The sequence below is a fragment of the Pedobacter zeaxanthinifaciens genome (genome assembly GCF_003313335.1).
GTDB classification, from domain to species: domain Bacteria; phylum Bacteroidota; class Bacteroidia; order Sphingobacteriales; family Sphingobacteriaceae; genus Pedobacter; species Pedobacter zeaxanthinifaciens.
Map to the genome: position 1 here is coordinate 461371 of NZ_QMHP01000003.1, position 47681 is coordinate 509051.

Genomic DNA, 47681 nt, shown 5'->3' on the forward strand with positions numbered 1-47681 from the left:
AGAAAAACCTTGCTTTTGCACCTTTACATTGTAGCCAATCATGAAAATGAGCAAGGCGTAAATAAGGTAAAAAACGGTATAGTCTTTAATGAGCATGTATACCGTATAACCCAAAAGCAACGCTAAGCCTGTGTAAAGTTTCTGCTTTGTAGTAATGGTAAATTGAGAAGTTATCACCACCAAAGCACTTACTAACAGGTAAATGTTTAGCCAAACCAAACATAAAATGATGATGCTAAGCCAACTTACCCAGCCTAAGTTGATGATATTGCTGATATTAAAATCGATCTTAGAGTAAAAAACCAAGCCGAAAAACAAATCCTCAGTTAAAAAGCCAACCACACCAATTACAATTGCAAAAACAAGCAATAGCAGGTAATTTACCCAACGTTTTGCTGAAGCCCACTTAGGCAAAGTAAACTCTTTCCTATGCGCATAAATGAAAATCAGCACACAGGTGCAGGCAATTACATTCAACAATAAATCACCTAAAGAAGGCAGAAAATCACTCTCCGCATAAATAGCGGGATCGAAAAGCTTTAGGTTGAATTGGTGGTTAAGCCAAAAGAATTTTAAATCGGTTAAACGAAGTACAAAAAAGTAAAGTGCAACCAACAAGGTACCCGCAAGAGGCTTTTTTTTCCTAGCCAACCAAAGGCCACAGGAGTTTACAAAAAGGCTGATGAATACCACGCCCAACACCCAAAGCCACAACTGCAAACGGGTGTAAATGTTGTCGTCGTAACTGTTGCTTAACTTTACGGTAAATAAGTAATCTTTGTTTAAGCTAAAGATTTCAGTAGTTTCCTTATCATTGAAAGAAGCAATTTCTAATGTTTTTTTATCGAAAAGCCCCGGCCAAATTTCATTTTTAAGGTACTGATTTTCGATGGCGTATTTAGCCTTAACGGATATCACGAAAACGAAAGTGTAATTCCCTACCGACTTTTTAATTAAATCATAGTAGCCGTTAGCTAAAAGCACTAAAGACGAACCCTCCTTCAGTTTACTCACATTGGTTGGAAAAGCCTTGTAACTGCTCCAATACTCCAAATGCAGGTTTCTATAAACCAATACATTAACGCCGCTAGCACGGTAGGCATTAATAAACGCATTGGAAAGGTCTTCATCAACACTAAGCCTTTTAAGCTCCTCCAATTTAGCGGGTATACTGAAATAGTCGTAAGCTATCCGCTCTTTAGCTAGCAAATTTTCTTGAAGCTGATTAGCCTCATGCTGTAACAGGCTAGTTTTAGTAATTGATTTACGTAAAGAAATTGCCGTAACAATACAGCAAATCCCTAAAAGTAACATCAAAACCCTAATTTTCGAACCCGTATTCAAATTCAACAGCTTTAAAACATAAATATACAGAAATGGGGCTGCCTAAAAAGCAAAATCTTTATTTCCAACACAACAAACGATAAAGTGTAGCGGTTTTAACGCTTTTTAACTTTTATGCTTGGTTTAAAATGCTTTTTAAGCAACCCCAGTAAAAATCTTTTTGTTATGCTAAGCTAGCGCCGCTAGTCTGCACTTCGCGGCTTACTTTTTTCACCAAGCCTTGCAACACATTACCCGGACCAACCTCAACAAATTCATTTCCTCCATCAGCAATCATGTTGGTAGCGGTTTGTGTCCATTTAACTGCACCCGTTAACTGCGCTATTAAATTTGCTTTAATTACCGCCGGGTCACTAGTTGGCTGTGCATTTACATTTTGATAAATTGGGCAAACAGGTGCATTAATTTCAGTAGCCTCAATAGCAGCTTGTAGCTCCACTTTTGCAGGCTCCATTAACGGCGAGTGGAAAGCACCACCAACGTTTAATTTCAATGCTCTTTTAGCACCTGCAGCGGTCAACTTTTCGCAAGCTTTATCAATCCCCTCAATACTGCCAGAAATTACTAACTGACCTGGGCAATTGTAATTTGCAGGAACAACTACTTCCTCAATTTCAGCGCAAATCTGTTCTACAACTTCATCTGCTAAACCTAAAATAGCAGCCATAGTGCTCGGTTGCAATTCGCAAGCTTTTTGCATCGCATTTGCACGAGCAATTACCAATTTCAATCCATCTTCAAAAGAAAGCGCATTAGCAGCAACCAGGGCTGAGAACTCACCCAAAGAGTGACCAGCAACCATTTCCGGTTTAAAATCATCTCCCAAAACTTTAGCTAAAATTACCGAATGCAAGAAAATAGCTGGCTGTGTAACGTTGGTTTGTTTCAACTCGTCATCCGTACCGCTAAACATAATATCGCTAATACGGAAACCTATAATTTCATTTGCTTTTTCAAAAAGTTCTTTGGCTAGCGGACTGTTTTCATACAAATCCTTACCCATGCCTACAAATTGGGCTCCTTGACCCGGAAAAATATATGCTTTCATTTTTTTAGATTTGAGATATGAAAATTAAGATGCAGCACAGCCACTCGTATTCATATCAAATTTAAATTGTTCTTTTGTTAGATTGATTATTGTTGCGACTTACAAAGTACAGTAAAAACCTTTAAATTTCGGCAATACAACATCGTACTTCGTTACCGTACGTACGAGATAAAATCGTAAATCTCCTAATGTAAATTTGCGGTAATCAACCTTAAAAATTCAGCCCTAGTTTTATCATTTTGTAAAAATGCACCAGTAAAAGCCGAGGTTGTAGTTACCGAATTTTGCTTTTGAACACCACGCATTGCCATACACAAGTGTTTGCACTCCATTACTACTGCAACGCCAGCCGGATTTAAAGTCTGCTGAATACAATCTCTAATTTCGTTGGTTAAGCGTTCCTGTACCTGTAACCTACGGGCAAACGCATCAACCACACGCGGAATTTTACTTAAACCAACAATATGTCCGTTAGGAATATAAGCCACATGCGCTTTGCCAAAAAAAGGCAGCATATGGTGTTCGCACATCGAAAAAACTTCAATATCCTTCACCACAACCATTTGGCTGTACTCCTCTTCAAACATCGCCGATCTCAAAATCTCATCGGGCTTCACATCGTAGCCATGCGTCAAATATTGCAATGCCTTAGCCACACGTTCAGGCGTTTTCAACAAACCCTCACGCTCCGGATTTTCGCCCAAACGTTCCAAAATATCTTTATAATGAACCGCTACGGCATTAATTTTATCATCGTCATATCGCTCTATCTTCTGATAGCCCAATACGTAGTCATCGTCGTGGTCGTGGTTGTGCGCCATAAATTAAGATGGATTAGCCGAAGTACTCGACATAATTATTATCAGTTTCGTAAAGTTTGATGCTGTGCAATTGAGCGCCACCTTCAGCAATCATCGGATTTAAGATATTCCAAATCGCAATAGCTAAATTTTCGGTAGAAGCCAAAACACCTTGCATGAAATCAACATCAAGATTCAAATTTTTATGATCAATTTTATCAATCACATATTGATTAATGATTTGTTTCAGCCATTTCAAATCCACCAAAAAACCGGTTTCAGGGTTAACTTCACCTTTTACGGTTACAAAAAGCTGGTAGTTGTGCCCATGCCAATTCGGATTTGCGCATTTACCAAAAACCGCCGTGTTTTCCTCGTCGCTCCAATCGGGTCTAGCTAATTTATGTGCTGCGTTAAAACTCTCCCTACGTGTAATATAAATCATTTTGAAAAAATAAAACGCAAATATACAGATAAACTCCATAGCCGTGTGTTCAATGCGCCAGATATTACCAAGCAATTACTCATTTTTAGAAAAGCAACTGCCTGCTTCATGGCAAAAGCAGCCCCGCCCTTCGGTACAAGTCCTCGTACTCGCTGCACTCGCCTGCGGGCTTTCCCCTACGGTCGGGTTTATCTTACAAAAAACAGTGCAGCAAACATCGTTTTTTTTTTATCGCAGGGTGCATTTAACCTTTCAATACAGAAATACTTAAACTCCTTAAGTTTCTATTAACCGGCAAAAAAACACTTTGCGTTCTTCAAAACTTTGCGGTAAACATCTAATTCTACAAATTTCCTAGCGCTACTAAAAAACAATAAATACTTTTAAAAACTTATTATAAAACCTTTGTGTACTTCGCGGTAAAAAACAAAAAACCACTAAAAAAAAGCTGTTTTTTAAAGCCATGCAAAATAATCGTTAATTAGCGTCATGAAATTACTTGTTGTTGCCGCTACCAAAAGTGAAATCCAACCTACACTAAACCATTTTTCGTGTACTGGTGATCGTTTACTGGAAACGGAAAAATTCGATATTTTAATTACGGGTGTAGGGATGGTAGCCACTGCGTTTGTGCTTGGGCGACATCTTGATGCTAACAAGTACAACACTGTGGTCAATGTAGGCATTGCGGGAAGTTTCGACCGCAGCATAGCGCTTGGCGAATTGGTAAACGTAGTTACAGATACCTTTGCGGAACTGGGTGCTGAAGACCATGATCAATTTATCAGCTTGCCGCAACTTGGCTTTGGTGAGCACACTTTCCATACAACACCTACTGATATTCCCAACCTCAAACAGGTAAAAGCTATAACCGTAAATAAAGTTCATGGAAACGCAGCCAGCATTGCAAATACTGTAAAATTGTACCAACCAGAAATTGAAAGTATGGAAGGCGCCGCTGTTTTTTACGCTTGCCAGCAAACAAATGTTGCTGTTTTGCAAGTCCGCAGCATTTCCAACTACGTAGAACCTCGAAACCGAGAAAATTGGAAAATAGGCTTGGCGGTTGACAACCTAAACAGCTGGCTCATCAACTATTTAACAAACCTTTAGCTAAGGTAAGTTAGATTTTTATTTATTTGATTTACAAAAACATACGTATTATCTAGCTCACTGACCTCGATCCCGAGCATTCGGGATCAGTATCGAACCATTGCTGATATTATTCATTAAGCAAGCAAAACACATTTCAAAAAAAACTTGAACTCCAAATGACGACAGTTTAGTTAATCAATCCTAATTTTGAATTATGCAACTTACACTTGGTTTTTCTCCCTGTCCAAACGACACCTTTATTTTTGATGCACTGATACACGGCAAAATTGACACCGAAGGCTTAAGCTTTAAGGTATTTTTTGATGATGTAGAAACCCTCAACCAAAAGGCTTTAAACGGAACATTGGACATTACCAAACTGAGTTTTCATGCCTTTGCCTACGTGGCAGAGAAATATGCACTGCTAGATGCTGGCAGCGCTTTAGGTTTTGGCGTTGGGCCGCTCCTCATCTGCAAAAAAGAAAATGCCGAGAGCATTGCAAGACAGCTAGAAACGGAAGAGGCATCTAATTTGAAAGTTGGCATTCCAGGCAAATACACTACCGCTAATTTTTTATTGGGCGTAGCCTATCCAAAACTAACGAATAAACAGGAAATGGTTTTTTCGGCCATTGAAGATGCCTTGGTAAATGAAGAAATCGACCTAGGGTTAATTATCCATGAAAACCGCTTCACCTACCAAGCCAAAGGCCTGCACCAATTAATGGATTTGGGCTCATATTGGGAACAGTTTTCAGGCTGTGCCATTCCATTGGGCGGTATTGTAGTGAATAGAAACTTACCAATTGAAGTTCAAGAAAAGGTCAATCGTTTGGTAAGAAAATCTGTAGAATTTGCCTTTGAGCACCCTAAATCGGCCATTTCCTTTATCCGCCAGCATGCCCAAGCAATGGAAGAAGATGTAATGTACAAACACATCGAGTTGTACGTTAACAAATATTCGGTGGATTTAGGTTTAGAAGGCAGAAAAGCAATTGACACCTTATTTCAAATTGCTGCAAAAAACAATTTGATACCGCAATTATCAAAAAGCCTTTATGTAAATCCTTAACCAATTATTGGTTACAAGGGCCATCCGGAATTGTTTTGGTTAACTTAAGCACTTTGGTAACCACCATGGTTGAGTCGTAGCCGCCAGTAATGGTAGTAGTGTCAGATTTTATCAAATGGGCTTCCACCTCTACATAAACCGGTGTGTAAGGCTTTTCAAATCCCTGATCAACGTATTGCAGCTCCAAGTTTTTTGCACTATCAGCAACCCAGTATTCGCGTCCTTCATCGCAATCAGTAAACGATTTAACCTCCGGACCATAACTATAAAGCCCTTTAAAGGTTAAGGTTTTACCCTTTTGCTGCTCCGTTTTTTTATCATTGGTGCATGCCCAAAGTAATCCAACGCAAAACAAAATACAAACTAACTTTTTACTGGTACACATACGCTAAAGATCTTGATTAATACGATCTATCTTTTTAACGCTTAAATTTGATGCCAAACCTGCCGCTATAAAAGAAAAAAAGCCAACAGTAAAAAAAACCAATACAAAGTCTTTCCACTTTAAGGCCACCGGGTAGGCATTTGAAACTACAAAATCAGCTTCTCCTCCCATTTTTACCCAGCCATATTTTTTTTGCAATACGCAAAAAACAAATCCTATTAATATCCCAAAGATACAACCTGTGATTGTAATCATCATACCCTCAGCCAAAAAAATTCTCTTAATGAGGCGCTTACCCGCACCCAAGCTAATCAGCACCGAAATATCTTTCTGCTTATCTATCACTAGCATAGTTAACGAACCAATGATATTAAAAATTGCAATTACCAATACAAAAGTGAGGATAATATAAACCATCCATTTTTCTGATCCCAACAAATTGTATAGTGCTTGATTCTGTTCAATTCTGTTTTTTACTACATATTTGGAACCCAACCGATCTGCTATGGTTAACTTTAGCTTTTCAGCATCAACATTTGGCTTCACATTAATTTCAATTGTGGATACGTTGGTAGGCTCGTCCAGCAATCGTCTGGCGAAACTCAAAGGTACAATCAACTGGTTGTCGAAATCTTGCTGCACCTGAAAAACTCCCGCTGGCGATATACTGAGCATCACAAAATCATCCATCGGATTTACGGAATTACCGGTGGCTCCTTTCTTAGGTGAAAAAATTTGCAGCTGCGCAAATGGATCAGCGGGATTAACTCCTAAAAATGCCTGCAATGCAGAACCTACCACTGCTTGGGGCTGTCCTATTTTATTGTGAAGCACAAATACGCCATCAATTGTGGCACTATCCAAACTGTTATTTTTCAGAAAATCGTCACTTACCCCTTTGATCAGCGCAGGCGTTTGTTTCTCGTCATATCTAATCAGCGCATTTTCGGCCAAAACTTCCGTAAAAGCGTAAATGGACTGGTCTTTTTTAAGTTCTTCGAAGTACTTGATATTTGGGTTAAAAGTTTTCCCTTCTGCCGGTGCCACCACAATTTGTGGCGTAAAACTATTGAACATCTTCAACACTACCTCTTCGAAGCCGTTAAATACCGAAAGAATGATGATTAAAGCAGCGCTACCCACCATTACCCCTAGCATTGAAATGGCAGAAATAATGTTAATTGCGTTGGTTGATTTCTTCGCAAAGAGATACCTACGAGCTATGTAAAAAGCGGTGTTCACTTGGTAAAGATAGGCAAAAAAGATGGAGGGTGTTTAAACTTAAGTCAATAGATGATATAGAAATAAAACATGGATTTGAGAGGTTAAACATTTCAGTTGTGAGCTAAAAATTCACATTTTTGAAATTATATTTTTTTTTTTGAAGTTTTACCAAATAATTATTTATTAATTTAAAACATGAAAAAATTAAACTTTGAACAGATGGAAAAAATTGAGGGAGGATTTCCTTGGTGGGGAACTTACTGTGATTACAGTAAAGTTGTCGATTACTCAATTAATGAAGTTGGAGAAGTAGGCGGTGGTAATTATCAAGAATTTTGTTGGTACTCTTGTGGATATTACGTATTGGGGGTAAAAGTTGATGATAGACCAGATGCATTTGGAACTTGTCCTTCAGGTTGGTAGTAATAAACCCTATTTAATCAAACCAGTTGAAACTAACGTTTAATTGGTTTGATTAACAATTTATGATTATGAGATGAGAAACAATTCGTTCCTAATTCTATTTCTTTGTACACTAGGTTTTATCTGCCAAGCACAAACAAATGGCAATTCTCCTTGGCAACCGAGAATCGTTGATGCCAGTAGCTTAGTGATATTAGAGACTGCCAACATATCAATCAATAGAAAAATAGATTATCCTATCAATAATCAAGGCATAGCAAATATTCCATTAGAGAATATTAATGAGGGAGATAGTATTTTCATTAGCTGTATGGGGTACAAAACATCCATTTTTCAGGTTCAAAACAAGAAAAACTTACTCCATACAATTGAACTTACCCCAGTGAGTTATGGCCTTAAAGAGGTTGAGATTTCAAAGACCAAAAATAAACTCAAGGAAATAACTGTTGGCACACAAGCCTTTAGCATTACCAGTAATGGGGTATATTACGATAGCAGTTTTGGACTTTACATCAATAATAAAGATAAAAAAACAGGGTTTATTAAAGCGGTTAATATTAAGATGTTTGACCGTTCCGATGGTATAGAAATGCCATTTAGATTAAGGCTATATAAAAAGGAATTGGGGGAAACCTTTCCAAAGCTAGAACTGATGGAGCCGATGATTTTGCAAAATGTTAAAAAAAAGCGATGGTTTAATATTGATTTGTCTCACTTGGGCATTAAGCTACCGGAAGAAGGCTTCTTTATTGTTGTTGAAATATTAGGTAAAGAATATTATAGCGGCAAATTGGTAAAGTCATTTGGCTCATACGTCAATCAAATCCCTAATTTCGCTGAAACCACTTTTCCAAAAGCTTATAATAAAGATAATTATAGCATTACGATGTCCACAAGAAGTAAAAGATGGTTTTTAGACAGCAAAACCGAATACCAGTTTCAAGCTAAAATTTTAACATATGATGAATAGAATATTTCATCACCGTAGTTTTCTTTTTGTTGTTTGGGTTTTCTAACATTAAGCTTTGAGCTTCCTACCACTAACCCTAAAATTGAAATGTAGATATGATATTAATGGTATTGGTAGACTTCTTGGCGAAAAGATACTTGCATACGATGTAAAAAAACGGGGTTCACTGTGGGCTAAATATAGAGAAAAAACTGGAGGGTTTTTAATTTTAAATAAAAGACATTATGGAGCTTACCAATAAAACAAAACACATGTTTAACACAATTAAACATATCAGTTGTACTAAATACAGCTAAAATTTTGGAATTATATTTTTTTATTTGAAGTTTTGACAAAAATTTTTTTGTTTAACTTAAACCTTTAAAAACATGAAAAAATTAAAATTTACGGAAATGGAAAGCATTCAGGCTGGAAGGTTTTTCGGCCCCGACAATGAAATGGAAGCTATTGATGATAACTCTTGTGCTAGTGGATTAAGAGTTGGGGTATTCAGTACTTATTACATTTTAGGAATTAGAACTAAGCACGAATTAGCTGGAACTGGTCCGTGCCTAGAAGCAACTGACACAATAGCGTATTAATTTTCAAAAATAAGTAAAAAATGAAAAGTATAGATTTAGAAAAAATGTCAAACATTATTGGCGGAAAATTTTTGGGCTCTGAACTTAGTAACCCCATTGATTTTGACTCTACCTGTGCCTCCGGACTCAGAGCGAATATTTATCTGGACTATTATGTGCTCGGAATAAGAGTTTCGCACAAACAGATAACAACGGGACCATGTGTTATGGAAGCGGATATCGAATGATACATATTTCAAAGGGTGCAGCAAAGCTGCACCTTCGCCTATCATTAAACTTTAAATTGCTATTTGCTCTCCTATTTTTATTTTATCCGTTGATATGCTTTTCGCAAATTATCAATGGGCGTGTTCTCAATAGAGAAACTAGAAGAGGCATACCGTTTGCAAATCTTATTTATACAAGTCAGGAGGGAAGAGTCGGGCACTATGCGGATAGCCTTGGATATTTCTCTATACAAAAAAATATCGCAAATTTAGAAATATCATGTATAGGATATCAAACTGCTCTAGTAAAAAGGGATAGCTTGGAAGACAATTTAGAAATAATGTTGCATCCGTCTCCTATTAATCTACTCGAAGTTAAAATTTCAGGCAAAAAAAAAATAGACAAATTTATACTAGGTTATTATCGAGAAAAAAATAAGACTATTGGTTATGGATCAATAGGTTTTTCAGATTATGACAAATCATTAAATAACTATGTAGTGACTTATATTCCCAACCATAAGAAAGACACCGCATTATTTATTTCCAAAGTTTTATACAATTTGACGTACAACCCAAAACATTTAAATTTCCTTTTGAACAATTTAAAACTAGCTGTTATGCCTTGCAAAGGCACTAGTTTGAGAATTCATTTATTTACTGCTGAAAAAAATCCCATCGCTCCCGGAAAGGAAATGTTAAAAAAGGATGTAATTATACATAATGACTGTTCAGGAACCGCAGACATAATTGCCGACATCTCCGATCAAAACATTCGCTTACCAATAGATGGAGTATTTATCGGATTAGAATATATTGAGTTAACATCAAACAAAATGGGTATTTATTTGCCTTTTTATGTTACAAAGTTCGGAATGAGTGAAGCAAAGACATATGAAAGTTTCCATCAAAAAAAATGGTTTAGAATATCTAATGGTTCCCAACCACAATTTGGAATTGAGGTAATTAAATAAAATTTTCTAGAACTTCTTTTAATTGAACTTATTATAATGCGAAGTGAGAAATATTTTTATGTTTTTAGTGTAGCGCTATTCGGTACTTTTATACTGGCATCAATAATATCGTCAAAATTTATTTTCGCAGCAACATCTATTTCATTTAGAATCTTATTAGTGCCGCTATATATAGCTTGGAGTACACTTGTAACTTATTTTCTTTTACTTTCTGCTATTCGATTCAATTCGATAAAAATTAATAAAACAATTCTTCTCGAAGCTGTTATTATTAGCGACATTGTTTTTTTGGCCCAATATGTTTCAGAATTAATTTGGTTACTGTACAATAAAAAAAACTATAGCTTTTATGATATAATTAACTTTAGTTCTTTGTCTTTATATCAACTATATCATCCCAAAAATTTACTTACGCATTTGACTTATCCTTTGCAAACAATCAATCTTTGGGAGATCTTCTATATACTGACAATAGTACTTTTAGTCAAAAAGCTAACAGATAACAAGATTCATAAGATAGGCAGAATATTAACAATCGCATATTTTTTAGGCATCTTCTGCTGGTTCATTATAGTAACGTTTATTAACTTACTAAATTTCTATGAGTAAGAATTTTTATATACTGTCTATCACAATATGTTTCTTGATGGCGATTCTCCTTTGTACAGTCGCTATGACAGAAAAAGCAGAAAAATTTTCTTACGAACTGCCTTTTTTCAGTTTTTATAGTCTAAATGAAGAACAATATAGTCCTAACCAGTTACCGAAAAAAGAATATCTTTTAATTTTATATTTCTCTCCGGATTGCCATTATTGCACCGATGAAATGGATGATATTATAAAGCATAAACAATGGTTCGCCAACTGTTATATTTTGTTGGTATCACCATCAACTGTCCAACAACTCAACGCTTATCATCAACACCTCGCCAATAAAGGCATCAACTACCAAATTTTAAGTGATAGCAAATATCAATTCCCCAATTATTTTGGACCAGCCAACATTCCTACTGGCTTTTTATATGCCAATAATAAAACGCTAATTAAGAAATTTAACGGTGGCACTACGGCAAAAAACATCTACTCATTTATCAATGCCAAATAAACAGTCATTAAAATCACTCTCAAAAAAATACATAAAGGCTTTGGTTTTACAACAAGACCAAACCGATTGCGGTGTAGCCTGTTTACTTAGCTTGGTAAATTTTTATGGAGGCACTAGCAACTTAGAGAAATTACGAGAATTGAGTGGCACTAACACTGTGGGCACTACTTTGCTAGGTTTATACCAATGTGCACTAAAAATTGGCTTTGATGCAGATGCATACGAAACAGAACTGCAACAACTCAATGTAATTGAAAAGCCCTGTATATTGCATATTGTAAACGAAGGCAACCTACAACATTACGTAGTTTGTTTTTCTTATATCCCACCATCCTTAGGCAAGCCAGAAGGAACTTTTATAATCGGAGACCCCGCAAAAGGCATATTAACGCTTAACGAAAAAGAGTTAGAAAAAATTTGGCAAAGTAAAACCTTATTGATTTTAAGCCCAAATCAAAATTTTATCCTTAACAAGCAAGAAACCAAAGCAAAATGGCAATGGTTTAAAGCTTTAATTAAACCAGACCTAAATATTTTAGGTCTAACGATGCTATTGGGTATTATTGCAACCACATTAGGTTTAGCTATTGCCATATTTTCACAGAAACTCATAGACAAAATTATACCCTCGGGGAATACTACTAGATTAATTTCTTCTTTAATTGTACTTTTTTTTGTATTGCTGATGCGTACAGGTATAAGCTATGTTAGAACACATTTTCTGCTGCTACAAAGCAAAGATTTTAACAACCGTATAGTTGGCAATTTTTTCAACGCCTTGGTTTATCTCCCTAAATCTTTTTTTGATACCCGAAAAACAGGAGATATGATTACCCGAATGCAAGATACTTCCCGTATTCAACGGAACATAGCTTTTATTACAGGTTCATTTTTTATAGACATTATCATCCTGCTATCTACTTCGTTTTTTTTAATTACTTACTCGAAAACAATCGCTATTATTACTTTTTCCTTTATTCCGCTTATTGTTGCATTAATACTAAGTTATAGCAAGCCTATTAGAAAGCATCAACAAGATGTAATGGCTTATAGTGGTATTAACCAAAGCAATTACATTGATACCTTTAATGGTATTTCAGTAATTAAGCAACACTTGCTAGAATTTTTTTTTACTCAAAAAATAAAAACAGTATATGGCAGTCTTCAAGATAAAACGTTGGCTATGGGCAAAATGGGTAATCGTTTTACGGTAATGAATGACATATTGGGTATTATCTTAAATATAGTGCTTATTGGCACCGCCTCTTTTATGGTACTAAATAAACAACTCAAAGTTGGCGAGATGATGGCAGTTATTTCACTTTCAGGATCTTTAATTCCAGCGGTGGCAAGATTATCTCAAATTAACTTACAGTTACAAGAAGCTAAGGTGGCTTTCGACAGAATGTATGATTTCAGTTCTATAAAGCCAGAATTTATTGAAGAAAAAATCACGCCCATAGCGTTTGCGCAACTAGAGGTAAAAAAAATCTCTTTCAGATTTGCCGGCCGAAAACCAATATTAAAAAATGTAAGCATTTATCTAAAAAAGGGTGAAATAATTGCGCTTCTCGGCGAAAGCGGATGTGGCAAAAGCACAACATTAGCGATTTTAGAAAAATTCTATGAAATTGAGCAAGGAGAAATCACTGTTAACGGAACACCTTTAAGCCAACTCTATACTCCTTCTTGGCGGAATATTATTGCAGTAGTTCCACAAGAAATAAAACTATTTAATGGCTCTGTAATAGAAAATATTGCACTTGGTTTAAACCCTTCTGAAGAGATGAACGAAGTTGCACGCTTTTGCCGGGATTTAGGTATAGAGCCATTCATAATGCAATTCCCGCAAGGTTATGCCACACTTATCGGAGAAGAAGGGGTGAACTTATCCGGTGGGCAAAAGCAAGTTATAGCAATATGTCGAGCACTCTATAAGAATCCACAAGTTTTGCTTTTAGACGAAGCAACTAGCGCTATGGATAGAAATACAGAACAGTTCATACTTAACCTCATAAAGGAACAAATTGATAAAGGCCTTTCGGCATTGATGGTTACACATAAAGCATCTGTTGCGAAATTAGCTGACCGCATTTATGTAATTGAAAATGGCATAACTAATGTACACGGTACTCCTAAAGAATTGGCAATGACTAATAATTTTTTCAGCCAATTGATATTGGATACTACGATTGAATAAACTACCCCACCAAAAAAGGATTGTTTACTTTCTCGTAGCCGATCGTTGTGCTTGGACCATGACCAGGAAAAACTTCGCAATCATCTGGCAATACAAACAAGTTGTTCTTTATACTTTCAATTAGTTGTTGGTGGTTGCCACCTGGCAAATCTGTACGGCCTATACTTCGGAAAAAAAGCACATCACCGCCTATTAAGAAATTTTCTTTAGAAGCGTAAAAGCACAAATGCGCAGGCGAGTGACCAGGAGCAAAAATTAGCTCAAGCTCGCTATTGCCAAAACTCACCTTGCCAGTTTCACTCAAAAATACTTCTGGCTCGGGAGAAACTTCGTATCTGAATCCCATTTGGGGTGCATAGCTTACCACACGATGCAGTAATGGCAATTCGCCAGCATGAAATTGAGGTTTTAAGCCCCATTGATCGTAAACAAATTTATTTCCCAATACATGATCGATGTGGCAATGCGTATTAAGCAAAAGTACTGGCTTTAAGCCCTTGGTTTGAATAAAATTTACAAGTTCGTTTTGCTCAAACCCCTCGTACATTCCCGGGTCAATAATTACACATTCTGCTGTTTCATCAAACAAAACATAGGTATTTTCTTGATAAGGATTAAAGGTAAATTGCTTTATATTTATCATTTTGCTGCCTTTTTAAATTTGGAAAGGTTTAACGTTGCAACTTTCTAACATTTTAACAAAAATTACTTCTTCCACTGAAACGTTTCGATCAGCTTATCTATATCTTTTTTAATAAACTTAACTACGGGTTGGATAGAATCATATTGCGGCCTTTCGTTAAAATATAGGGCACCACGTAGGTAATGGTTTACACTATCTGTTAAAAAAAACTGTACAGATGATGCCGTATTTCCCTCAATGCTATAATATACGCCATACACTTTCTTGTCTGGAAAGTTAATCAAACGTTGGTCAATAGCATCAGCCTTAATGGTATGTTTCATGGCCAGGGTACGAGCATTCTCTGTCATTTCGTTATAGGTTTTGGGAGAAAATACATCGTAATAAGTGATATGCAGCACCCCGTTAAATTGAGGGAAATCTAAATTTTTCCAACAAGGCAAGGCATTTTTATCTGTATCGGCGTTAAGCTTGGCATAAGCAGGATAACTAAAGCTGTAAGCGCATCCATCATCAAAAAGTTGATATTTTTTTTCTGGAAAATTGATGCGAAAATATCCTTTAGGCTTAGGCGTTGATACCTTTTCGCCACTACAGGCTGATAGTAGCGCTACGGATAAAATCAAACAGAAAAAACGAAATGAAGTGCCCATACTTATGTGTTGATGTGAAGATTTGATAATTCGAGAATGCAGTTATGTCACTAACTACATCATCTAATTATCGCATTTGCGAATTTATCAAATCTGCTTGTTCCAAATATCCCAAGAGCGCTCTGCTTGTAAATGTAGCATTTCCAAACCATTTTTCACGCTTGCGCCTTGCGCTTTTGCTTTGGCCAAAAATTGCGTTTCTTCTGGATTGTACACCAAATCATAAGCCAAGTGCTGATCTGTTAAGTGCTGGTAAGGAATTGGTGGAAATGATTCTAAGTTGGGGAACATGCCCAGTGGCGTAGTATTTACTAATATGGTGTACTCTTCCAGCACCTCTTTGGTTACGCTAGAGTACAGCACAGCATTAGGCTGGGCATTTCTTACTACCGAGATAAAAGGAATACCAAGCTGATTAAAGACATATTTAACCGCTTGAGCCGCTCCACCATCACCAAATATCAATGCTTTTTGATGATGCGGCTTTAGCAATGGCTTCAGGGATTCTTCAAAACCGTAAACATCTGTATTGTAGCCCCTCAACTTTGGCTGTTCGCCTGTTTGGTCAATAGCAATGCAGTTAACCGCACCAATCTTCTCGGCCGCGTCGTCTAATTCAGTGAGGTAAGGCATTACGCTAACCTTGTGCGGAATGGTCACATTTAAACCACACAGCCTTGGATCTGCCTCAATTAGGTCAAGTATTTCCTTAGCTTGCGGAATGGGATGAAGTTCATACTTACAATCAGTAATCCCTTCGGTCGCAAATTTATCAGCAAAAAACTGCTTTGAAAATGATGCAGAAAGTGGAAATCCTATTAAACCAAAAGTTCTCATAAAATCAGTATCGCCCTTGTTGCCATTTCAATCGCCGCTAGCATTTTAGCTCACCAAACCAATTGGCCAACGAAGAAATGTTCAATAAAAATGTTGTGTTATTTGTTTAAGAAATAATCGAAAGTATCGCCACGTAAACCAAGGCGTATGGTTTCCAACGGAATTACCTCAGCCGGAGCAATATTGCCCAAGTTAACATTTGTGCCTATTAATTTAATGAACCACACTTGTTGCTCTTTTTGAGGTGCTTCCCAAATGATGCGCTCATCGGGTATTTGAGTTAAAATTTCGTCAACCAAACCTTCCCTAACCTCTCCTGTGCCACGGTATATCCCAACGTTTCCACCTTCTCTAGCCTCGGCTATTACTTTCCAAGAACCCGCCTCAATCTCTGCTTTCATTAGCTGAATCCACTTGTAGGGAGCGAAAATCTTGGTGGCATCTTTGGAGCCTACTTCCGAAATTACAGTAACCTGTTTAGCCAATTTTTCAATGTAAGCGCATTTTTCCTCATGGTTGATATCCATAGAACCGTCAGAAACTTCGGCGTATTCCATCCCAAATTGGTCGAGTACACGTTGGTAATCTTCAAATTGATTTCTGATGGCAAAGGCTTCAAATAAAGTTCCGCCAAAATAAACTGGAAGACCAGCACTGCGGTACAACGCTAATTTTTCTTTCAAATTTGGGGTAACAAATGATGTTGCCCAACCCAGCTTTACTATATCGGTGTGTACACCGGCTACCTCAATAAAATCTTCAACCTGCCTTAAACTTAAGCCCTTATCCATTACCATGGTTAATCCCTTTTGGCGTGGTTTTACGGTACGTTCAGGAATGTTGTTTAAACTATAATTCATCTAAATCTACTATTGTATGCCATACCAAATCTTTAAAAATTCAATCTTTTTTTAAAGACAAACTATTTGAATAGCATTTTGGTATTGGCTGCAAAGTTAAAAAACTCTCCCTTTTTTCTGTTATTGAGCCTTATTTTAGTTTTTTATTTAATGTATCTGCTAATAATGGCCACAATGGTACTGTTATTAGCCAACTGCGGCAAGTATTCAAAAAGGATATAATGTTTAGATGAGTCAATTTCCAAAGCTGTTTCCAAATAATCAATTCCTTCTTGTGTTTTACCCAATGCAAACATGTAAGCCACCATCCGGTAGTACAATTCTGCTGCATCTGGATTGTTTTTGATCCCTTCCAACATCGCTTCCGAAGCCTCCACCAATTTTCCCTGCTCGTATAAAACAGTCGAAAAATCCAACCAAGCTTCTACATCAACCGGATTAAATTCAACCACTTTGTAATAAGCTTCAATAGATTCCTCAACTTGGCCTAATTTATAGTAAGCATCGGCCATGGCAAACCAAAAATCTGGATTTTCTTCATCCAAATCCAATGCTTTTTTGTAAAAGTGCAACGACTCGAAGTAACGTTCCTCGAAGTTCAAAGTTACACCAATACCAAACCAAGCATCAGCCATTTGCGGATCCATTTTTACCGACTTTTTGTAGTAGGACCTTGCTTCGCCCATTTGCTCCAATTTCTCGTAGCATTCGCCAATGGCACAATACGTATCAGCGGTAGGCGGCTCGTACTCAAAAGTTTGCTTATAAACGTCAATAGCTTCTTCGTACTTATCCAACTGCACCAAGGCATTACCTTTATTGAAATATGCCGATGCAAAATTTTCCTTAATTAAGATGGCATAATCATAAGCATCAATGGCTTTTTCGTAAAGCTCTAATTTATGATAAGAATTGGCTAAATTATACCAAGCAGAGTAAGAGTAAGGATCACTATCAATGTACTCCTGGTAAAAACGAATGCTTTCCTCCTGCTTATCTAAAATATCGTAACAAAATGCCAACTCATAAAGCGCATCTTTGTTTTCCATATTTTGCTCTAAGCTACGCTTGATATAAACCACTGCACTTTCGTAGTCTTGCATGTTTTGATAAACGTAAGCAATTTGGATCAGGATTTCGTCTGTAACTTCGGCTAACGTTAATGCTTTTTCGTAGTTTTCCAATGCCTCGGAGTGTCTATCCATATTTTGGTAGATATTTCCTCTCAGCACATAAATATCAGCTTCCGAAGGCTCCAACATTTCAGCTTTTTCAAGCGCTTTAAACGCTTTGCCAACCTGATTGGTAAACAGCAATAACTGCGCTTGCTTAATTAAAAAAACCGCAGCATAAGGATGCTGACTTAAAGCAAAGTCAATTACTTCCAATGCTTTTACTGGGTCGTTCTTCTCTATATAGTTATCTATGATATATTCAAAAGCTTGCGCATCAAAAAAATATTGGTCTTCATTACGAATCATTTCTTCGTAACGTTCTACCGAGTTCTGCGCATCTTCATTAAAATCAAATTCAAATTCTTCTTCCATGTTTTGAATATTTAAAAGAACAGCCCTAATGTATTATCACATCATAAGTTTACGCTAATTATCAATTAACACGATAAAATAATTTTCAACATACACACAATATGCTGCTCAAATGTTTATAAATAAATGATTTAGGCTTTGTAAGGTGCGGATACCGAATGCCTCTCCTCAGGCAGGTTCTTTTATATGACAAATTTCGATATATTTAGTTTTAAAAAGGTAACGGCAAAGTCATGAAACACCTAACTATTATTTTCATTTTGATACTAAGTTGTTTAAGTGCAAAGCTATTTGCGCAACACTTGGCAGAGGAAGAAGCCATTAAAAAAAACATTAACAATTTATTTACCGGTATGCGAAATGCCGACAGCAGCATGGTGAGAAGTGCTTTTAATCAAGGTGCAATTTTGCAGACCATCGGCAAAACGAAGGATGGCAATGGGGTTGTTCGCTCATCCGATTTAAATGCTTTTATTGCAAGTATAGCTAAGCCGCATCCAGAAATTTACGATGAGCGAATTGTGTTCACCAAAATTTTGATTGATGATCAGCTGGCAAGTGTTTGGACAGACTATCAATTTTACATCGGCGATAAATTTAGCCATTGCGGTGTAAACTCGTTCCAACTGGTTAAGGTAAACGATAGCTGGAAAATTGTTTATTTGATAGATACAAGAAGAAAAGAAAAATGTAATTGATTAGCCACGGATGCACAGATTATAAATTTCACGTTCAATAAATCATCTGTGCATCTGTGGCAAAAAACGTCAATAACATGCTAATTGAATTTATTTTTTGTTCATTTGTAGATATCCTTATTAAAATATAGAAATCATGAAACCAGATATCAGTTCGATTTTAGCACAACTTGGCATTGCCGGATTTAACCCATCGTATAGCACAGGAAGTAAATGGAGCCATGCGGCCGATGGCGCTCATATCCATAGCATGTCGCCCGTTGATGGCGAAAAAATTGCTTCAGTATTTGCGGCTTCTATGAAAGAATACGATCATGTAATTACAACGGCACAAGAAGCTTACAAATTTTGGAACAAAGTACCAGCACCTAAACGCGGCGAAATTGTCCGTCAGTTTGGTGATGCTTTACGGAAACAAAAAACAGCTTTGGGAACTTTGGTATCATACGAAATGGGCAAAAGCTTGCAAGAAGGCCTAGGTGAAGTGCAGGAGATGATTGACATCTGTGATTTTGCCGTTGGCTTGTCGCGACAATTGTACGGTTTAACCATGCACAGTGAGCGCCCAAACCATCGCATGTACGAGCAGTGGCACCCGCTGGGAATTGTAGGAATCATTTCAGCGTTTAACTTCCCCGTGGCAGTGTGGAGCTGGAATGCGGCATTAGCTTGGGTTTGTGGTAACGTATGCGTATGGAAACCATCTGAAAAAACACCTATTACAGCCATAGCCTGTCAGCGCATTGCCGAAGAAGTTTTTGCGGCAAACGATATTCCAGAAGGCGTTTCATGCTTAATTAATGGCGATAGAGAAATTGGAGAGCTGCTGAGCAACGACACCCGTGTTCCTTTAGTTTCGGCTACGGGTTCAACCAGAATGGGCAAAGCCGTGGCCATGGCAGTAGCTAATCGCCTAGGTAAAACCATTTTAGAATTAGGTGGCAATAACGCCATCATCATCTCAAAAGATGCCGACTTGGACATGTCGCTAATTGGTGCCGTTTTTGGTGCTGTAGGTACTGCCGGACAACGTTGCACTACTACCAGGCGCTTGATCATCCACGAAAGTGTATACGAAACTTTTAGGGCAAAGTTGGTAAAAGCTTACGGACAGTTACGCATCGGTAACCCATTGGATCAAAATAACCACGTAGGTCCACTAATTGATAAAGATGCAGTAAACGCTTACTTAACTTCCATTGAAAAATGCAAAGCCGAAGGCGGCAAATTTGTGGTAGAAGGCGGCGTATTGGAAGGTGACGCTTACAGCTCAGGCTGCTACGTTAAACCTTGCATTGCAGAGGTAGAAAACCATTACGAAATTGTGCAGCACGAAACTTTTGCTCCAATTTTGTACCTCATCAAATATAACGATTTGGAAGAAGCCATCGCTTTGCAAAATGCTGTTCCGCAAGGTTTATCTTCTGCAATTATGACCTTAAACCTACGTGAGGCGGAGCAATTCCTATCGGCACAGGGTTCTGATTGTGGCATTGCAAATGTGAATATTGGTACATCTGGGGCTGAAATTGGTGGCGCTTTTGGCGGCGAAAAAGAAACTGGTGGCGGCAGAGAAAGTGGCTCTGATGCTTGGAAAGCTTACATGCGCCGACAAACCAACACCATTAACTACGCTGATACTTTGCCATTAGCACAGGGCATTAAGTTTGATTTGTAATAATTTAAAGCACTAAATTTCATAGGTTTAACATAACCAAAAAAGGCAGTTCCTCATTCAGAAACTGCCTTTTACATTTATATGGAATCCCTTTGCGGGAGCGGATTTTTATTTGGCCAACAACTGCTCGTCGTTACCGGCAATCGCATCCAATGTTGCTGCTACCACTTTAGCCTGTGCCCTGTAGGCTGGTGCAATTGATTTTACATCAGCGCTTGCTGCAATAAAGTTTCCGGTACTCATTTTTGCTGATGTGCCCATTAAAGCATAGTGCTGCTCAGTGCTACCACTCAACTTTAAGCTTGCCTCATCTTTCACCGAAGTATAAAGATTCACCGTTTTTGCGTTGATTTCTGCCGAAGCTTTATCTTTCAATAACACATCTAAGCTCAAGAAATTCACTTTTCCGTAAGTTTTAACCACTGCGTTGTCGCTTGCTTCAATAGCCGAAATATTGCGTACATAAACCGTTACAGCCAATGGCTCTTTCTCGAAAGAACTGATACGCAACACACCATCTTTTTGCTGCACCAAAGCATTTTTAGAATAATAACTGTCGTAAACTTTTACGCTTTCAGTTGGCGCTTGCACCACATAAACCTCAACGTTACCAGTAGCTATAATTTTATTGATGTTTTTAACCTCGTTTAAGATGGTTACTGCTTTTACACTTGCGGTAGTTTTTACATTGTTGGTAATGCCGTCTGTTGCAAAAGCCGAAGTAGACATAGTGATTACACCTAATACTACTGAGCATAAATTTTTAATAGAAGTTTTCATAACCTTAATATTTTTATTTGTTTAAATTTCTGTTTATCGCTGTCCATTTTGGAAAGCTTTCGGTAATAAGACTTGCAGAATCACAAAAGGTTGCATACAACTTTAGTGTTTTATACCACAGACAGTTAAGCTTAGACCAACGCCTGTAATTTTTCGACCAACGGGCATCTATTTTTTAAGGAATTTCGTGTAGATGTTTAGTTTTAGGAAACGCATGTCAGTGTTTATTGGCAAATGTAGCCCCGCTTTTCGTTACAATCTTTTTGTACGCTGTTCTGTCATTTCGAACGCAGAGAGAAATCTATTACGAAGCAATCTCACACAAAAAGTATTTCCACTTCAATCGGGTTTAAATAACGCAAACCAGTGAAACTAGGCTACAAACAGTCTTGTCGCCAAATCATCTTCGCGTTTATTGCGAAAACTTTCAAAACTCCGCGGTTATTTTTTAAACGCAAAGAAAGTAATAGTTACGCAAAAGCCTTTCACAGACATTGCCACCTAAACCCGACAGCAGCGAACATCCCGACGCCAGTTCGGGATAAAGCGGATGGCGGGACAAACGAAAACAGCAACACTAAAACTGCTTTTCATATAATTTAAGCGCTACAAAAATCAAACAACGTTTTTAGCTTTCTCTTTGAAAAAACAACTATTTAGTGTAAGTTTAGAAATTTTTATCAACGTACCTTTTAATAAATTTTCTTAACCATCAATGTTGCGAGTAAATAGTTCAGCCCCATGTCAAATTGTATATTCCTTATGCAAACATGATTATTTGGGCTATCTAATTGAACCGCATATTGTTCAGCTAAACCCACAAGGTGATTTTTCACTTACTTACCAGCGCCTATTTACGCACACAGCAAAAGAATTTGCCAAACATCTTAGCGATTTAGATTTTAAGCTGATTAAAATTTTAGATGAAACAGAACAAGATTTCATCATTAAAAAGTACTATAAAAAAGTAATCAGACCCTTTGAGTTTTTCAGTAAATTTTACGACCAAAAATTTTATGATAGCGTAAGGCCAAAAATTGAAAAGCGCCTGGCAGAAGTGCTCGAAATTTTGAAAACTAAGGGCGGTTTGTATTTAATGGATAAAGATGGTTGGCCTGCCGAAAGGAAAATAGAATTAGCTACCGAAGCCGCTACCATTTTGTTTCACTTTAGAAGAAATGAAATAGAAACCAGGTACTTTCCTACCATTAAATACCAAGGTTTGCGTATAGATTTTATGTTTAAAGAAGCGCAGGTGATTTGCAACCAACCGGCATGGCTTTTTCTAAACGATGTACTATATTTCTTCGAACAAGATTTTGAAGGTAAAAAGCTCACTCCTTTCCTCAACAAGCGTTACATTACTATCCCCAAAGCTACCGAGGCCACCTATTTTGAAAAATTTGTAGCGCCGTTAATTGAAAAATATCATGTTTATGCCGAGGGTTTTGACATTAAAACTGAGAAGCATGAGCCTAAAGCAACGATAAAGGTAATTTATGTAGAAAATGGCATATCGCAAATACAGCTTTATTTCAAATATGGGCAGTATACCTTTGCCATGGGAAACGATCACAAAGTTACCGTACGTTTGCATAAAGATGGCGACAATTACACCTTTACCCGAGTAAAACGAAACCTTGATTGGGAGCAGCAGAAATTTAGCACTTTAACCTCGCTCGGACTAAAAAAAGTGAGTGCACTGTTTCATCACTTAGAGCTGCCCATATTAAACGAAAATCAAGATCCTGCCTATGCAATTATTAGCTGGGTAAACGAACATATTGAACTGTTAAAAGAGCAAGATTTTGATATTGAGCAGGCTAACAGCGCCAAACGTTTTGTATTGGGCAGCAACAAAATCGACTTCGAAATTAAAGAAGATAACGATTGGTTTGACATTAACGCCATTGTTTATTTTGGAGTACATCCAATCCCATTTATCGCATTAAAACAGCATATCTTACATAAAAAAAGAGAGTTTGTTTTACCTGATGGAGAAATTGCCATTATTCCTGAAAAATGGTTTACACAATACAGCAGCCTTTTTAGCTTAGCCGATGCGGGCAAAAACTTGAAGCTTAAAAAGTTTCATGTAGGTTTGATTAATGACTTGGCCGAGGATAGCATCGCTAACATTACCTTGGACAGAAAACTGCAAAAGCTAAACGACTTTGAGCAGATAGAAGATTTTTCAATGCCGGTTAATTTTAAAGGCGATTTAAGGCATTACCAAAAGGCAGGCTACAATTGGTTTAGCTTTTTACGCGAATATAATTTTGGAGGTTGCCTAGCCGATGACATGGGTTTGGGTAAAACCATCCAAACGTTGGCCATGCTGCAAAAAATGAAAGAGGAAGATGCACAACAAGAAAAGCATAGCACCTCGTTAATTGTAATGCCAACTTCTTTAATTTACAACTGGCTTAACGAAGCTAAAAAATTCACGCCAGCATTAAAAATACTTTCACACACGGGCACTAACCGAAACAAAGAAATTTCACGCTTTGGAAAGTATGATGTGGTAATCACTACTTATGGAGTAACTCGTGTAGATGCCGATTTATTGCAGGGCTTTTACTTCAATTACATCATTTTGGATGAGAGTCAAAACATCAAAAATCCTTCTTCGAAATCTTTCAAAGCAGTGCGCCAGCTTAAATCAAGGCATCGCCTGGTGCTAAGTGGTACGCCAATTGAAAACTCTGTAAGTGATTTATGGACCCAGCTTACTTTTCTGAACCCGGGTTTGCTTGGCACACAATCTTTTTTTAATGAAGAATATGTGCAGGCCATTGAAAAAAAGAAGGATGAAGATAAGGCTAAAAAATTGCAGGCCATCATCAAACCTTTTGTTTTACGACGTACAAAAGAGCAAGTTGCTGCTGAGCTACCGCCTAAAACTGAGCATATTTTTTACTGCGATATGAGTGAAGATCAAGCTGCTTATTACGAGAAAACTAAATCGGCCTACCGTAACGATTTGTTAAGCAGTATGGATAACGGAACCTACGCAAAAAAGCAGATTCAAATTTTGCAGGGCTTAACCGCTCTACGCCAGCTTGCTAACCACCCTGTAATGATTGACGACGAGTACCACTCGGATTCAGGGAAATTTGAAAATGTAATCCATACATTGGATAATGTGCTGAAGGGTGGGCACAAAGTGTTGATCTTTTCTCAATTTGTAAAACACTTGGAGATTTTTAAGCAGCACATGGAACGCGAACAAATCAGCTATGCTTATTTAGATGGCGCAACCAGAAATAGGGGCGAAATTGTAGCAGATTTCCAACAAAATGAACAAGTGCGGGTATTTTTAATCTCGATAAAAGCAGGTGGTGTTGGCTTAAACCTAACCCAAGCTGATTATGTTTTTATCCTCGACCCTTGGTGGAACCCAGCTATTGAACAGCAAGCTATTGACCGTACGCATCGCATTGGTCAGGATAAAAAGGTCTTCATCTATAAATTCATCTCCAAAGATACCGTTGAAGAGAAGATCTTAGCCTTACAGCGAAGAAAAAAATCATTAGCAAGTTCGTTAATTACTACCGAAGAAAGTTTCTTTAAATCTTTAAGCAAAGATGATATCAGGGAGCTCCTAAGTTAATTTTACTTTTTACTTTTTACTTTTTACTTTTTACTTTTTACTTTACAAAATGCAGCCTTTTGATTTAGAATATAACAACACCCAATACGCGGTTTTTCCTGAAGGAAGTGAAACTTATACCATTTATAAAGAGGGAAAGGAATATCTTCAAATCCAAAAAGATGAAGGAGAACAATGGATCAAATTTGATAACGAAACTGGAACTCCTGTGTTTGAGCCGGATGAGGAAGTGAATGCACTTGGCAAGCTCATCGAATGGTACAAAGAAAATCCTGAGGAGGAAGAAGAAGAGGAGGAATTATAAAGGTGGAAGAGAGTTTTCAGTTTAAACTTCGAGGTTCAATTTACGAAGTAGTTGTTGAGGAAGACGATTGCTTTACCATTTTCAAAATGGAAGAAGAATATCTACTCATCACTAAACTTAATGGCAAAAAATGGGTTCGAATTGACTACAAAACCAACGAACCCGTTATTGAAGTAAATGACGAAGTAGAGGACATTGGAAATATTATAGATAGATTTTTCCGCTAGCAACGGTTTCATTGCCAGTATTTAAACCCAATGGCGTTGAAGGGCTTCATTATCCAGCCCAGCTTTCTCTATCCAAACTTCTATAGTGGATTGCTTCTGCTAGGTGCTCAATTTCGATACAGTCGCTACCAGCCAAATCAGCAATGGTACGCGAAACTTTCAATATTCTATCGTACGCACGTGCTGATAAGCCTAATTTTTCCATCGCTTGCTTAATCAAACCCCTACCAACTTCATCTATTTCGCAAATTTTCCGAACCATGTTAGCGCTCATTTGCGCATTGCTATGCATCCCCTCTACATCTGCAAAACGCACATCCTGTAAAGATCTTGCTTTAATTACCCTTTCCCTTATCAAGCTGCTCTTTTCGGCAGGCCGCGAAGATGAAAGCTCTGAGAAATTAACCGGCGTAACTTCCACATGCAAATCAATCCTATCCAAAAGTGGGCCTGAAATTTTGCTGAGGTACTTCTGCACCACACCAGGGCCGCACAAACATTCTTTTTCAGGATGATTGTAGAAACCACAGGGACAGGGATTCATAGAAGCTACCAACATAAAACTGGCGGGATATTCAACCGAAAATTTGGCTCTCGAAATGCTCACCTTTCGGTCTTCCAAGGGTTGCCGCATTACCTCCAACACGGTACGTTTAAATTCGGGCAGCTCGTCTAAAAACAACACCCCGTTATGCGCCAACGAAATTTCACCTGGTTGCGGATGCATACCACCGCCTACCAGGGCAACATCGGAAATGGTGTGGTGAGGATCACGATAGGGCCGTTCGGTCATCAAGGCTGTAGCTGTGTTCAGCCTCCCAGCTACCGAATAGATTTTTGTGCTTTCTAAAGCTTCCTGCAAATTTAATGGTGGCAGTATCGTTGGCAATCGTTTAGCCAGCATGGTTTTTCCAGCTCCTGGTGGACCAATCAAAATTACGTTATGGCCTCCGGCAGCTGCAATTTCCAAAGCTCTTTTGATGTTTTCCTGTCCTTTTACGTCAGAAAAATCCTGTTCGTAGCTGTTAATTTGCTTGTAAAACTCCGCTCTAGTATCAACTTTAACGGGTTGAGGTTGAAATTTGCCAGTAAAAAACTCAATTACTTCCAACAACGTATCCATGCCATAAACGGCCAAATCGTTTACAATAGCTGCCTCATTGGCATTAACTTTCGGAACAATTAACCCCTGAAAGCCTTCCTTCCGAGCTTGTATGGCAATGGGCAACGCACCTTTAATACTTTGCAAGCCACCGTCCAAAGACAGCTCGCCCATGATGATGTATTCTTCTAGTTTTGCACCATCTATTTGCCCTGAAGCAGCCAAAATACCGATAGCAATGGGTAAATCGTAAGCAGAACCTTCTTTTCTAATATCTGCTGGTGCCAAATTAACGAGGATTTTTTGCCGCGGCATGTGATAGCCCGCTAAACGAATAGCGCTTTCTACCCTGAACAAGCTTTCTTTTACAGCATTATCGGGCAGGCCTACCATATAGTATTTATTGCCAGCACCAACATTTACCTCAATGGTAATAGTAATGGCATCAACACCGTAAACGGCACTTCCATAGGTTTTTATAAGCATAGGTAGAGATGTTTTTCAAGCTCAATATATGCTTTTTGATTTAATAAAAAAAGCCAGTGCATTTGAAGTGCACTGGCTTTCATCATTTCATTAAAATACTTTTATAATGATAAAATTTCGGCAAGGCGAAGCCAAGCAGGCGAAATTTGCGCCGCATCAATGTGCTTGATTGCCTTTTCAAAAGGCGTAAAAACAATCTCTTTATTGATTTGCCCCACCATCATTTTTGATTTACCTTCTAACAAACCCTCTACAGCGGCTACACCTAAGCGGCTAGCTAATACCCTATCCATACAGCTTGGTTTACCTCCACGTTGGATGTGACCCAGTACCGATACGCGAATGTCATGATGAGGGAAATTCTCTTTCAAAATCTCACCAACGTTATAGGCTCCTCCAGCTTCATCGCCTTCGGCAACTACAATAATTTTTGAGGCTTTATCTTTACGGCCGTGCTCCACCCGATGAACTAAATCTTCGGTAGTCATCTTAGCCTCTGGAATTAAAATAGCCTCAGCACCAACGCCTATGCCACTTCTCAACGCAATTAAACCAGAGTCGCGGCCCATTACTTCTACAATAAACAGCCTATCATGCGATTCTGCGGTGTCCCTAATTTTATCAACGGCATTTACTACCGTATTAATTGCAGTATCGTAACCTATCGTTAAATCAGTACCTTCCAAATCGTTATCAATGGTACCTGGCAGCCCAATAATTGGAAAGTCGTACTCTTGCGAAAAGATGTTAGCACCGGTAAAAGTACCATCTCCACCAATCACAACTAATGCATCAATTTGATGATCTATTAAGTTCTGATAGGCTTTAGCTCTTCCCTCTTTCGTTCTAAACTCATCGCAACGAGCTGTTTTTAGAATAGTACCTCCTCTTTGGATGATATTGGCCACTGATTTCCCTTCCATCGGAATAAAATCGGCATTTATTAAGCCATCATAGCCTCTTAAGATACCCGTAACTTTCAATTGATAGTACAAACTACCTCTAACTACTGCTCTAATGGCAGCATTCATTCCAGGCGCATCACCACCCGACGTAAGTACACCTATATTTTGTATTTTACTCATTATTTTCTTTTCGCAAACTCAGACAATCCTTTATCAAGATAACCTAAGTAAGTATCAATATTATATTCTACACCTATCGGAGGAGAAACTAACACTTCGCCTTTCGTATCTAGTAAAACATAGTATGGCTGCGCAACGGTTCCAAATCTCTCCGCCTGCAAATGTTGGAATTTTTTTCCAACTGTGTTCACCTGAGTTTTCAAGACTTTTGAATAAAATTGCTCCGATTCAGGCAAAGCAGTTTTATCATCAGTATACAATGAAACTACGATATAATCCTCTTTCAATCGTTTTAATACATTTTTATCTGACCAAACCTTGGCCTCCATTTCTCTACAGTTTACGCAACCGTGGCCTGTAAAATCTAAAAACAATGGTTTATTCACTTCCTTTGAATAGGCTAATGCTTCTTCATAGTCAAAGTAACCATCAATGCCGTGTGGGATATGCAAGAAATCAGCATATTTTTTCTTCTTGCCAGAATGATCAGCCGTGCTACTTACACCGCTACCTTCACCAATCACAAAATCTTGGGTAGATAAAGGCGGAACCAATGAACTAACTGCTTTTAACGGAGCACCCCAAAGCCCTGGAATTAGGTAAACCGCAAAAACAAAAGAAGCAGTTGCTAAAAACAAACGAGGTACCGACACATAAGGCAAATCACTATCATGCGAAAACTTGATTTTACCCAGCAAGTACACGCCCAATAAAATTGCCAGTACAATCCAAATGGCAAGGAAAATCTCCCTATCTAAAATGCCCCAATGGTAAGCCAAATCTGCGGTCGACAAAAACTTTAACGATAATCCTAACTCCAAAAAGCCTAAAACAACTTTAACAGCATTAAGCCACCCACCTGATTTAGGCAAGCCTGTCATTAAACTAGGGAAAATAGCGAAGGTGGTAAAAATTAAAGCCAGCGACAAAGAGAAACCAAACATTACTACAATTGGCGTAAGTAAATCGGTATTAATTGCTACTAACGAAGTTCCAATTAGCGGCCCCGTACAAGAAAACGAAACCACTGCTAAAGTTGCGGCCATAAAGAAAATACCACCCAAGCCTTTAGAGTCTGATTTTGCATCTAGTTTGTTTACTACTGAACTTGGCAACATAATTTCGAACGCCCCTAAAAAAGAAATACCGAAAATCAATAAGATGATGAAGATGAAAATATTAAAGAATCCATCTGTTGAAATCTGATTTAATGCGCTAGCGCCCCAAATTAAAGTGATGATTACACCCAAACCTACGTAAATCAAAATAATTGATAATCCGTAAATGATGGCACTTCTAATGCCTTTAGCTCTACTTTCAGCTCGTTTGGTGAAAAATCCTACGGTTAGTGGCACCATCGGGAATATACAAGGTAAAAAGAAAGCGGCTAAACCCGCCAACAAGCCTAAACCAAATGTTACCCAAAGCGAATTTGGTTTAGTATCGGCCGGCTTGGCCACTGCAGCTGTTTTATTTGCTACGCTGTCAACTTTTGTAGTTTTAGTGGTATCAGTTGCACCAGCTACTTGACCGTTTGCCAAGCTATCTTCTTTTGAGCCTATGGTGGTAAACTCAATATCGCCCATATCGGTTGATGTAGCGCTGGTGTCCTGCGCAGACTGTTGGCCGTAACTTTCGCCAACGTTAAATAAGGTGAATAGCGCTAATAGTAGCACTACCAATAAGTTAAATTTCTTCATTTGTGTGTTGTGTTTTGTGTTGAGTGTGTGAAATTAGCCATAATTTTCTAATTATCAGCGCATCACAAGTTTATGGCAAAAACTAAAGTAAAATATTGGTTTTGATACTTTACCAAAAGGATTTAAGAAATGTACCGGCATCAATTTACCATCAATGCGACATGGGTAAATTTATTCCGATCCAAAAAACTAGGAAATTAAATCTTTAAACAAAAAGGAAGGAATGCTAATCACATCCCTTCCTTCTTTAAATTACTTTTTTACTTAACAGGAATGCTAAAACTTACCTCGCTTGGTGGCAAGCAAGAAGTATCGTTACATACCATAAATTCTACTTTACCTTTAACAGTAGTAGTAGCTTTGTTAAGTTTTATTTTTTGGGTAAATACTACGTCGTTTTCGAAATAGCTTACGTCCATTTTAAATACTTTCTCATATTTAGTAATCGGCTTAGGCTCTATTGTTTTGCCAACTAACGTAAAATCTTTTGATGAAGTGAAGCTAAACTGAGTTTTATTTGGCCCACCTGGTTTTATATTCTGAGAATAAATGTGCCAGTTGCCATCAATGCTAGCCTTAATATACAAAGTTGCCTCATTTTTTCCTGTTTTCTTAGCTGCGTACTGCCAAGTAACAGGGTTTTCCAATTGTGCAAAAGCACTAACGGTAGCCATTACTACCATCGCAAAAATTAATGTGATTTTTTTCATGTGTTTATAATATAGTTAGTCAAAATTTTTCAGTAATCAGTTACCAAACAAAAGCAACTTCTTTAAAACCAAACTCATGCGTTGTACCATCATGAGTTTTAATTTTTAGCAAGCCCACTTCAGTTATCCCTTCAATCATTCCTTCAAAAACTTCTCCGTTAGCGCTGTAGTTCCCCAATTTGTTTAGCCTGTAAAGCTTACTAACGTACAAATCTTTCAGTTGCGTACTTTTTCCAAATTTCAGTTTCAAGTACAACTGTTCTATCTGTGTACAAATTTCCGTTAAAAGCACCATTAAATTTACATCTTGTTGTAAAATTTGCGATATGGATGTTGTGCGATGTTGGATATCTGCCTCGAAACTTTTTTGGTTGACGTTTAAGCCTATGCCAATAATGCTTTGTTTAATAGTACTGCCAGCTACCACATTTTCAATTAAAATACCCCCTATTTTCTGATCATCAACATAAATATCGTTTGGCCACTTCACACTTAAATTATTGGGCAAATATTTAAGCAAAACATTGTTTAAAGCCACCGAAACCAACATATTCAAATCAAATTGTTTATTCACCGGCAAAAAATTTGGCCTTAACAACAAACTAAAAGTAAGGCTTTTTCCTGCTTCGGCTTTCCAAACGTTACCTTGTTGCCCTCTACCCGCATATTGGTGGTCTGCCATTATTACAGTACCTTCCGGCAATGGCTCGGAATTTGACAATAAGTTTTTTAGATAATTATTAGTTGAATCAACCGCTGATAATTTGATAAGATTTTGACCAACAAATAATGTTGAAAAAGTGTTATTTTGCAAGTGTTGATTTTTATACTTAATTGAAGACCAAAATTAATTTTTTTAATGGTAAAAAAGAAAAATGAAAACCTTTCTACATACCTATCTGAAATAGCCGTACAAGGCATTCAAGAAAAAAAAGGAAACGATATAGTGAGATTGGACCTAAGGGAGCTGGGAAGTTCAGTTTCCGATTATTTTGTGATCTGCAATGCAGATTCTTCTACTCAAGTAAAGGCAATTGCCGATAGCGTAGAGGACGAGATTTACAAACTGACCAAGACTAATCCATGGAGGAAAGAAGGATTTGATAATGCTGAATGGATTATTTTAGACTATTTAGACATTGTAGTTCATATATTTAGAACGGAGAAACGTGACTTCTACGGAATAGAAGATTTATGGGGCGATGCAGAAACCACCTCTTTTAAAAGTGCATAAACCTTTAAAAACATTTTTACTAGCATGAAACAAGAAAATAATTCTAACGATAAAATAAACAAACCAAGCAAGCGATTGCCTAACTTGCCTAAGCGCCCTCAAAAAACGCCAAAATTCAATATTTTTTGGGTGTATGCGGCTATCATCATTGGTTTGTTTGCGGTTAACTTTTTATTCTCCACCGATAACGCAAAACAAGTTTCGTACAAAACTTTCGAACAAGAGATGCTTATCCCTGGTGATGTACAGAAATTGGTAACCTACAAAATGGACGATGTACAACGTGTTGAGGTGTACATCAAGGAAAACAAAAAGAAAGATCCTAAATACGATAAGTTCAGGACCAAAAGTAGCTTTGGAAAAGATACCGGCCCAATGGTGTATTTCAATGAAGCTTCTGCAGATTTATTGGCTAAAAAGCTAGATAAATCTCAAGCTAATATTCCAGCCGAAAACCAAGTTCCTGTGGAAACTGCTTCGAAATCAAATCCGTGGGGAGGTATTTTCATCAACTTCATACTTCCTTTACTGTTGTTTGCCGGCTTGTGGATTTTCATGATGCGCAGAATGAGCGGCGGCGGCGGTGGCGGTGGTGGCCAAATCTTTAACATTGGAAAATCAAAAGCTACATTATTTGACAAAGAGAGTCAGGTAAACATTACTTTTAACGATGTTGCAGGTTTAGAGGAAGCTAAAACCGAGGTAATGGAAATTGTGGATTTCCTTAAAAATCCAAAGAAATATACCAACCTTGGAGGTAAAATTCCTAAAGGTGCACTTTTAGTAGGTTCGCCGGGTACAGGAAAAACTTTGTTAGCTAAAGCAGTTGCCGGTGAAGCTCAAGTTCCTTTCTTCTCCTTATCAGGTTCTGATTTTGTGGAGATGTTTGTGGGCGTTGGTGCATCACGTGTACGCGATTTGTTTAAGCAAGCTAAAGATAAAGCACCTTGTATCATTTTTATTGACGAAATTGATGCTATTGGACGTGCCCGTGGTAAAGGTAGTGTGATGGGCGGTAATGATGAACGTGAAAACACCTTAAATCAGTTACTAGTTGAAATGGACGGTTTCGGCACCGATTCTGGAATTATTATCCTTGCTGCTACCAACCGAGCTGATGTATTAGATAACGCCTTATTACGTCCGGGACGTTTTGATAGGCAAATTTATGTGGACATGCCTGATATCAACGAGCGTAAAGCAATTTTCAATGTCCACTTAAAACCAATCAAATTAGAAAAAGACATCGATATTAACTTCTTGGCTAAACAAACACCTGGTTTCTCTGGTGCTGATATTGCCAACCTTTGTAACGAAGCAGCGTTAATTGCAGCTAGGAAAGGTCATGAATCGGTAACCAAACAAGATTTCTTGGATGCCGTTGACCGTATTATTGGAGGTTTAGAGAAAAAGAACAAAATCATCACCAAGGAAGAGAAAAGTGCCATTGCTTTTCACGAGGCTGGACACGCAACTGTTTCTTGGTTGTTGCCACATGCACACCCGCTTATTAAAGTTACAATTGTGCCTCGTGGTCAATCATTAGGCGCAGCGTGGTATTTGCCAGAAGAACGTAGCATTACCACTACTGAGCAAATATTGGATGAAATGTGCGCTACCATGGGCGGAAGAGCTGCTGAAAAAATCATGTTCAATAAAATTAGTACTGGAGCTCTTAGCGATTTGGAGAAAGTAACCAAACAAGCCTATGCTATGGTATCAATGTATGGTTTAAACGAAAAATTGGGTAACATTTCTTACTATGATTCAAGAGGACAGGAAACTTTCACCAAGCCTTACTCAGAAGCTACTGCCAGAATTATTGACGAAGAAGCAAGCAAAATCATTGAAGAACAATACCAAAGAGCGCTCCAAATTTTATCTGACAACAAAGAGAATTTGATGAAACTTGCAGATAAGTTATTGACTTCTGAGGTGTTGTTTAAAGAAGATTTAGAAGAAATATTTGGTAAACGACCATTTGATAAAGAAAGCACCGAACTTTTAGCAGAAGATGCCTACAAGGAAACTATCGTTAATCAACCAGTTTCGGAAGTTGAGCATCCTAAGCCAGAAAATAAGGATCTTGAAAATTAATCTAATTAAATCCTCTTCGGAGGATTTTTTTTTGAATGGCCACTAACTTACCTTTGCAACAATGAAAGAAAACATCACACCGAAGGAGCTGATGCTAAAAAAAATAAGGAAGGCCTTGCTTGAAAAGCGGGACAATCCTTATCCAAACTTAGAAGAAAGCCCTTTGTATCAACGCAACGAAGAGGAACTGGAAATTTTATTTGCGGAACAACTCACTGCTGTAGCTGGAAATTTCATTTTTTGCGAAAACGGTGTCGACTTTATTGAGAATATCCTTGAGCTAGCAGATAGGTTTAAGTGGCGTAAAATTTATTGTTGGGAGCCTGAACTGCAAGCATTGTTAAGCACTTACGAGTTCCCTTTTTATCAAACAGATAAAGATTTTGAACAAGCTGAAGTTGGTATTACCATGTGCGAGGCGCTAATTGCCAGAAACGGATCGGTAATGGTGAGCAACAATAACGCAGCGGGCAGGCGCTTGAGTATATTTCCACATCAACACATAGTAATTGCCCGTACCGGCCAGTTGGTATTGGATTTAAAGGATGCTTTCCAACTTCTTAAAAACAAATACGGCAACCAAATCCCATCGATGATTAGCACCATAACTGGACCTAGCCGCACCGCCGACATTGAAAAAACATTGGTATTGGGAGCACATGGCCCAAAAGAGCTTTTTGTTTTTTTAGTGGATGATTTTAGTTAACGATTTTGTTTAACACATAAAAAATTATAGATTTATACTAAATACCAAAATGGTATAAAGTGTAAATTTATGATGATGAACAAAATCTATTCGGTGATTACCGGAACAGGCAGTTGTATTCCTACCAATGTAATTGCCGGCAAACACTTCATTGAGCACAGTTTTTTTGATGGAGGGGTTAAAATCGATAAAGAGAACGAAGAAATTATTCAAAAATTCGCTGACATTACTGAAATTAATGAAAGGCGATATATTGACGACAGTCAACTTAACCATGATATAGGATTAATTGCGGCACAACGAGCTATTGAGGATGCTGGAATTGACAAAGAAAGTTTAGACTATATTCTGTTTTGCCATAATTTTGGGGATGTTAAGTTAGGCAGCAACCGTATTGATATGTTACCTGCACTAGCGGCTAAAGTAAAATTACTCCTCGGTATAAATAATCCAGACTGTGTTGCTTTTGATTTGATATTTGGTTGTCCTGGATGGGTGCAGGGGATGATACAGGCAGATTACCTGATCAAATCTGGAGATGCAAAAAAAGTATTAGTGATAGGCTCCGAAACCTTATCTAGAATTGTTGATCCGCATGACAGGGATAGTATGATTTTTGCAGACGGTGCAGGCGCAACGATTTTAGAAGCTAGAGAAACTGAGGAGCCAACGGGAATCTTATCACATAAAACACAAACTTATGCCAGTCATGCCGAAATGCTGACCATGGGATATAGCAATAACCCTTACGACAGCAGTGGTAACGCCTACATCAAAATGAAAGGCAGGAAGCTTTATGAATTTGCTGTAGTTACCGTACCACAATTGGTTAAACAAGCTATTGATAAATCAGGCATCGATGTAAAACGAATCAAAATGGTTTTCATCCATCAGGCTAATGGCAAAATGGATCACGCCATTATGAAACGACTATTTAAACTTTACGGAGAAGACACCGTACCTGAAAAATTAGTACCAATGACGATTTCTTGGCTAGGCAATAGCTCGGTAGCTACAGTACCTACGCTAATAGATCTGGTTTTAAAAAATAAAATTGATGGTTATCAAATAAATAACGGCGATTATGCTGTTTTTGCATCGGTTGGCGCTGGTATGCATATCAATGCGATAGTATACAAGTTTTAGGCTCCTTTGTAATATCCCGCAAGGCGAAACTCGCATCATATCAAATAAATTTTCTCTCCCTTCTGGGGAGAGATAGCTAAAGGTTAGCGAGGGGCTTACCCTCCTATCCTCTTCAAGCCCTGCTTAGCTTCGCTCTCAATGCTAGACTCAAACTCATGATCTTTCATAGCAATAGCGGTGTTAAAATAAGCTTTTGCTTTGATCGCATCTTTCTTTCTCTCGCAAATGTGGGCGGCCAGAACAGCCGCTTTAGCCGCATAGTAGTATTTTAATCCCTTACCTGTATTAATTGCAGTTTGATAGTGTGAGAGCGCAACATCATCCCTCCCTAAATCATCATTAATGCGACCCAACCTATAGGCAAGTTCCGTTTTATCTTTTACAGATTTAAGCTCGTCTGGCTTCACATCGCTTAGCACTGCCAGAGCTTTGGTAAGATAGCCACCATCATAAAGTAAACGGGCTTTCAACAACTCCATTTTCGGTATTGGCTCAATGGCTTCATTCACAGCCTGCTTGTCTTTTTCCGCATAGGTTGCTCCACTGTTTTTAACCTTAGCTATTAAACTTTGGTAGCTTCCCGTATCGTTTTTTAAAAGTGAAATCCACGCTTGGTGCAAATAAGTATCCTTCACATAATTAACGCCTTTATTTTGCTGTAGAAATTGACTAAAACTGGCAGAAGCACCGAGATCCAGTTTATTTAACCTAGCCACTCCGAGCAAATAATCCAGATAGGCAAACGATTGATAAACAGTTCCTCTTGGTCTGTTTTCCAAAATAGTTATGGCCTGTTCGTTTTTACCATTTCGGGCACAAACGTATGCTTGCAAGTAAGTTTTCAGCAAACTGCTATCGGCTATTCTTGCCGTATACTTCATTGTTTTGTTGTAAGCTTGTGCACTTTTAGCTACATCTGTTAAAATATAAGCGTAGTAAAATATCACTTCATCATAAAATGGCTCATAAGAGGATTTTGGAAGGTTTTCGGCCAATTTATCCAACTGGTTTAAGCCAGTTTGTACGTCACCCTTAACTCCAAAAGTGGACAAGGTAGACTTCATGAAGCCATCGGGCAAAGCGCCAAAAACAACATTAATGAGCCCCAGTCCTTTAAGGTTTAAATGAAACCCTGGGAACTTTTTTTGGTTATCTTTCAATAAACCGTTAGCCTTATTGATTTCTCTTGCAGCAGCAAAATAAGCGCCGTATTTACTTCTTATTAATGCCCATTGTAAATTAATTTCGGCCTGTGCATACAAATAATACGGCGAGTTTTTATCATCGCTGCTAATCTGATCTAAACGACTAGCTTTATTACCTTCCAACCGCTCAAATTCAGTTTTGCTTTCAGTGGTAATCAGGTAAAAGTAATCAACGTAATTTTCCAACAATGGCACAATAGAATTTCGTGGGTGTACCTTTTTTTCGGTTGCAATTAATTGACGGGCCGTATTCAATTTCAGCTCGAAGATATTTTGGTATGCCTTTAGGCAATTTGCGTTGAAATCAAAATTAGCGGAAGCGTAAAAAGGGAAAAACGTGAGCGCACAAAAAGCGAAATATATACGCAATGATGGTTTGATGGGCATAAAGCGGAATTACTAATTTGATGTAAGCAAAGCTATATAACGTAATTAATAATTGCTTGTTTTTATTGTGTGAATTTAAGACTGTATACTGTAGGCAATCTTAATAATAAAAATTTTTGATTGTTCGTTATTCGGATAATCTGCATTTTGTAATTCTTGAAAATTTCAAGATCTATTCCCATAACTGCCAAGGATAGATTCCTCCTAACGTCGGAATGACAAACCGCTAAAAAAATAGCTTATTACAACTTACGGACATTCAATAAAAATTCTACTATATTGGCTTATCTGTTATACCTATGCTTTCTACCAATGAAAAATCTATTCTTTAACAAATATGTAATGTACATATTTTCCATATGCGGGCTTGTTTCCTTCGCAATCAACTTTTTAGATGGATTTGAGCAGATAACAATTTATCGAGTGATTTCTCTAATCAGTTTAATGTATGTAATCATTTATCAATTCTTTCTACAAGAAAAGTTTAAATGATTGACACTCGCAAAAATAATCTAATTCAATGTGAGTTTTTTATTTAATCAGATAACTATCAATTCTTTAGCTAAAGAAATTGGAAAACTCTTAAAAAAAATTGATGCTGAAATGAATTCAGCATGACGTACCGCCCATCTAGCGTCACCGTGAATTTATTTCAGGGCATGTTGGCACAAATTAACACCCAAAACTCACATTAATTTAAAACGGAATAAATAAGCAAAAAAAAATCCCGATGTTAAATCGGGACTTTCAATTTTATATTTGGTTGGTTGTGTACTAATTAAGCTTCTGCCAATTCTTGGGTTAAAGCTTCGTCAACCAAAATACGACCGCAGTGCTCGCAAACAATTACTTTTTTACGCTGACGGATATCTAACTGACGTTGAGGTGGAATTTTGTTGAAACATCCAGAGCATGAATCTCTCTCGATAGTTACAACTGCCAATCCATTTACTGCATTTTTTCTTAACCTGTTGTAAGCAAATAACAAACGTTCTTCGATATTATCTTGAGCTTTCTCTGCTTTCTTCAACAATTCTTGCTCTTCTTTTTCAGTCTCTGAAGTGATGGTTTCAAGTTCGGTGCGTTTAGCTTCTAAATCACCTTTTCTCAAGTCCAAATTTGCTTGCGCCTTTTCGAAGATTTCAGTTTTGTTGTTGATGTCAAAACCAAACTCTCTGATTTTTTTCTCGCTTACCTGAATATCTAAATTTTGAATTTCAATTTCTTTAGTTAATGCATCGTACTCACGGTTGTTTTTTACCTCTTTAAGTTGTGCATCGTATTTTTTAATCAAAGTTTGAGCTTCTTTGATCATGTTTTTACGGGTTACAATTGCATCTTCCGTATCATCCAACTCCGCTTTAATCTTTTGTATACGGGTTTCCAAACCAGCTACCTCATCTTCTAAATCGGCAACCTCAATTGGCAACTCGCCTCTAATTTGGCGTATTTTATCAATTTTGGTATGTATGTTTTGTAATTCGTATAAAGCCTTTAGCTTCTGCTCTACTGTTTGTTCCATTAAATGAAATAATTTATGGGGTTTGTGTTATGCTCCGTTAAACGGATTGCAAAGTTAGGAAATTTTTCTTGAATATTATCTATCAACAAATTAGATGTAAATTGTTCACTTTCAAAATGTCCGATATCTACAATCATTATTTTTCCTTCGGCATCAAAAAATTCATGGTACTTGAAATCTGCTGTAACAAAGGCATCTGCCCCCGCCGCTATCGCATGTTTAAGCAAAAAACTGCCTGAACCACCACAAACCGCAATTTTTTTAATTTCTCTATCAATAATAGCGGTGTGTCTAATTACTTCCGCTTTCATTTGCGCTTTCACCATTTTCAGAAACTCAAGCCCGGATAATGCATTAGTTAACTTTCCTACCATACCCGAACCAACATTTTGAAGCTGATTCTCTAAGGGATAAATATCATAAGCCACTTCTTCATAGGGATGGTTCTGGAACAATGTAGCAAGCAACTTGCGCTCATCCTGTGTCTTAAAGATGACTTCGATCCTAGTTTCCTTCGCATACTCCCTTACGTTTGGCTCACCCAAAGTAGGATTGCTCAACTCATTGCCCTTAAAAGTACCAGTGCCTTCAATGTTGAAACTGCAATCACTATAATTACTGATGTTTCCCGCACCAGCGCTAAACAAAGCATCACGCAGTTGTGCAGCATCCTTGTGTTCGCAAAAGGTAACCAACTTTTTTAAAATACCCGATTTAGGCGCCAAAATTTTCGGGTTTTTTACCGACAATTGCTCACATATCTTTGCGTTCACGCCATTTTGAACACTATCTAAATTGGTATGTATGGCGTACAGAGCGATATCATTTTTGATTGCCTTTAAAACTACCCGCTCTACATAGTTTTTTCCGTTTAGCTTTTTCAAACCCTTAAAAACAATAGGATGGTGCGAGATGATCAAATTACATCCTTTGTCTATCGCCTCGTCTACTATTTGCTCTGTACAGTCTAACGATACTAGAGCTGCTTTGATTTCCTGACTGGGATTTCCAACAATTAACCCTGCATTATCATAGTCTTCCTGATAATTCAATGGTGCTATGGATTCTAGGAAATTGGTAATTTCAGATAGCTTCATGAAGTAAAAGTAATGAAAATTAGCTAATAGCCCCTCTCTGTCCTTTGGACATCTCTCCCCGAAAGGGAGAGAACTGGCGGTGAAAGTCTCCCTTCAGGGGAGATTTAGAGGGCTATAAAAAATCCCTACAGGTTTTTAGCCCGTAGGGATTGACATTTGTGTGTGAATGCTTTTTAGAAATTGCTCATTTTTACCATCTGCATGCTCTCGAAAACCATTTTTTGGTTGTACTCAAATGCAAGTTGTTTGTGGTTAATTAAATCTACAATAGTACCTATCATACATAAACCTCCAGTTAAGAAGTAAAGTATGCCCATTCCAATTTGCCCGATAACGAAACGGTGTATACCTGCGAAGCCTAAAAACCCGATTAAGCAAAGTAACAATATATCAGATGGGTTCTTTCTCTTGCTTGAGTAGATCATCAAAAATGTGCGCAACTGTTGTTCATTTAAACCTTGTGTTGCTGATTGTAAGTATGAATATTCTTCAGGGCTGATACCTGGTAATGACATAAAATTTTGATCGAACATGGCTAAACCTCCTTATAGTTAAAATAGTTTTTTTGTTTAATAATTAATTGTTTACATAGCTGAAATATGCGGTAAAGGATAATCAACAAAGCTGGTAATCCAAACCAATGTTGCCTAAAACTTGCACCAAAATCAGCATGAAAGATGGCCGTAATTGATCTACCTAAACCACATCCCGGACACCAATCGAAACCCAAATTTGCTAGTGGACAAAGTGTAAAGTGGTGTTCGTGAGGATTAGCGGTGGCTAATAACGTTAGCGCCAAAACCCAAAAAACAACTTCTACATATTTTCCTGCTCTGCTTATCATTGTTTCTCTGTATTTGTTAATTAGAGGCAATGATAAGGCTATTGTTACTTGTTTTAAAGGCGTTTTCGACCAACGGGAAATAAAAACCGACCAAAAGGAGATTATCTTAGAGAATATCAAAAAAATAAATGGAGGCATTGTTAATGAACGCCAACGTTTTGGTTTCATATGGCTCAACTTATGTTCAAAAATGAGATTCAATAATTTGACTTAGTTAGTAGATGACCGATAATATTAGTGGCCAACCAAAATAAAGCAAAACATATAAGTTGTAAATAGTTAGCTTTGCAGATAATCTTTAATTAACAAAATCATGAGAAAACTTTTACTTTCACTATTACTACTTTGCTGCCACGGCGCTTTTGCAGCAACGTTAACCGCGGTAACCAATGGTAATTGGACTACTGCCGCTACATGGGGAGGAACTGTTCCACAAGCTAGCGATATCGCTATTATTCCAGCGGGGATTACGGTTACACACAACGTAGGCATAAACGGAAATATGTTCAATAATTGGAATAATGCAGGCACAATCAGGGTTACTGGAAAACTCGTCTTACAAGGCACCGAACCTGTACTAACTAACCCTGTTGCTATAGAAATTTTATCTGGCGGGGAATTTAGAGATGAATCACAAAACGGACAAATTTATCTTAATCCTACATCTAGTTTTAAGGTATTTACCGGCGGAAAACTTACTTCAATTATCGAAACCATTATCTATAATAAGACTACTCCTAGCGCTTCTTATGCGTTTTCAACCACCACGGTTAATGGCCCTTTCAATGTTTCGGTATCTGGATCCAGCACAACGTTTTCTACTGTTGTATTACCATTAACATTGGTGAGCTTTACAGGTAAAAAACTCAACGTAAATAATGTTTTAAGCTGGCAAACGCAAAGCGAAGTAAATACGGACAACTTTTTGATAGAGAGAAGTACAGATGGCAAAGATTATCAAACGGTAGGCAAAGTAGCTGCTAAAGCAAGCACCGGAAGCAATAATTACAGCTTTGTAGATCGTTCGGCATTAAATGGCGATAATATTTACAGACTAAAGATGACTGATATTGACGGTGCTTTCACTTATAGCGACATCCTAGTAAGTTTGAAAAGAGAAGCGTTAAGCAGCATAAACGTATATCCATCGCCTGCAAAGGACGTTCTATTTATCAACTCAGACCAAAATGAGGTGCTAACCATCTATAACTTAGAAGGCAAATCAGTTTTCTCTAAAAACTTAAAAGCGGGAACAAATAGCGTTGATGTAAGTTTATTTAAAGACGGTGTTTATTTTGTTGAACAAGCAGGACAAAAGACATCTTTTATTAAGACCTCTAAATAATCTTAATTTAAAAGAGTAGCTTCAACAAATAGTTAAAGCTACTCTTTTAATATGTTATCGCTTGGCCACAACAATTTGGCTGTAACTCGTCTTTCCATCCTTATCTACTTGCGCTACTCGTACATATACGGTGTTAGTTCCGGCACTTTCCCTTTCTAGGTTACCTACACCATCTTTTTCCTTGGCACAAGCAGCAAACATTGCCACTACTACCAATACCATTGCCGCTTTTAACCAACGATTTCTAAACGCTGGCATCAACAATAATCCCAATAAACCAAAGCCAGCCATTAAAGTGCCTGTCCAAGGCGTAATAAAGTTATATTTCAAATCCACACTTGATTTACCGTTGGCAGCCTTACTCACCACTGTGCCTAAATCTGTCCAAGTTTTGCCATTGCTTGATGCCTGTACAATAAACTTGTCGTTGTTATCTTCACTTTGTGTATTCCAATCTACACTCAGGTTGCCTGATTGTATTTTTGCGCTCACGTTGCCGAAGCTAACCGGTAAAACATCAATGGAACCAAAAGCGCTGTACACACGATAGTCAACCCCAACGTTAAGTGGTAGCACTGCACTGTTAATTATCAACTCCACTTCATCAAAGGTTTGGGTAGCATTAAAATACAATGGAACAATAGCGCCGCCAGACAATAAAGACAAATTAAGGATGGTTGTTCCATTAACTGTTTCGCGAGGGACACCCGCTAAATAGGTACGCAAGGTAATATTGCTTTGTAATAATGATAAGGAAAGTACTGATGAAAACTGCACTCTGAAACCAGCAGCGTAGCCAACCGGAGCGAAAGTGGTTCCATTTGGAAAATTAAGTTTAGCACGAATGGAATATAATGCATCAGTACAAGTAAGCGGCGAATTAATTAAACCAGATATCGACAAATAGTTATTCAAATCTGCATCGGCTACGTTAGCAGCATCATTTAATGTTGGCGCTACACAACTTGCTCCCGAAGGTGAGGTAGCTGAAAAATTGCCAGTAGGATCAGTAAAGTTGGACGTATAGCTTTGTGCGTTGAGCCTAGTGGAAAATAAACAAGTGAAACATAACAAAGTAACGACAAAGAGTTTGCTGTTTGAGCCTTTAAAAAGCTGTTCTAGTTTTAAATGTTGCATAGTGGTAAAATTTTAGGTTTGAAAATGTTAATTGGGTTCATAGGAAAAGCGATAGCGCTAACATTACGGATGGCGTAGGCTTTAGGGAGCCAATGACTGAATTACATAAAGAAATATATTTAAGCGTTGCATAAGGAGTGCTTCTATTTAAGCAGGTAACATTTCGTTGAAAAAATCGTTGACTAAAGCCCTTAAAATCAAGTACTACTACCTAGTTAAATGGGTAAAAACACTAACATGAAAAAAAAGTACCTATGCAAAAGCCTTGCGTTAATGGTGAGTTTAACTGTATTGAGGTAATGCTAAAGGCGAGTAGTAACGTATCCTAGTAACCCAACTGTTCCGTTGCTACGGAGGTTTGCTTTCATTTGAAAAATCTTTCGCACATTATACTTCCAACTATTAACCGTATATTTGGATAGTGAACGTTAGAGATTTAATTAATAGATTTAAGACCGACCAACGAGTTTTAGCCATAGCAAAATCGCTAAACACCAGCAAAAGCAAAACTCAAATTAAGGGATTGGTAGGTTCATCCGATGCAGTAATTGCCCTTACCACTTACTTTTTACAACACAAACCGCAACTTTTTGTATTGCCCAATCGTGAGGAGGCGGCCTATTTTTCTTCTGATTTGGAAAGCATATTAGGGAAGGAGATTTTATTATTTCCTTCGTCTTTTCGCAAGCCTTTCGAATTTACACAGGTAGACACCGCTAACGTGTTGGCCAGAGCCGAGGTATTGAACGAGCTGAACCACCAATCAGAATACGGAAAGATAGTAGTAACTTACCCGGAAGCGTTAGCCGAAAAAGTGATTGACCGCAGTGTGTTGGAAAAAAATACGCTAGAAATTACCGTTGGTGCCAGCTTAGGTATCGATTTTATTAACGAATTTTTATTTGAATACGATTTTGAACGCTCTGATTTTGTTTACGAACCCGGACAATTTTCTATTAGAGGCGGGATTGTAGATATTTTTTCTTTTTCGCACGATTTGCCCTACCGCATTGAGTTTTTTGGCGATACGGTGGAAAGTATCCGCACTTTTGAAATTGAAAGCCAACTTTCGGTGGATGACGTTAAGCATCTCACCATCGTACCTAACGTACAGGCCAAATTTTTAACTGAAAACAACATCAGTTTATTGGATTATATTGAAAAAGACACACAGTTGTGGTTTAAAGATGTATCCTTTGCACTTGATGTGGTAAGGATTGGCTACAAAAAAGCAAACGAGCTTTGGAAGGCTTTATCAGCGGCCGAAAAACAGCAAAATCCTAACTGGCTAGATCCTAAATTTGCCTTTACTGACGAGAAAATGTTGGCTGACCTATTCCACGATTTTACTTTGGTAGAATTTGGAAAACAGTTTTTCTATCAAACAGATGATGTTTTTGATTTCGATACCAAACCACAGCCATCATTTAACAAAGATTTTAATTTGTTGATCCATAATTTCAAAGAGAATGAAAAACAAGGGGTCAATAATTTCATATTCAGCAACTCTGCCAAACAAATTGAACGTTTATATGCCATTTTAGATGATATTGATAAAACGGTAAAGTTTATTCCAATCCACATTCCATTACGTGAAGGCTTTGTGGATTTTACGCAGAAAGTAGCATTTTATACAGACCATCAAATTTTTGATCGTTTCTACAAATATCAACTTAAAAAAGGTTATCAGCGTAGCCAAGCTATTACTTTAAAGGAGCTTAGGGATTTGAAACCTGGCGATTTTGTAACACACATTGACCATGGTATTGGTAAATACGCAGGCCTCGAAAAAGTGGAGACCAATGGCAAAATGCAGGAAATGATTAGGCTAATTTACGCTGATAACGATTTACTGTATGTAAACATCAACTCCCTCAATCGCATTGCGAAATACAGCGGAAAAGATGGTACGCCACCTAAAATGAACAAGCTTGGAACGGAAGCTTGGGACAAACTAAAAAAAAACACTAAAAAAAAAGTAAAGGACATAGCCCGGGACTTGATTAAGCTTTATGCCATGCGCAAGGCACAAGTGGGTACTGCTTTTGCTCCAGATAGTTATTTAGATACTGAGTTGGAGGCTTCGTTTATTTACGAAGATACTCCAGATCAAATGAAAGCCACCACAGATGTGAAGCGTGATATGGAAGCGCCGCATCCCATGGACAGATTGGTTTGTGGTGACGTTGGTTTTGGCAAAACAGAAGTGGCCTTACGTGCTGCCTTTAAGGCTGTAGCTAATGGCAAGCAGGTAGCCGTATTGGTGCCAACTACCATTTTGGCATTGCAGCACTTCAAAACCTTTTCTTCTCGTTTAAAAGATTTTCCTTGTACTGTAGATTATATCAATCGTTTTAAAACCAGCAAGCAAATTAAGGAAAGCTTAGAAAAGCTGGCACAAGGTAAAATTGATATCATTATTGGTACACACCGACTGTTGAGCAAAGATGTGAAGTTTAAGGATTTGGGGTTGATGGTGATTGATGAGGAACAGAAATTTGGTGTGGCAGCAAAGGAAAAATTGCGTGCTTTACGAGTGAGTGTAGATACATTGACCTTAACCGCAACGCCGATTCCGCGTACGTTGCATTTCTCTTTAATGGGTGCTAGAGATTTATCCATCATCAATACGCCACCACCAAACCGCCAGCCGGTAACTACAGAATTACACGTTTTTAACGACAAATTGCTTAAAGAAGCCATACAGTTTGAAATAGATAGAGGTGGGCAGGTTTTCTTTGTGCACAACCGAGTGCAAGACTTACCGCAGCTAGCAGGCTTAATCCAGGGATTGGTACCAACCGCCCGTATTGGCATTGCTCATGGTCAACTGGAAGGTGATGCTTTAGAGGATGTAATGCTGGATTTTATTAATGGCGAAACCGATGTTTTGGTTGCCACTACCATTATTGAAACTGGTTTAGATGTGCCCAACGCCAACACCATTATCATTAACCATGCACACATGTTTGGCCTGAGCGATTTGCACCAGATGCGTGGCCGTGTGGGACGCTCCAATAAAAAGGCATTTTGCTATTTGTTAACCTTGCCTTTATCAACCCTAACGGATGAAGCCCGCAAACGCTTAAGCGCTATTGAAGAGTTTTCTGATTTGGGAAGCGGATTTAACATCGCTATGCGTGATTTGGATATACGCGGCAGCGGTAACTTGCTAGGTGGCGAACAAAGTGGTTTTATCGCTGAAATTGGCTTCGAGATGTATAACAAAATTTTAGATGAGGCGATACAGGAACTGAAGGACGATGAATTTAAAGATTTATTTAAAGACCAACCGGAAAGGCCTTATGTAAGTTTTACACAAGTAGACACTGATGTGGAGATGCACATTCCAGACAGTTACGTTACCAACATCACCGAGCGATACAACCTTTATACGGAAATCTCTAAGCTGGAAACCGAGCAGCAGATTCAAGCTTTTGAGCAACGAATGAAAGATAGGTTTGGGCCAGTGCCTATGCAAGTTTTAGCTATGCTAAAGGTGGTTCGCTTGCAATGGATAGCTAAAAAACTGGGTTTTGAAAAAGTTAGTTACAAGAAAAATATTTTGAGAGGCTACTTTATTAGCGATAAGCAATCGAAGTTTTTTGATTCGGAAACTTTTAACAGGATGCTGGCTTTTGCTCAATTGCATCCTCGATTATGTAATTTAAAGGAAGTAAAAGATAGCTTACGCATTTCGTTTGACAACATCACTAATATTGATGAAGCGGTAGAAATGTTGGAGATGATTTAATTTTTTCTGTTTTTTATTGGATGTTTTCCCTCTCTGCCTTCGGCATCTCTCCCAAGGGGAGAGAATAGCGAGTGGGTAAGCAAGTAGCCTATTCAATTTCACTTATACCAAAACGATTTTTTTATTGCATTTTCATCTATTAGCACAGGTTTTAAACGCTGAAAAGAAAACTCCCCTCAAGTTGCAGAAACTTTAATAATTCCGTTCTCTCCCTCCCAGGGAGAGAATAGCGAGTGGGTAAGCAAGTAGCCTATTCAATTTCACTTATACCAAAGCGATTTTTTTATTGCATTTTCATCTATTAGCACAGGTTTTAAGCGCTGAAAAGAAAACTACCCCTCGAGTTGCAGAAACTTTAATAATTCCGCTCTCTCCCTCCCAGGGAGAGATGTCCACAGGACAGAGAGGGTAA

General features: G+C 37.9%; 42 protein-coding genes (1 of these 42 running past the window's edge). 19 read left to right on the forward strand and 23 right to left on the reverse strand.

All coding sequences use genetic code 11. From position 1 onward, the window contains the following. From DUT68_RS06935 to DUT68_RS06950, 4 genes are all read right to left on the reverse strand, one after another. Positions 1-1314: the start of a sensor histidine kinase gene (locus DUT68_RS06935; protein ID WP_113636948.1), read on the reverse strand. 2385 nt of this gene lie to the left of the window's left edge; 1314 of the gene's 3699 nt are visible here — the first part of the coding sequence; the start codon lies at positions 1312-1314; its stop codon lies off the left edge, out of view. 193 nt (positions 1315-1507) lie between these two features. Next, the gene (gene fabD / locus DUT68_RS06940) at positions 1508-2392 is read right to left on the reverse strand and encodes an ACP S-malonyltransferase (RefSeq protein WP_113636950.1); all 885 of its coding nucleotides are present in this window, start codon (positions 2390-2392) and stop codon (positions 1508-1510) included. 185 nt (positions 2393-2577) lie between these two features. After that, positions 2578-3213, reverse strand: a complete 636-nt coding sequence (gene folE / locus DUT68_RS06945) for a GTP cyclohydrolase I FolE (protein ID WP_113636951.1) — start codon at positions 3211-3213, stop codon at positions 2578-2580. 13 nt (positions 3214-3226) lie between these two features. Then, positions 3227-3637 (reverse strand): 6-pyruvoyl trahydropterin synthase family protein, encoded by a 411-nt coding sequence (locus tag DUT68_RS06950; protein ID WP_113636953.1) that lies wholly within the window; start codon positions 3635-3637, stop codon positions 3227-3229. Positions 3638-4126: 489 nt separating this feature from the next. Between DUT68_RS06950 and mqnB the strand changes: the two genes are divergently transcribed. Then, positions 4127-4750 carry a futalosine hydrolase gene (gene mqnB / locus DUT68_RS06955; protein WP_113636954.1) on the forward strand — a complete coding sequence of 208 codons (624 nt, stop codon included), beginning with the start codon at positions 4127-4129 and terminating at the stop codon, positions 4748-4750. A 196-nt stretch (positions 4751-4946) separates the two neighbouring features. Continuing rightward, positions 4947-5804: a menaquinone biosynthesis family protein gene (locus DUT68_RS06960; RefSeq protein ID WP_113636956.1), complete on the forward strand. Its 858-nt coding sequence runs from the start codon at positions 4947-4949 to the stop codon at positions 5802-5804. A gap of 4 nt (positions 5805-5808) precedes the next feature. Here DUT68_RS06960 and DUT68_RS06965 read toward each other — a convergent pair whose 3' ends face one another. Continuing rightward, positions 5809-6189 carry a hypothetical protein gene (locus DUT68_RS06965; protein WP_113636957.1) on the reverse strand — a complete coding sequence of 127 codons (381 nt, stop codon included), beginning with the start codon at positions 6187-6189 and terminating at the stop codon, positions 5809-5811. A 3-nt stretch (positions 6190-6192) separates the two neighbouring features. Then, entirely contained in the window at positions 6193-7431 is a 1239-nt protein-coding gene (locus tag DUT68_RS06970; protein ID WP_113636959.1) for an ABC transporter permease, read from the reverse strand. A gap of 177 nt (positions 7432-7608) precedes the next feature. On the opposite strand from DUT68_RS06970, the gene DUT68_RS06975 reads away from it, so the two are divergent. The 6 genes from DUT68_RS06975 to DUT68_RS07015 all read left to right on the forward strand — a co-directional run bounded on the left by DUT68_RS06975 (position 7609) and on the right by DUT68_RS07015 (position 13872). Beyond that, positions 7609-7836 carry a hypothetical protein gene (locus DUT68_RS06975; RefSeq protein ID WP_113636961.1) on the forward strand — a complete coding sequence of 76 codons (228 nt, stop codon included), beginning with the start codon at positions 7609-7611 and terminating at the stop codon, positions 7834-7836. Positions 7837-7909: 73 nt separating this feature from the next. Continuing rightward, on the forward strand, positions 7910-8806 hold the full coding sequence (locus DUT68_RS06980; RefSeq protein ID WP_113636963.1) for a hypothetical protein: 897 nt from the start codon (positions 7910-7912) through the stop codon (positions 8804-8806). A 368-nt stretch (positions 8807-9174) separates the two neighbouring features. Beyond that, positions 9175-9387: a hypothetical protein gene (locus tag DUT68_RS06990; protein ID WP_113636966.1), complete on the forward strand. Its 213-nt coding sequence runs from the start codon at positions 9175-9177 to the stop codon at positions 9385-9387. Positions 9388-9610: 223 nt separating this feature from the next. Next, a complete protein-coding gene (locus tag DUT68_RS07000; RefSeq protein ID WP_113636968.1) occupies positions 9611-10567 on the forward strand; it encodes a carboxypeptidase-like regulatory domain-containing protein in 957 nt (318 codons plus the stop codon). A gap of 673 nt (positions 10568-11240) precedes the next feature. Beyond that, the gene (locus DUT68_RS07010) at positions 11241-11672 is read left to right on the forward strand and encodes a peroxiredoxin family protein (protein WP_157960792.1); all 432 of its coding nucleotides are present in this window, start codon (positions 11241-11243) and stop codon (positions 11670-11672) included. Then, positions 11662-13872, forward strand: a complete 2211-nt coding sequence (locus DUT68_RS07015; RefSeq protein ID WP_113636974.1) for a peptidase domain-containing ABC transporter — start codon at positions 11662-11664, stop codon at positions 13870-13872. The genes DUT68_RS07010 and DUT68_RS07015 overlap by 11 nt, the downstream gene beginning before the upstream one ends. A gap of 1 nt (position 13873) precedes the next feature. On the opposite strand, the gene DUT68_RS07020 is transcribed toward DUT68_RS07015, so the two are convergent. The 5 genes from DUT68_RS07020 to DUT68_RS07040 form a co-directional block, all read right to left on the reverse strand. After that, a complete protein-coding gene (locus DUT68_RS07020; RefSeq protein WP_113636976.1) occupies positions 13874-14515 on the reverse strand; it encodes an MBL fold metallo-hydrolase in 642 nt (213 codons plus the stop codon). Between the two features lie 62 nt (positions 14516-14577). Further along, positions 14578-15168, reverse strand: a complete 591-nt coding sequence (gene gldD / locus DUT68_RS07025; RefSeq protein ID WP_113636977.1) for a gliding motility lipoprotein GldD — start codon at positions 15166-15168, stop codon at positions 14578-14580. An 87-nt stretch (positions 15169-15255) separates the two neighbouring features. After that, positions 15256-16005 (reverse strand): shikimate dehydrogenase family protein, encoded by a 750-nt coding sequence (locus tag DUT68_RS07030; protein ID WP_113636979.1) that lies wholly within the window; start codon positions 16003-16005, stop codon positions 15256-15258. Positions 16006-16103: 98 nt separating this feature from the next. After that, complete coding sequence (locus DUT68_RS07035) at positions 16104-16865, reverse strand: phosphosulfolactate synthase (protein WP_113636980.1); 762 nt, start codon at positions 16863-16865, stop codon at positions 16104-16106. Between the two features lie 143 nt (positions 16866-17008). Continuing rightward, positions 17009-18412 (reverse strand): tetratricopeptide repeat protein, encoded by a 1404-nt coding sequence (locus tag DUT68_RS07040; protein WP_113636982.1) that lies wholly within the window; start codon positions 18410-18412, stop codon positions 17009-17011. Positions 18413-18645: 233 nt separating this feature from the next. Here DUT68_RS07040 and DUT68_RS07045 point away from each other — a divergent pair, with 233 nt between their 5' ends. Both DUT68_RS07045 and amaB read left to right on the forward strand, forming a co-directional pair. Beyond that, positions 18646-19110, forward strand: a complete 465-nt coding sequence (locus DUT68_RS07045; protein ID WP_113636983.1) for a nuclear transport factor 2 family protein — start codon at positions 18646-18648, stop codon at positions 19108-19110. A 136-nt stretch (positions 19111-19246) separates the two neighbouring features. Beyond that, positions 19247-20788, forward strand: coding sequence for an L-piperidine-6-carboxylate dehydrogenase (amaB, locus tag DUT68_RS07050; RefSeq protein ID WP_113636985.1), 1542 nt, complete (start codon positions 19247-19249; stop codon positions 20786-20788). Positions 20789-20896: 108 nt separating this feature from the next. Here the strand turns inward: amaB and DUT68_RS07055 are convergent, their stop codons facing one another. Then, on the reverse strand, positions 20897-21568 hold the full coding sequence (locus DUT68_RS07055) for a GIN domain-containing protein (protein ID WP_113636986.1): 672 nt from the start codon (positions 21566-21568) through the stop codon (positions 20897-20899). Between the two features lie 715 nt (positions 21569-22283). Here DUT68_RS07055 and DUT68_RS07060 point away from each other — a divergent pair. The 3 genes from DUT68_RS07060 to DUT68_RS07070 are packed head-to-tail and all read left to right on the forward strand — an operon-like array spanning position 22284 to position 25712. Then, positions 22284-25181: a DEAD/DEAH box helicase gene (locus tag DUT68_RS07060; protein WP_113636988.1), complete on the forward strand. Its 2898-nt coding sequence runs from the start codon at positions 22284-22286 to the stop codon at positions 25179-25181. A gap of 49 nt (positions 25182-25230) precedes the next feature. Further along, entirely contained in the window at positions 25231-25485 is a 255-nt protein-coding gene (locus DUT68_RS07065) for a hypothetical protein (RefSeq protein ID WP_113636989.1), read from the forward strand. A gap of 2 nt (positions 25486-25487) precedes the next feature. Beyond that, positions 25488-25712, forward strand: a complete 225-nt coding sequence (locus DUT68_RS07070; RefSeq protein ID WP_113636991.1) for a hypothetical protein — start codon at positions 25488-25490, stop codon at positions 25710-25712. A gap of 49 nt (positions 25713-25761) precedes the next feature. On the opposite strand, the gene DUT68_RS07075 is transcribed toward DUT68_RS07070, so the two are convergent. From DUT68_RS07075 to DUT68_RS07095, 5 genes are all read right to left on the reverse strand, one after another. Then, on the reverse strand, positions 25762-27300 hold the full coding sequence (locus DUT68_RS07075; RefSeq protein WP_113636993.1) for a YifB family Mg chelatase-like AAA ATPase: 1539 nt from the start codon (positions 27298-27300) through the stop codon (positions 25762-25764). 101 nt (positions 27301-27401) lie between these two features. Beyond that, positions 27402-28385 carry a 6-phosphofructokinase gene (gene pfkA, locus DUT68_RS07080; protein WP_113636994.1) on the reverse strand — a complete coding sequence of 328 codons (984 nt, stop codon included), beginning with the start codon at positions 28383-28385 and terminating at the stop codon, positions 27402-27404. Beyond that, positions 28385-30085 (reverse strand): protein-disulfide reductase DsbD family protein, encoded by a 1701-nt coding sequence (locus tag DUT68_RS07085; protein WP_113636996.1) that lies wholly within the window; start codon positions 30083-30085, stop codon positions 28385-28387. The genes pfkA and DUT68_RS07085 overlap by 1 nt, the downstream gene beginning before the upstream one ends. A 260-nt stretch (positions 30086-30345) precedes the next feature. After that, positions 30346-30795, reverse strand: coding sequence for a protein-disulfide reductase DsbD N-terminal domain-containing protein (locus DUT68_RS07090; protein WP_113636997.1), 450 nt, complete (start codon positions 30793-30795; stop codon positions 30346-30348). A gap of 40 nt (positions 30796-30835) precedes the next feature. After that, the gene (locus DUT68_RS07095; RefSeq protein ID WP_113636999.1) at positions 30836-31609 is read right to left on the reverse strand and encodes a biotin--[acetyl-CoA-carboxylase] ligase; all 774 of its coding nucleotides are present in this window, start codon (positions 31607-31609) and stop codon (positions 30836-30838) included. Positions 31610-31654: 45 nt separating this feature from the next. Between DUT68_RS07095 and rsfS the strand changes: the two genes are divergently transcribed. The 4 genes from rsfS to DUT68_RS07115 all read left to right on the forward strand — a co-directional run bounded on the left by rsfS (position 31655) and on the right by DUT68_RS07115 (position 35978). After that, on the forward strand, positions 31655-32029 hold the full coding sequence (rsfS, locus tag DUT68_RS07100) for a ribosome silencing factor (RefSeq protein ID WP_113637001.1): 375 nt from the start codon (positions 31655-31657) through the stop codon (positions 32027-32029). A 24-nt stretch (positions 32030-32053) separates the two neighbouring features. Next, entirely contained in the window at positions 32054-34126 is a 2073-nt protein-coding gene (gene ftsH / locus DUT68_RS07105; protein ID WP_113637002.1) for an ATP-dependent zinc metalloprotease FtsH, read from the forward strand. 61 nt (positions 34127-34187) lie between these two features. Continuing rightward, a complete protein-coding gene (locus DUT68_RS07110; RefSeq protein ID WP_113637004.1) occupies positions 34188-34832 on the forward strand; it encodes a LutC/YkgG family protein in 645 nt (214 codons plus the stop codon). A gap of 75 nt (positions 34833-34907) precedes the next feature. After that, on the forward strand, positions 34908-35978 hold the full coding sequence (locus DUT68_RS07115; RefSeq protein ID WP_306419605.1) for a 3-oxoacyl-ACP synthase III family protein: 1071 nt from the start codon (positions 34908-34910) through the stop codon (positions 35976-35978). Positions 35979-36073: 95 nt separating this feature from the next. On the opposite strand, the gene DUT68_RS07120 is transcribed toward DUT68_RS07115, so the two are convergent. From DUT68_RS07120 to DUT68_RS07140, 5 genes are all read right to left on the reverse strand, one after another. Continuing rightward, positions 36074-37570, reverse strand: coding sequence for a tetratricopeptide repeat protein (locus DUT68_RS07120; protein WP_113637006.1), 1497 nt, complete (start codon positions 37568-37570; stop codon positions 36074-36076). 778 nt (positions 37571-38348) lie between these two features. Continuing rightward, complete coding sequence (locus DUT68_RS07125; protein WP_113637007.1) at positions 38349-39092, reverse strand: zinc ribbon domain-containing protein; 744 nt, start codon at positions 39090-39092, stop codon at positions 38349-38351. Then, positions 39092-40189 carry a Nif3-like dinuclear metal center hexameric protein gene (locus tag DUT68_RS07130; protein ID WP_113637009.1) on the reverse strand — a complete coding sequence of 366 codons (1098 nt, stop codon included), beginning with the start codon at positions 40187-40189 and terminating at the stop codon, positions 39092-39094. The genes DUT68_RS07125 and DUT68_RS07130 overlap by 1 nt, the downstream gene beginning before the upstream one ends. A 173-nt stretch (positions 40190-40362) precedes the next feature. Continuing rightward, entirely contained in the window at positions 40363-40704 is a 342-nt protein-coding gene (locus DUT68_RS07135) for a TM2 domain-containing protein (protein ID WP_237088276.1), read from the reverse strand. A gap of 20 nt (positions 40705-40724) precedes the next feature. After that, a complete protein-coding gene (locus tag DUT68_RS07140) occupies positions 40725-41033 on the reverse strand; it encodes a DUF2752 domain-containing protein (protein WP_113637071.1) in 309 nt (102 codons plus the stop codon). Between the two features lie 313 nt (positions 41034-41346). Between DUT68_RS07140 and DUT68_RS07145 the strand changes: the two genes are divergently transcribed. Further along, positions 41347-42378, forward strand: a complete 1032-nt coding sequence (locus tag DUT68_RS07145) for a T9SS type A sorting domain-containing protein (RefSeq protein ID WP_113637012.1) — start codon at positions 41347-41349, stop codon at positions 42376-42378. 54 nt (positions 42379-42432) lie between these two features. Here the strand turns inward: DUT68_RS07145 and DUT68_RS07150 are convergent, their stop codons facing one another. Beyond that, positions 42433-43515, reverse strand: coding sequence for a hypothetical protein (locus tag DUT68_RS07150; RefSeq protein ID WP_113637014.1), 1083 nt, complete (start codon positions 43513-43515; stop codon positions 42433-42435). A 421-nt stretch (positions 43516-43936) separates the two neighbouring features. On the opposite strand from DUT68_RS07150, the gene mfd reads away from it, so the two are divergent. Continuing rightward, positions 43937-47269 (forward strand): transcription-repair coupling factor, encoded by a 3333-nt coding sequence (gene mfd, locus DUT68_RS07155; protein ID WP_113637016.1) that lies wholly within the window; start codon positions 43937-43939, stop codon positions 47267-47269. Positions 47270-47681 lie beyond the last annotated feature (412 nt).

Coding starts and splice junctions, on each gene's coding strand:
- fabD (WP_113636950.1), bottom strand. CDS start 2,392: ATGAAAGCATATATTTTTCCGGGTCAAGGAGCCCAATTTGTAGGCATG.
- folE (WP_113636951.1), bottom strand. CDS start 3,213: ATGGCGCACAACCACGACCACGACGATGACTACGTATTGGGCTATCAG.
- DUT68_RS06950 (WP_113636953.1), bottom strand. CDS start 3,637: ATGATTTATATTACACGTAGGGAGAGTTTTAACGCAGCACATAAATTA.
- mqnB (WP_113636954.1), top strand. CDS start 4,127: ATGAAATTACTTGTTGTTGCCGCTACCAAAAGTGAAATCCAACCTACA.
- DUT68_RS06960 (WP_113636956.1), top strand. CDS start 4,947: ATGCAACTTACACTTGGTTTTTCTCCCTGTCCAAACGACACCTTTATT.
- DUT68_RS06965 (WP_113636957.1), bottom strand. CDS start 6,189: ATGTGTACCAGTAAAAAGTTAGTTTGTATTTTGTTTTGCGTTGGATTA.
- DUT68_RS06975 (WP_113636961.1), top strand. CDS start 7,609: ATGAAAAAATTAAACTTTGAACAGATGGAAAAAATTGAGGGAGGATTT.
- DUT68_RS06980 (WP_113636963.1), top strand. CDS start 7,910: ATGAGAAACAATTCGTTCCTAATTCTATTTCTTTGTACACTAGGTTTT.
- DUT68_RS06990 (WP_113636966.1), top strand. CDS start 9,175: ATGAAAAAATTAAAATTTACGGAAATGGAAAGCATTCAGGCTGGAAGG.
- DUT68_RS07000 (WP_113636968.1), top strand. CDS start 9,611: ATGATACATATTTCAAAGGGTGCAGCAAAGCTGCACCTTCGCCTATCA.
- DUT68_RS07010 (WP_157960792.1), top strand. CDS start 11,241: ATGACAGAAAAAGCAGAAAAATTTTCTTACGAACTGCCTTTTTTCAGT.
- DUT68_RS07015 (WP_113636974.1), top strand. CDS start 11,662: ATGCCAAATAAACAGTCATTAAAATCACTCTCAAAAAAATACATAAAG.
- DUT68_RS07020 (WP_113636976.1), bottom strand. CDS start 14,515: ATGATAAATATAAAGCAATTTACCTTTAATCCTTATCAAGAAAATACC.
- gldD (WP_113636977.1), bottom strand. CDS start 15,168: ATGGGCACTTCATTTCGTTTTTTCTGTTTGATTTTATCCGTAGCGCTA.
- DUT68_RS07030 (WP_113636979.1), bottom strand. CDS start 16,005: ATGAGAACTTTTGGTTTAATAGGATTTCCACTTTCTGCATCATTTTCA.
- DUT68_RS07035 (WP_113636980.1), bottom strand. CDS start 16,865: ATGAATTATAGTTTAAACAACATTCCTGAACGTACCGTAAAACCACGC.
- DUT68_RS07040 (WP_113636982.1), bottom strand. CDS start 18,412: ATGGAAGAAGAATTTGAATTTGATTTTAATGAAGATGCGCAGAACTCG.
- DUT68_RS07045 (WP_113636983.1), top strand. CDS start 18,646: ATGAAACACCTAACTATTATTTTCATTTTGATACTAAGTTGTTTAAGT.
- amaB (WP_113636985.1), top strand. CDS start 19,247: ATGAAACCAGATATCAGTTCGATTTTAGCACAACTTGGCATTGCCGGA.
- DUT68_RS07055 (WP_113636986.1), bottom strand. CDS start 21,568: ATGAAAACTTCTATTAAAAATTTATGCTCAGTAGTATTAGGTGTAATC.
- DUT68_RS07060 (WP_113636988.1), top strand. CDS start 22,284: ATGTTGCGAGTAAATAGTTCAGCCCCATGTCAAATTGTATATTCCTTA.
- DUT68_RS07065 (WP_113636989.1), top strand. CDS start 25,231: ATGCAGCCTTTTGATTTAGAATATAACAACACCCAATACGCGGTTTTT.
- DUT68_RS07075 (WP_113636993.1), bottom strand. CDS start 27,300: ATGCTTATAAAAACCTATGGAAGTGCCGTTTACGGTGTTGATGCCATT.
- pfkA (WP_113636994.1), bottom strand. CDS start 28,385: ATGAGTAAAATACAAAATATAGGTGTACTTACGTCGGGTGGTGATGCG.
- DUT68_RS07085 (WP_113636996.1), bottom strand. CDS start 30,085: ATGAAGAAATTTAACTTATTGGTAGTGCTACTATTAGCGCTATTCACC.
- DUT68_RS07090 (WP_113636997.1), bottom strand. CDS start 30,795: ATGAAAAAAATCACATTAATTTTTGCGATGGTAGTAATGGCTACCGTT.
- rsfS (WP_113637001.1), top strand. CDS start 31,655: ATGGTAAAAAAGAAAAATGAAAACCTTTCTACATACCTATCTGAAATA.
- ftsH (WP_113637002.1), top strand. CDS start 32,054: ATGAAACAAGAAAATAATTCTAACGATAAAATAAACAAACCAAGCAAG.
- DUT68_RS07110 (WP_113637004.1), top strand. CDS start 34,188: ATGAAAGAAAACATCACACCGAAGGAGCTGATGCTAAAAAAAATAAGG.
- DUT68_RS07115 (WP_306419605.1), top strand. CDS start 34,908: ATGAACAAAATCTATTCGGTGATTACCGGAACAGGCAGTTGTATTCCT.
- DUT68_RS07120 (WP_113637006.1), bottom strand. CDS start 37,570: ATGCCCATCAAACCATCATTGCGTATATATTTCGCTTTTTGTGCGCTC.
- DUT68_RS07125 (WP_113637007.1), bottom strand. CDS start 39,092: ATGGAACAAACAGTAGAGCAGAAGCTAAAGGCTTTATACGAATTACAA.
- DUT68_RS07130 (WP_113637009.1), bottom strand. CDS start 40,189: ATGAAGCTATCTGAAATTACCAATTTCCTAGAATCCATAGCACCATTG.
- DUT68_RS07135 (WP_237088276.1), bottom strand. CDS start 40,704: ATGTCATTACCAGGTATCAGCCCTGAAGAATATTCATACTTACAATCA.
- DUT68_RS07140 (WP_113637071.1), bottom strand. CDS start 41,033: ATGATAAGCAGAGCAGGAAAATATGTAGAAGTTGTTTTTTGGGTTTTG.
- DUT68_RS07145 (WP_113637012.1), top strand. CDS start 41,347: ATGAGAAAACTTTTACTTTCACTATTACTACTTTGCTGCCACGGCGCT.
- DUT68_RS07150 (WP_113637014.1), bottom strand. CDS start 43,515: ATGCAACATTTAAAACTAGAACAGCTTTTTAAAGGCTCAAACAGCAAA.